Annotated in this window: 50 protein-coding genes (1 of these 50 only partly in view); 12 read left to right on the forward strand and 38 right to left on the reverse strand. The window is 68.1% G+C overall.

Annotated elements, in window-relative coordinates; genetic code table 11:
* Positions 1-297: 297 nt before the first annotated feature.
* Genes nqrF through JF542_RS13210 form a run of 6 tightly spaced genes read right to left on the reverse strand, consistent with a single transcriptional unit; the run spans position 298 to position 6151 of the window.
* Positions 298-1521 (reverse strand): NADH:ubiquinone reductase (Na(+)-transporting) subunit F, encoded by a 1224-nt coding sequence (gene nqrF, locus JF542_RS13185; protein ID WP_007796349.1) that lies wholly within the window; start codon positions 1519-1521, stop codon positions 298-300.
* Positions 1522-1540: 19 nt separating this feature from the next.
* Positions 1541-2149: an NADH:ubiquinone reductase (Na(+)-transporting) subunit E gene (gene nqrE / locus JF542_RS13190; RefSeq protein ID WP_207076177.1), complete on the reverse strand. Its 609-nt coding sequence runs from the start codon at positions 2147-2149 to the stop codon at positions 1541-1543.
* Positions 2149-2802, reverse strand: coding sequence for an NADH:ubiquinone reductase (Na(+)-transporting) subunit D (locus JF542_RS13195; RefSeq protein ID WP_207076178.1), 654 nt, complete (start codon positions 2800-2802; stop codon positions 2149-2151). Before JF542_RS13195 ends, nqrE begins: the two co-directional genes overlap by 1 nt.
* A complete protein-coding gene (locus JF542_RS13200; RefSeq protein ID WP_207076179.1) occupies positions 2802-3611 on the reverse strand; it encodes a Na(+)-translocating NADH-quinone reductase subunit C in 810 nt (269 codons plus the stop codon). The genes JF542_RS13195 and JF542_RS13200 overlap by 1 nt, the downstream gene beginning before the upstream one ends.
* The gene (locus JF542_RS13205; protein WP_007796369.1) at positions 3604-4803 is read right to left on the reverse strand and encodes an NADH:ubiquinone reductase (Na(+)-transporting) subunit B; all 1200 of its coding nucleotides are present in this window, start codon (positions 4801-4803) and stop codon (positions 3604-3606) included. Before JF542_RS13205 ends, JF542_RS13200 begins: the two co-directional genes overlap by 8 nt.
* Positions 4804-4807: 4 nt before the next feature.
* On the reverse strand, positions 4808-6151 hold the full coding sequence (locus JF542_RS13210) for a Na(+)-translocating NADH-quinone reductase subunit A (RefSeq protein ID WP_207076181.1): 1344 nt from the start codon (positions 6149-6151) through the stop codon (positions 4808-4810).
* A 209-nt stretch (positions 6152-6360) separates the two neighbouring features.
* On the opposite strand from JF542_RS13210, the gene JF542_RS13215 reads away from it, so the two are divergent.
* Positions 6361-7350 carry an FAD:protein FMN transferase gene (locus JF542_RS13215; protein WP_207076182.1) on the forward strand — a complete coding sequence of 330 codons (990 nt, stop codon included), beginning with the start codon at positions 6361-6363 and terminating at the stop codon, positions 7348-7350.
* Between the two features lie 75 nt (positions 7351-7425).
* On the forward strand, positions 7426-7665 hold the full coding sequence (gene nqrM / locus JF542_RS13220; RefSeq protein ID WP_007796378.1) for a (Na+)-NQR maturation NqrM: 240 nt from the start codon (positions 7426-7428) through the stop codon (positions 7663-7665).
* A 165-nt stretch (positions 7666-7830) separates the two neighbouring features.
* Here the strand turns inward: nqrM and JF542_RS13225 are convergent, their stop codons facing one another.
* Positions 7831-8013, reverse strand: a complete 183-nt coding sequence (locus JF542_RS13225; protein ID WP_007796380.1) for a hypothetical protein — start codon at positions 8011-8013, stop codon at positions 7831-7833.
* 80 nt (positions 8014-8093) lie between these two features.
* Here JF542_RS13225 and JF542_RS13230 point away from each other — a divergent pair, with 80 nt between their 5' ends.
* The 4 genes from JF542_RS13230 (at position 8094) to JF542_RS13245 (ending at position 11718) form a co-directional block, all read left to right on the forward strand.
* The gene (locus JF542_RS13230) at positions 8094-8615 is read left to right on the forward strand and encodes a CBS domain-containing protein (RefSeq protein WP_007796384.1); all 522 of its coding nucleotides are present in this window, start codon (positions 8094-8096) and stop codon (positions 8613-8615) included.
* Positions 8616-8798: 183 nt separating this feature from the next.
* The gene (locus tag JF542_RS13235; protein WP_154657516.1) at positions 8799-8966 is read left to right on the forward strand and encodes a hypothetical protein; all 168 of its coding nucleotides are present in this window, start codon (positions 8799-8801) and stop codon (positions 8964-8966) included.
* 281 nt (positions 8967-9247) lie between these two features.
* Positions 9248-10765 (forward strand): bifunctional AfsR/SARP family transcriptional regulator/alpha/beta hydrolase, encoded by a 1518-nt coding sequence (locus tag JF542_RS13240; RefSeq protein WP_224887504.1) that lies wholly within the window; start codon positions 9248-9250, stop codon positions 10763-10765.
* A 107-nt stretch (positions 10766-10872) separates the two neighbouring features.
* On the forward strand, positions 10873-11718 hold the full coding sequence (locus JF542_RS13245) for a M15 family metallopeptidase (RefSeq protein ID WP_207076184.1): 846 nt from the start codon (positions 10873-10875) through the stop codon (positions 11716-11718).
* Between the two features lie 87 nt (positions 11719-11805).
* On the opposite strand, the gene JF542_RS13250 is transcribed toward JF542_RS13245, so the two are convergent.
* The 31 genes from JF542_RS13250 to JF542_RS13400 form a co-directional block, all read right to left on the reverse strand.
* Positions 11806-12828 carry a hypothetical protein gene (locus JF542_RS13250; protein WP_207076185.1) on the reverse strand — a complete coding sequence of 341 codons (1023 nt, stop codon included), beginning with the start codon at positions 12826-12828 and terminating at the stop codon, positions 11806-11808.
* A gap of 3 nt (positions 12829-12831) precedes the next feature.
* Positions 12832-13560 (reverse strand): PP2C family protein-serine/threonine phosphatase, encoded by a 729-nt coding sequence (locus JF542_RS13255; RefSeq protein WP_207076187.1) that lies wholly within the window; start codon positions 13558-13560, stop codon positions 12832-12834.
* Positions 13557-14252 (reverse strand): type VI secretion system-associated protein TagF, encoded by a 696-nt coding sequence (gene tagF, locus JF542_RS13260; RefSeq protein ID WP_207076189.1) that lies wholly within the window; start codon positions 14250-14252, stop codon positions 13557-13559. Before tagF ends, JF542_RS13255 begins: the two co-directional genes overlap by 4 nt.
* Positions 14252-17833 carry a type VI secretion system membrane subunit TssM gene (gene tssM / locus JF542_RS13265; RefSeq protein WP_207076190.1) on the reverse strand — a complete coding sequence of 1194 codons (3582 nt, stop codon included), beginning with the start codon at positions 17831-17833 and terminating at the stop codon, positions 14252-14254. Before tssM ends, tagF begins: the two co-directional genes overlap by 1 nt.
* A 3-nt stretch (positions 17834-17836) precedes the next feature.
* Positions 17837-19228 carry a type VI secretion system protein TssL, long form gene (gene tssL, locus JF542_RS13270; RefSeq protein WP_207076191.1) on the reverse strand — a complete coding sequence of 464 codons (1392 nt, stop codon included), beginning with the start codon at positions 19226-19228 and terminating at the stop codon, positions 17837-17839.
* Positions 19229-19253: 25 nt separating this feature from the next.
* On the reverse strand, positions 19254-20588 hold the full coding sequence (gene tssK / locus JF542_RS13275; RefSeq protein WP_207076192.1) for a type VI secretion system baseplate subunit TssK: 1335 nt from the start codon (positions 20586-20588) through the stop codon (positions 19254-19256).
* Between the two features lie 35 nt (positions 20589-20623).
* Positions 20624-21061: a type VI secretion system lipoprotein TssJ gene (gene tssJ / locus JF542_RS13280; protein ID WP_207076193.1), complete on the reverse strand. Its 438-nt coding sequence runs from the start codon at positions 21059-21061 to the stop codon at positions 20624-20626.
* A gap of 11 nt (positions 21062-21072) precedes the next feature.
* Positions 21073-22434 (reverse strand): type VI secretion system-associated FHA domain protein TagH, encoded by a 1362-nt coding sequence (tagH, locus tag JF542_RS13285; RefSeq protein ID WP_207076194.1) that lies wholly within the window; start codon positions 22432-22434, stop codon positions 21073-21075.
* 3 nt (positions 22435-22437) lie between these two features.
* Complete coding sequence (locus JF542_RS13290) at positions 22438-22728, reverse strand: PAAR domain-containing protein (RefSeq protein WP_207076195.1); 291 nt, start codon at positions 22726-22728, stop codon at positions 22438-22440.
* Entirely contained in the window at positions 22725-23339 is a 615-nt protein-coding gene (locus JF542_RS13295) for a DUF6931 family protein (RefSeq protein WP_207076196.1), read from the reverse strand. Before JF542_RS13295 ends, JF542_RS13290 begins: the two co-directional genes overlap by 4 nt.
* Before the next feature lies 1 nt (position 23340).
* Positions 23341-25467, reverse strand: a complete 2127-nt coding sequence (locus tag JF542_RS13300) for a type VI secretion system Vgr family protein (protein WP_207076197.1) — start codon at positions 25465-25467, stop codon at positions 23341-23343.
* A 5-nt stretch (positions 25468-25472) separates the two neighbouring features.
* Positions 25473-25769, reverse strand: coding sequence for a hypothetical protein (locus tag JF542_RS13305; RefSeq protein WP_207076198.1), 297 nt, complete (start codon positions 25767-25769; stop codon positions 25473-25475).
* A complete protein-coding gene (locus JF542_RS13310; RefSeq protein ID WP_207076199.1) occupies positions 25769-27796 on the reverse strand; it encodes a type VI secretion system contractile sheath domain-containing protein in 2028 nt (675 codons plus the stop codon). Before JF542_RS13310 ends, JF542_RS13305 begins: the two co-directional genes overlap by 1 nt.
* A 189-nt stretch (positions 27797-27985) precedes the next feature.
* Positions 27986-30649: a type VI secretion system ATPase TssH gene (gene tssH, locus JF542_RS13315; RefSeq protein ID WP_207076200.1), complete on the reverse strand. Its 2664-nt coding sequence runs from the start codon at positions 30647-30649 to the stop codon at positions 27986-27988.
* 43 nt (positions 30650-30692) lie between these two features.
* Positions 30693-31712: a type VI secretion system baseplate subunit TssG gene (gene tssG, locus JF542_RS13320; RefSeq protein WP_207076201.1), complete on the reverse strand. Its 1020-nt coding sequence runs from the start codon at positions 31710-31712 to the stop codon at positions 30693-30695.
* Positions 31676-33550: a type VI secretion system baseplate subunit TssF gene (gene tssF, locus JF542_RS13325; RefSeq protein ID WP_207076202.1), complete on the reverse strand. Its 1875-nt coding sequence runs from the start codon at positions 33548-33550 to the stop codon at positions 31676-31678. The genes tssG and tssF overlap by 37 nt, the downstream gene beginning before the upstream one ends.
* Positions 33551-33555: 5 nt before the next feature.
* Positions 33556-34053, reverse strand: coding sequence for a type VI secretion system baseplate subunit TssE (gene tssE, locus JF542_RS13330; RefSeq protein ID WP_207076203.1), 498 nt, complete (start codon positions 34051-34053; stop codon positions 33556-33558).
* Complete coding sequence (locus JF542_RS13335; protein ID WP_207076204.1) at positions 34046-34882, reverse strand: type VI secretion system accessory protein TagJ; 837 nt, start codon at positions 34880-34882, stop codon at positions 34046-34048. The genes tssE and JF542_RS13335 overlap by 8 nt, the downstream gene beginning before the upstream one ends.
* Before the next feature lie 80 nt (positions 34883-34962).
* On the reverse strand, positions 34963-35496 hold the full coding sequence (locus JF542_RS13340; RefSeq protein WP_007796447.1) for a type VI secretion system tube protein Hcp: 534 nt from the start codon (positions 35494-35496) through the stop codon (positions 34963-34965).
* A gap of 125 nt (positions 35497-35621) precedes the next feature.
* The gene (gene tssC / locus JF542_RS13345) at positions 35622-37133 is read right to left on the reverse strand and encodes a type VI secretion system contractile sheath large subunit (protein WP_404817545.1); all 1512 of its coding nucleotides are present in this window, start codon (positions 37131-37133) and stop codon (positions 35622-35624) included.
* A gap of 3 nt (positions 37134-37136) precedes the next feature.
* Positions 37137-37646 carry a type VI secretion system contractile sheath small subunit gene (gene tssB / locus JF542_RS13350; RefSeq protein WP_207076205.1) on the reverse strand — a complete coding sequence of 170 codons (510 nt, stop codon included), beginning with the start codon at positions 37644-37646 and terminating at the stop codon, positions 37137-37139.
* 69 nt (positions 37647-37715) lie between these two features.
* A complete protein-coding gene (gene tssA, locus JF542_RS13355; RefSeq protein WP_207076206.1) occupies positions 37716-38771 on the reverse strand; it encodes a type VI secretion system protein TssA in 1056 nt (351 codons plus the stop codon).
* 18 nt (positions 38772-38789) lie between these two features.
* Entirely contained in the window at positions 38790-40127 is a 1338-nt protein-coding gene (locus tag JF542_RS13360) for a serine/threonine-protein kinase (RefSeq protein ID WP_207076207.1), read from the reverse strand.
* Positions 40120-40992: a c-type heme family protein gene (locus JF542_RS13365; protein WP_207076208.1), complete on the reverse strand. Its 873-nt coding sequence runs from the start codon at positions 40990-40992 to the stop codon at positions 40120-40122. Before JF542_RS13365 ends, JF542_RS13360 begins: the two co-directional genes overlap by 8 nt.
* A gap of 69 nt (positions 40993-41061) precedes the next feature.
* The gene (locus JF542_RS13370) at positions 41062-42063 is read right to left on the reverse strand and encodes a peptidoglycan-binding domain-containing protein (protein ID WP_207076209.1); all 1002 of its coding nucleotides are present in this window, start codon (positions 42061-42063) and stop codon (positions 41062-41064) included.
* A 157-nt stretch (positions 42064-42220) separates the two neighbouring features.
* On the reverse strand, positions 42221-43390 hold the full coding sequence (locus JF542_RS13375; protein WP_207076210.1) for a S8 family serine peptidase: 1170 nt from the start codon (positions 43388-43390) through the stop codon (positions 42221-42223).
* 5 nt (positions 43391-43395) lie between these two features.
* Positions 43396-44019 (reverse strand): hypothetical protein, encoded by a 624-nt coding sequence (locus tag JF542_RS13380; RefSeq protein ID WP_207076211.1) that lies wholly within the window; start codon positions 44017-44019, stop codon positions 43396-43398.
* The gene (locus tag JF542_RS13385; protein ID WP_040544508.1) at positions 44012-44611 is read right to left on the reverse strand and encodes an RNA polymerase sigma factor; all 600 of its coding nucleotides are present in this window, start codon (positions 44609-44611) and stop codon (positions 44012-44014) included. The genes JF542_RS13380 and JF542_RS13385 overlap by 8 nt, the downstream gene beginning before the upstream one ends.
* A 596-nt stretch (positions 44612-45207) precedes the next feature.
* Positions 45208-45570, reverse strand: coding sequence for a COG4315 family predicted lipoprotein (locus JF542_RS13390; RefSeq protein WP_207076212.1), 363 nt, complete (start codon positions 45568-45570; stop codon positions 45208-45210).
* A 122-nt stretch (positions 45571-45692) separates the two neighbouring features.
* Complete coding sequence (locus JF542_RS13395; RefSeq protein WP_007796486.1) at positions 45693-46676, reverse strand: serine hydrolase domain-containing protein; 984 nt, start codon at positions 46674-46676, stop codon at positions 45693-45695.
* Between the two features lie 111 nt (positions 46677-46787).
* Positions 46788-48104 (reverse strand): glutamine synthetase family protein, encoded by a 1317-nt coding sequence (locus JF542_RS13400; RefSeq protein WP_242533748.1) that lies wholly within the window; start codon positions 48102-48104, stop codon positions 46788-46790.
* A 226-nt stretch (positions 48105-48330) separates the two neighbouring features.
* On the opposite strand from JF542_RS13400, the gene JF542_RS13405 reads away from it, so the two are divergent.
* The 6 genes from JF542_RS13405 to JF542_RS13430 form a co-directional block, all read left to right on the forward strand.
* On the forward strand, positions 48331-49662 hold the full coding sequence (locus JF542_RS13405) for a sensor histidine kinase (RefSeq protein WP_207076214.1): 1332 nt from the start codon (positions 48331-48333) through the stop codon (positions 49660-49662).
* Positions 49663-50652, forward strand: coding sequence for an NADH-quinone oxidoreductase subunit B family protein (locus JF542_RS13410; RefSeq protein WP_207076215.1), 990 nt, complete (start codon positions 49663-49665; stop codon positions 50650-50652).
* A complete protein-coding gene (locus JF542_RS13415) occupies positions 50649-52079 on the forward strand; it encodes a nickel-dependent hydrogenase large subunit (protein WP_207076216.1) in 1431 nt (476 codons plus the stop codon). Before JF542_RS13410 ends, JF542_RS13415 begins: the two co-directional genes overlap by 4 nt.
* Before the next feature lie 85 nt (positions 52080-52164).
* A complete protein-coding gene (gene hypF, locus JF542_RS13420; RefSeq protein WP_207076217.1) occupies positions 52165-54393 on the forward strand; it encodes a carbamoyltransferase HypF in 2229 nt (742 codons plus the stop codon).
* 206 nt (positions 54394-54599) lie between these two features.
* On the forward strand, positions 54600-55688 hold the full coding sequence (locus tag JF542_RS13425; protein ID WP_040545239.1) for a hydrogenase small subunit: 1089 nt from the start codon (positions 54600-54602) through the stop codon (positions 55686-55688).
* Positions 55689-55691: 3 nt separating this feature from the next.
* Positions 55692-57108, forward strand: the 5' portion of a protein-coding gene (locus JF542_RS13430) for a nickel-dependent hydrogenase large subunit (protein WP_007796504.1). It continues 377 nt past the right edge of the window; only the first 1417 of its 1794 coding nucleotides appear in the window; the start codon lies at positions 55692-55694; its stop codon lies off the right edge, out of view.

Genomic DNA, 57108 nt, shown 5'->3' on the forward strand with positions numbered 1-57108 from the left:
TGAACAGCGAGCCCGTCACCTGATCTGATCCACGCATCCCACACTCCGTCGCCATCGTAGTGGTTACGGTGAATCATGTTCCACGTCAGGCGTCGAGGCGAGAGTTTTTCAGCAGCCTGTTAACCGGTGAAACGGCTCTTTCGCATGTGCCTGCTCCTTCAAAGTTGGCGCAGACTCTACATCACGGTGAGGGATTTCGCGCGGGGCAGGCCACAGTCCCGTCCTGGAACAGTCCGGGGGCCGAAAAGCGAAAGGGGGGCCGAGGCCCCCCTTGTCGTTTCGTTCAGATCTCGCGGATCAGCCGCCGAAATCGTCGAGCATGATGTCTTCGCGATCAACGCCAAGATCGAGCAGCATGTTGATCACCGACTGGTTCATGATCGGCGGGCCGCACATGTAGAACTCGCAATCCTCGGGGTTCGGGTGGTTCTTCAGATACTCCTCGTAGAGCACGTTGTGGATGAAGCCGGTGTAGCCCTTCCACTCGTCCTCGGGGAGCGCATCCGAGAGCGCCACGTGCCACTCGAAGTTCGAGAACTCCGCCGCCAGCGCATCGAAATCCTCGACGAAGAACATCTCGCGCTTGGAGCGGGCGCCGTACCAGAAGGTGATCTTCCGGTCGCGGTTCTCGAGCCGCTTGAGCTGGTCGAAGATGTGGCTGCGCATCGGCGCCATGCCCGCGCCGCCGCCGATGAAGACCATTTCCTTCTGGGTGTCGCGGGCGAAGAACTCGCCGAACGGGCCGGAAATGGTGACCTTGTCGCCGGGCTTGAGGTTGAAGATGTAGGACGACATCTGCCCCGGCGGGATGCCTGTGGATCCCGGAGGCGGCGAGGCGACGCGGACGTTGAGCATGATCAGGCCCTTCTCGTCCGGGTAGTTCGCCATCGAGTAGGCGCGCTCGATCGGCTCGTCGACGGTCGATTCATACTGCCAAAGATTGAACTTGTCCCAATCCGGGCGGTACTCCTCGGCGATGTCGAACTCCTTGTAGGAGAGCTTGTGCGCGGGCGCCTCGATCTGGATGTAGCCGCCGGCGCGGAAGTTGACGTCCTCGCCCTCCGGAAGCTCCAGCACGAGGTTCTTGATGAAGGTCGCGACGTTGTCGTTGGAGCGCACGGTGCACTCCCACTTCTTGACGCCGAAGACCTCTTCGGGAACCTCGATATCCATGTCCTGCTTGACCGCCACCTGGCAGGACAGGCGGTCGCCGCAGGCGGCCTCGCGCTTGGTGATGTGCGACTCCTCGGTCGGCAGGATCGAGCCGCCGCCGGAATGGATGCGCACGCGGCATTGCGCGCAGGTGCCGCCGCCGCCGCAGGCGGAGGGGACGAAGAGCTTCTGGGCCGCCAGCGTCTGCAGCAGCTTGCCGCCCGCCGGGACCGAGATGGTCTTTTCGTTGTTGATGGTGATGTTGACGTTGCCCGACGACACCAGGCGCGACCGCGCGGCCATGATGATGGTCACCAGCGCGACCACGATCAGGGTGAAGAGAACGACGCCGAGGCTGAAAGTAAGCATAGTGGTTCTGTCCTCCGCCTCAGAGATTCACGCCGCTGAAGGACATGAAGGCCAGTGCCATCAGTCCCGCGGAGATGAAGGTGATGCCAAGCCCCTGAAGGCCGTCCGGGATGTCGGAGTATTTCAGCTTCTCGCGCACACCGGCCATGGCGGTGATCGCCAGCGCCCAGCCGAAGCCCGACGAGGCGCCGTAGGTCAGGGCCTCGGGGAAGTCGTAGGCGCGCTCCACCATGAACAGCGAGCCGCCCAGGATGGCGCAGTTCACCGTGATCAGCGGCAGGAACACACCCAGCGCGTTGTAGAGCGGCGGGAAATACTTATCGAGCACCATCTCGAGGATCTGCACCAGCGCGGCGATGACCCCGATATAGGAGATCAGGCCGAGGAAGGTGAGGTCCACGTCCGGGAAACCTGCCCAGGCCAGCGCACCGGGCGCCAGCAGGTAGTTCAGGATCAGGTTGTTGGCGGGCACGGTGATGGTCTGCACGATCATCACCGAGATGCCGAGACCCATCGCGGTCGAGATCTTCTTCGACACGGCGATGAAGGTACACATGCCGAGGAAGAAGGACAGCGCCAGGTTCTCGACGAAGATCGCCTTTACGGCGAGAGAGACGAGACCTTCCATCAGTGCGCCTCCACGGTCTGGATCTTGAATTCACGCTCTTCGACCTGCTTCGGCTTCCACGAGCGGATCGCCCAGATCAGGAGGCCGATGATGAAGAACGCCGAGGGCGGCAGCAGCAGCATGCCGTTGGGCACGTACCAGCCGCCGTTGTTGACGGTTTCGAAGATGGTGATGCCGAACAGCGAGCCGGCCCCGAAAAGTTCGCGGATGAAGCCCACGAGCATCAGGATCAGGCCGTAGCCCAGCCCGTTGCCGACGCCGTCGATGAAGCTTGCCACCGGCGGGTTGCTCATGGCGAAGGCCTCGGCGCGGCCCATCACGATGCAGTTGGTGATGATCAGGCCGACAAAGACCGACAGGGTCTTGGAGATCTCGTAGGCATAGGCCTTGAGCACCTGGTCGACGAGGATCACGAGGCTGGCGATGATCACCATCTGCACGATGATCCGGATCGAGCTCGGGATCTGGTTGCGCAGCATCGAGATGAACAGCGACGAGAAACCCGTCACCAGCGTCACCGCGATGGCCATCACGAAAGCCACGCTCAGCGACGAGGTCACCGCGAGGGCCGAGCAGATGCCCAGGACCTGCAGCGTGATCGGGTTGTTGTCGATCAGCGGATCGACAAGTTGCGATTTGCGTGTCTGAGCCATCAGATGTCTCCTGCCTTAAGCCGCTCGAGGAACGGGCCGTAGCCCTGCTCACCCATCCAGAAGCGGACAAGGTTGTGAACCCCGCGCGAGGTCAGGGTCGCCCCCGCCAGCGCGTCGATGTAGAATTCCTGGCCGGCCGGGGGCGGCGCCTTGGCGACAGTGATCTGCAGATCGCCATCGTCGTCGCGCAGCTTCTTGCCGTTCCACAGTGCCTTCCAGCGCGGGTTGTCGACCTCGGCGCCGAGGCCCGGGGTCTCGCCGTGCTGGTAGAACTGCAGGCCGAAGATGTCATTGCCGTTCTCTTCCAGCGCGATGAAGCCGTAAAGCGTCGACCACAGGCCGTAGCCCTCGATCGGCAGGATCACCTTGTCGATGCCGCCGTCCTCGGTGCGCAGGATATAGACCATGCGATAGGCCTGCATCGAGCCGCCGAGACCCGCCGGGTCCTCGTCGAGCGCGCGGATGATCGCCGGGTCGCCGGTGGCAGCCAGCTCGTCGAACGTGTCGATCTCGAACTGGTCGGTGAACTCGCCGGTCGACAGGTCGACGACGTGCGGTTCCATCGCCTCGAAAGCTTCGGCGACGCTCACGTTCGGGTCGTAGACGCCGGCCACCTGAAGCACGTTCGACTGCTTGTCACGCAGCGCGTTGGCCTGCTGCACCGGGCGCAGCGACACCGCTGCCGCCGACACTACCATCGAGGCCACGAGGCAGAGCGTCACCGCAACGAACACGGTCTTCGGGACCGAGTCATTGGGCATGTCGAGGAAACGACGGATGAGGCCTTTTTTCTCATTCGCGTCAGGCATTGCGCTTGGCCCTCCGTTTGATGTTGGCCTGAACGACGAAGTAGTCGATCAGCGGCGCAAAGACGTTGCCGAAAAGGATCGCGAGCATCATGCCTTCCGGGAAGGCCGGGTTCACGACACGGATCATCACCACCATGAAACCGATCAGCGCGCCGTAGATCCAGCGCCCGGCATTGGTGTGGCTGGCCGAGACCGGCTCGGTCACCATGAAGACGAGGCCGAAGGCGTAGCCGCCGACCACGAGGTGCCAGTACCACGGCATCGCGAACATCGGGTTGCTGTCGGAGCCGATGAGGTTGAGCAGCGTGGAGAACGCGATCATGCCGAGCAGACAGCCGGCGACGAGACGCCAGTTGGCGATCTTTGTCACCAGCAGGAAGGCGAGGCCGATCAGGCAGGCGATGGTCGAGGTCTCGCCGAGGCAGCCCTGGATCGTGCCGATGAAGGCGTCCATCCAGGTGATGCCGCGCTCGGGCAGGGCGGCAAAGCCGTCGCTGGCGCTGACCGAGAGCGCGGTGGCGCCGGAGAAGCCGTCGACCGGCGTCCAGACCGTGTCGCCCGACATCTGCGCCGGGTAGGCGAAGTAGAGGAAGGCACGACCCACAAGTGCGGGGTTGAGAAAGTTCTTGCCGGTGCCGCCGAAGACTTCCTTGCCGATCACCACGCCGAAGATGATGCCAAGCGCGACCTGCCACAGCGGGGTCGAGGCCGGCAGGATCAGGGTGTAGAGCATCGAGCTGACGAGGAAGCCTTCGTTCACCTCGTGGCCGCGCACCACGGCGAAGACCACCTCGAAGATGCCCCCCGCAACCAGCGTGACGATGTAGATCGGCAGGAAATACAACAGCCCGTGCAGCATGTTGGCCAGCGGGTTCGCCGGGTTGAAGCCGATCCCCAGCGTCTCGATGATCCAGGCACGCCAGCCCGAAGCGCCATACTCGGCGATCGCGAGGTTGGTCTGCAGGCCGGTGTTGTAGAGGCCGAACAGGATGCACGGGATCGTCGCCAGCACCACGTAGGTCATGATCCGCTTCATATCGATGTAGGAGCGGGCATGAGGCGCGACGGTGGTCACCGTCTTGGGCGTGTAGACGAGACTCTCCACCATCTCGTAGATGGAGTAGTATTTCTCGAACCTGCCGCCCTTGTGGAAGGCCGGCTCGATCCGGTCGAAGAGATTGCGAAGACCCACGGCCTTACCCCTCCTTCTCGATCTTGGTGAGGCTGTCGCGCAGGGCGAGGCCATATTCATACTTGGCCGGGCAGGCGAAGCCGCAGAGCGCGAGGTCTTCCTCGTCCAGCTCCATCGCCCCGAGCGCCTGTGCCGTGTCGGTGTCCATCACCAGCAGCGCGCGCAGCAACTGCGTCGGCAGGAAGTCCTGCGGCATCAGTTCTTCGAAGGTGCCCAGCGGCACCATGGCACGGCGGCCACCGTTGAGGTTCGAGGTCAGCGCGTAGAGCTTCTTGCTGAAGGCCGAACCCAGAACCGGCTGGTAGGCATACTTGGACGGCATCGGAAGGATCCAGCCGAGCGTGTTCTGCTCGCGGTCTTCCTTGATCAGCGTGATCTGGCGCGCGTAGCGGCCGAGATAGCAGGTCGGGCCGTCGCCCATGCGGCCGCTCAGGATCGAGCCCGAGATCACCCTCACCGGCAGCTTGGTCTGCAGGTCGTCATGGCAGAGATCGGCCATCGAGGCGCCGGCGATGGTGCGCACCAGACGCGGCTTGCGGCAGAGCGGGCCCGAGAGCGCGATGGTGCGCGACATGTCGAGCGTGCCGGTGTCGAGCAGTTTCCCGATCGCGATGACGTCGTGGTAGCCGATGCTCCAGACCGTCTTGCTGGCCGAAGGCGGCTCGAGGAAGTGCATGTGCGTGCCGGCAAGGCCCGCTGGGTGCGGCCCGGAGAAGCCCGCGACGTAGACGCCCGGCATGCCGCCGCCCGGAACGTCGCTGTCCGCGTCCTGGCACAGGTAGACATGTCCCTCGGTCAGCAGGGTCATCGCCTGCAGGCCGTGGGTGAAGGCCTTGGTCTCCTCGGCGATGATCGCTGCCGCGTCGCCGCTCAGCGGCTCGCTGTCCATCGCGGTGACGTAGATCGCCGCGGGACGGGTCTCGGGGTCGGGGACCTTGGAATAGGGACGGGTGCGGAACGAGGTCCAGAGACCGGCGGCGCACAGCCGCTCCACCACGCCATCGGGCGTGTGCGGATCGCCGACACCGGAGAAATCCACCGGTTCGGCGGCGCTCTGGTCGATCTCGATCTCGACGCTGACCAGCTTGCGGCGAGCGCCGCGGTTGATCGCCTTGATTCGTCCGGAAACCGGGGAGGTGACCTGAACCGTGGGCGTGTCCTTATGCGCCAGAATGGGCGCACCGGCGGCCACGAGATCGCCTTCCTGGACCGCCAGTCGCGGCTTCAGACCGATGTAATCGTCTCCGAGGATGGCGACTGTTCGGACCGTGGGGGCGTCTTGGATCCCCCCTTCGGGTGCCCCCAGTACCGGGACATCCAGACCTTTCTTTAACGTATATCGCTGCACGTTGTTTCGTCCTGTCCATTTTTGCCGGTCTTATGCGCTCCCGTGTCGGATTTTGGAAGTTCTTCAGAGGCGATTCTCCAATTTATTGTTGAACTGCCCCGGAAACTCGCTCAGAAGCCCATCATCTCATCGTCGTACATGAAGCAGCCTTCAGCGGAGATATCCCCGTGACCAAGCCCCTCCTCCTTTCTCGCCGTAGCCTCCTTGCAATGCCTCTCGCCCTGGCAGCCTGCAAGAAGGGATGGTCGATCCTCGAACTGACCGGGCTGACCATGGGAACCAGCTATTCCATCGTGGCGGTCGATCATTCGCGCCAGATCGACAAGGCCGAGCTCAAGGCTGCCGTCGAGGCGAAACTTGCCACGGTGAACACCCAGATGTCCAACTGGGATAGCGGCTCCGAGATCTCGCGCTTCAACGCCACCGGCTCGACCGACAGCTTCGGCGTCTCGCACGAGCTGGCCCACGTGATGCAGGCCGCACAGGACGTGAACGCTGCCAGCGATGGCCGCTTCGACGTCACCGTCGGACCGCTGATCGATCTCTGGGGCTTCGGCGCCAACGGCACCCGCAACGACGAGCCCGGCGCGCACGAGATCGCTGATGCGCTGGCCTGCTGCGGTCAGAGCGAGTCGATCCGCGTGGGCAACGGCGCGCTGCAGAAGCTGCGCCCCGAGGCCGAGGTCTATCTTTCGGCCATCGGCAAGGGCTTCGGCGTTGACCAGGTCGCCAGCGCGCTCAAGGATTTCGGTCTCACTGACTACATGGTCGAAATCGGTGGCGATCTCTACACCGCCGGCAAGAACCCCGATGGCCAGCCCTGGCAGATCGGCATCGAGTCGCCGGAAGCCTTCGATCGCGGCGTGATGAAGGTCGTGGGCCTGTCGGATCACGGCATGGCGACCTCGGGCGACTACCGCAACTTCTTCGAGAAGGATGGCAAGCGCTACTCGCACATCATCGATGCCACCACCGGCCGTCCGGTCACCCACGCCACCGCCTCGGTGACCGTGCTGACCGATAACGCCATGCTGGCCGATGCCTGGGCCACGGCGCTGCTGGTGCTGGGCACCGAGCGCGGCCTCGAGATCGCAAATGATCGTGAGATGGCGGTTCTCTTCGTTGATCGCGCCGGCAAGGCGGGCGACAAAGGGTTCACCACCACGGCCAGCACGCGCTTCGAGGCGCTGCAGGCCTGAGCCTGAAGGCGGCCTGCGGGCCGCCGCCTTGGCGCTGATATTGGCGCCTTTGATACAAGAAAGGGTCGGTCCGACGTGTCGACGTTCCTTCTCGCCTTTGGTCTCCTGATGATCGTCATGCTGGGCATGGCGCTCGGTGTCATCCTCAACGGACGCACCATCAAGGGGAGCTGCGGCGGCCTGAACGCGATTGCCGACGCGGATCACTGCGTGGTCTGCAAACAGGAGATCGACCCCGACAGCCCGCTGCGCGACCGGCTGCACTGCCCCAAGGCGCGTAAGATGCTCGAAGAGATGGAGCGCGAGCGGGCCTGAGTCTTCAGGACGACTGCACAGGGCCTCCGGAACCATCGGAGCCCACGGGACCATCGGATGCCCTCGCACGCTGCTGCGAGGGTTTTTTATGTCCGGAGCTCGCGTGCCCCGCAGACCGGCGACACCGGGTCTTGCGCGAAGCCCCGTCAGGGGGCCTGCGAGACCTCAGCCCTCCGACATCGGCAGCAGACCGAGCGCCAGAAGCAGCACCGCAGCCACGGTTCCGAACAGCCAGAGCTGCCAGCGCGGGCCTTCGGTTTTCCAGACCGTCCGGTAGCGATAGCCCGCGAGACAGGCGATCACGAACAGTGCTGTGGCGCTGGCGGGCGTGAGCGTGAGCTCGGGCAATCTGCAACCTCTCTGAAACAAGCGCGTTTACAGATCAGCTGATTGCACTAACCTGAAACAGGATCAAGGGAGGTCACGCCATGCCTGCATCATACCAACCCCACACCGTCGGCGACGACGATCAAGAACGGACCATGAGCCAAACCGTCGACACGAACCTGTCCGCCGCAGAGGCGACGGTACGCCACGTGCTCGACGACAAGGGCGACGAGGTGGTCTGGATCCAGCCGCAGGAGACCATCGGCAAGGCTGTCGAAGTCCTGCGTGACAAGCGCATCGGCGCGATTCTCGTGAAGGACCCGCAGGGCGCGCTGGTCGGGATTCTGTCGGAGCGCGATATCGTGCGCCGCCTCGCCGATACGCCGGGCCGCACCCTGCCGCAGCGGGTTGAAGAGCTGATGACCCCCGAGGTCGAGACCTGCAGCCCCGACGAATCGCTCGTGGTGGTGCTGCGGCGCATGAATGACGGCCGGTTCCGCCACATGCCGGTGATGGAAGAGGGCACGCTGGTCGGCCTGATCTCGATCGGCGACGTGGTGAATTACCGTCTGACCGCGCTGGAATACGAAGCCCTCAAGCTCAAGCAACTGATCGTCGGCTGACAGCGGGCTCCGCAGCCTGTTTCATGAGCATTTGCATCCCGGTTCCGCAGCTTTCGGGGTCGGGATTTTTGCTGCGACGCAGCAAGAATGCGAAATCGAAATTTGCAAGCCGAACCGGAAAGATGCGGCATTGTGTCACGATAAATCCGTGTTACCGTTCCTCTCAGGGAGGAACTCAACATGATGCTTTTTATCGTCGGCCTCGGAATCGGCCTTCTGATTGCGACACCGTTCATCGCGCTTGTGCTCGGAGCGGGGGTCCTGACGCGCGACACGGTGACTGATCTGGCCGAGATCGAAAGCGATCCGTATCCGCTGAACGTCGTCTCGTTTCCGCCGAGCCGCGCCTGACCGCAGCCTTTGCCGGACCGGAACAAGGCCCGCGCGACCTGACGGTCGGGCGGGCCTTTTGCCTGTCTCGCTGCCATCGACTCGCAAAAAAGGCAGCGCCCCGCCCAAGACAAGCGCAGGCGAGTCAGAAATCGTCATCCGCTACGCCTAAAAAACAATCATCGCGGTAGCGCCTTTTGGCGGCATCCTCTCTGGCAGGTCTTGACATTTCGCCGTATAGATCGCCCAGAATACCTGATAAATTCGCTCTATTATTGGCATGTCTCGGCGGGGTCTTGAGGGTGCAGCACTACGCGGAAGAGTCCGGAGAGGCGCTCAGCATCTCGCTGCTGGGGGAGCTTCGCGTGTTTCGTGCCGGAGAAGAGTTGCCTCTGCCGGCGTCGCGCAAAGCGCGGGCGCTTCTGGCCTTTCTGATCGCGACGGGCCGGCCGCACCGGCGCGAGCGTCTGTGCGAGCTGTTCTGGGATCTGCCCGACGACCCTCGTGCCGCGCTGCGCTGGTCGCTGACCAAGCTGCGCAAGGTGATCGACGATCCCGACCGGCCGCGCATCGTGGCCGACCGGGAACGTGTCGCGGTCGATACCGAAGGGCTGCGGCTCGACCTCCGCGCCATGCGAGAGGACGTTGCGTCCGGTCTCGACGCGCTGCCGCTCGACGCGCTCGAGGCCATGGCCCGTCGTCTCGACGAGGTCCTGCTCGACGGGCTCGACGGGGCCGGGGGAGAGGCCTTTGCCGACTGGCTCAGCGCCGAGCGCGCCGATGCCGAGGGGTTGCGCATCGAGGTTCTGCGCCACCTTGCCAGCCATCCCGCCAACCCGCCCGCCATTGCCGAGAAATGGCGCCGTCTCTGGCACGCCGCCAATCCTTCGGCCGCGCGCGAAACGCCTGACCCGGCCCCCCAGCGCGAAACCGTTCCGCAGTCCGGACAGCCGCCGCGCATCGCGAGCGGTCTTCGGGCGCAGAAGATCGGCTTTTGCGACGTGGCCGATGGCACCACCATCGCCTATGCCACGGTGGGCAGCGGCCTGCCGTTCCTGAAGGCGGCGAACTGGCTGACGCATCTGGAGTTCGACTGGACCAGCCCGATCTGGGGCGAGTGCTTTGCCGACATCGCGCACGAGCGCAGCTTCATCCGCTATGACGAGCGCGGCTGCGGCCTGTCGGACTGGGATACCGACGACCTCAGCTTCGACGCCTTCGTGGAGGATCTCGAGGCGGTTGCCGACCGGCTGGAACTCGAGCGCTTCCCCTTGCTGGGCATCTCGCAGGGCGCGGCGGTGTCGATCGAATACGCCGCACGCCACCCCGAGCGGGTCTCGGGGCTGATCCTCTTCGGCGGCTATGCTGCCGGCTGGCGCCACACCACCACCGACGACGAGAAGGCCCGGCGCGAGGCGGTGCGCGATCTGACACGGGTTGGCTGGGGCACCGACAACCCGGCCTACCGGCACATCTTTTCGCAGACCTTCATGCCCGGCGTCTCGCCCGACGAACTGGCATGGTTCGACGAATTCCAGCGCCTCACCACCTCGCCCGAGAACGCCGCCCGCTTCCAGGATGCGTTCGGCGATATCGACGTGCGTCACCGGCTGGGCGACGTGAAGGCCCCCACGCTGGTGCTGCACTCGACCGGAGACCAGCGCATCCCGGTGAGCGACGGGCGCTACATCGCGCGGGCGATCCCCGGAGCGCAATTCGTGCCGCTCGACAGCCGCAACCACGTGCTGGTGGGCTATGAGCCCGCTTGGCAGACCTGCATGGAGGCGATCCGCGAGTTCCTGAAGGAACACGACATCTAGGCCGCGACCACGCCTTTCGGCCGTCCGACCGGCCTGCGCTGAACCTTTCGCGCCACACGGGGCACCTACGGGCATCACCCGTCCCCTGTCTCAGAGAGGTTCGCCCCATGCGCTTCTTCGGTGCCCTGCTGATCGCCCTCGCCATAGCCGCCGCGCCGTTCTCATGGCGCTATGCCCAGACCCTGATCCCCGCGCCCGAGCCCGATGCGCCCCGTGGGCCGGCCCCAGCCACTGCCGAGGCCGCGCCTGCGGCGCTCGAGGAAGAGGTGGCGTTCCTGTCGGATCAGCTCGCTCGGCTGAGCCAGAGGGTCGATGCGCTCGACAGCCGCACCTCGCTGAACCTCGCCAGCGTGGCGCGTCCGCTCGAACCACGGGCAGAGAGTCCCGAAGCCACGGATTCGCTCAAGGATGCCTTCGCGCAGGTGGTGCTGATCGCCGACCGGCGCTCGGCCAATGACGGGCTCAGCCATGCCACGCCCTCTTTCCTGCGCGAGCTGATCGGCCTGCCGCGCCCGGATCTGACGGACAATTGCCAGCCCGCCACCAATCCCAGGCTGCGCGACCTGCTCTCGACCGAGGATGTCGGCCCGATCCGGGCGACGCTGGTGCGCCCGGCGCTGGTCTCGATCCGGCAGGTGTTTGCCAATGTGCAGGTCTTCGAGCCCGAGCTCTACGACCGCATCAAGACCGCCGGCTCGCTCTGCGTGCGCCGTATCCGGGGGGCGCAGAGCGCGGCCTCGGCCCATGCCTACGGGCTGGCGGTCGACATCAACATCGACGGCGTGCTCGACAGCCTCGCCGACGGCAAGACCCAGCTCGGGCTCATCCTGCTGGCGGATTTCTTCAAGAAGGAGGGCTGGATCTGGGGAGCAGGTTTCGGGCGCGAGGATTCGATGCATTTCGAGGTCAGCCGCGACAAGCTCGAGCAGTGGCGGCGGCTGGGCGAGATCTGAGCGCAACTCGCCGAGTTTCTGCAAGACCGGGCCCACCTTTCGTCAAGGCGGGCCCGGTCTCGTCGCGTGGAGTGACGCCGACCTCGATCAGCAGGGGCAGAGCGAGCACATGTCGAACGGCTCCATGTCGAGCGCCATCTGCAGCGAGCCTTGCAGCGCCAGCGCCACGTTGAGGAAGGGCGCGATGGCAAGCCGCGGCGGCGAGAACGAGGCCAGCCCAGCCAGGGCGGTGCTGCTCGCCGCCGACTCGCCGAGCTTCAGGTCCTCGAAACTGGGCAGCATCGCCAGCTTGTTGGCCAGCGTCAGCGCGCCGAGCGGCAACCCCATCTTGAAGCTCGCCCAGAGCCGCAGCATCGCCTGGATGCGCGACAGCGTGTTGGGCGAGAACCCGTCGGGGCCGAAGGCCTCCTCGATGGTGGCCAGCGCCTCGAGCACCATGGCGAGCTTTTGCAGCAGCGGCATCGGGATGATCAGGCTCGGCGGCGTCAGGCTGGCGAGCCCGTGCAGCCGGTTCTGCAGCCCAGAGATCGAGCCCGGTTCGCCCAGCGGCGGCAGGTCGAAGGCCGCGTTCATCGCCAGGATCTGCGGCAGTCCGCCCATCAGCTGCGCCATGCGGAATTGGGGGCGCGTCAGGGCGAGGCTGAAGCTGTCGAAATAGGGGGTGGGGGGCGGCTCCATCGCATGGAAGGGGTCAAGCCCCATCTCGCGCAGGTCGATCACCAACCGGGCCACGATGGAATAGGCAATCAGTGGCTGGATCTTGAGCTGGGTGAGCCAGCCGAGCCGGGGCCAGACATTGCGGGTGATGCTCTCGCCCGCTTGCTGCATCTGCAGCTCGAGTTGCGGCAGGTCGTCGATGGCGAAGGTGCCGGTCATCAGCGACAGCATCATCGCGATATTGGCCAGCCCGCCGCCGCCCATGTCGAGATTGGGCATCACCATCGGATCGAGCGTGGCGGCGATCTGCAGGTCGAGCCGGTTCTCCGGGTCGAGTGCCGGCAGCGCCGCGGCCAGCTTCAGCGACAGCGGGATCGGTGGCAGGATCGGGATCGCGCCGACCTGAAAGCGGTTGCGGGCGGCGCTGGCGGGGATCTCGCAGAAACACGGCATGGCTCAGGCCTCCACCACGATCAGCGACACGTTGTCGGCGGCGCCGCCATCGAGCGCGGTCTGCATCAGGGTCTCGCCGGCACACTCGAGCGGCACGCCGTCGACCTGCTGGCGCAGGGTCTCGGCGCGGGCGTATTTGGTCAGCCCGTCCGAGCACAGCAGGAAGCGGTCGCCGGGCCGAACCTCGCCGCGGCGCTTGTCGATCTCGAGCGTCTCGCCCACGCCCACGGCGCGGGTGATCTGGTTGGCATGGGGGTGATGCTCGGCCTCGTCCCAGTCAAGATAGCCCTGCTCGACCAGCTCGCCCACGACCGAGTGATCGGCGCTGATCATCTCGATCTGGCCGTCGCGCACGCGGTAGAGCCGGCTGTCCCCGGCCCAGAGGCACATGAAATGGCCCTCGGCGATCACCAGAAGCACCACGGTCGCGCCGATGGTGCCCTGACCGAGCCGGTCCCCCTCGGCGCGGATCCCGGCATGGGCGCGCTGCAAAGCATCTCGGGCGGCGCGGGGGATCTGCGCCGGGGGAAGATCGGCGGGCAGCGCTTCGAGCATGGCGATCACGGTGCGGCTGGCAAAGTCGCCGGCGGCGTGGCCGCCCATGCCGTCCGAGACGACCCAGAGACCAAGCTCGGGGCGGGCGAGAATGGCATCCTCGTTGATCTTGCGCACATGGCCGGTGTGGGTCATCGCGCAATGGGGCAGGGCCGGGGCCTCGGTGGTTCTGGTCATCTCTCGGCCCTTTCTGGCGTGGTACTTTGCAAGGCGCGACGTCCCCAGACCGGGGCGTCGATGTCGAAGATGGCGGCGGCCTGTTCCTGGCAGCGGGGCAGGTCCGGGAGGACCAGAAGCCGCGAGGCTCCGGCGTGCTCGGTCTGCCAGAGGACCACCGGATCGCCGGCGGCGAGGGCGGCGAGCGCCGCGTCCGGGCCGCCGTGGCTGACCAGCGCGGTGGCGTCGCCGACCCGCGCCTGGCAGGCCGGGCGCTTCGGCGCGGGCGGCGGCAAGGCGGCCAGCGCGGTATCGAGCGCGTCGGGCGTGGCGTCGTCCTCCAGCATCGCCAGCGCCGCCGCTTCCAGCCGCTCGAACAGGGGGGACAAGGCGCAGAACGCCTCCCAGCCGCTGCTGTCCAGCTCGCAGGCGAGGCAGAGCGGGAACTGGCGTCCGACCTTGTCGACGCTGGGCATCATGATCCCGGTACAGGCGCGCGGGCCGAGCACCCCGGGCGAGATCGCGAAACGCCAGATTGGCGCACCGAGATAGCAGCTCTGCCAGCGGTCCCCGAGCGCCTCGCGCCCGGCCACCATGAGCGCCTGCATCGCTGCATCCCACGCGCTGACAAGACCCGGCGACAGGCCGCAGCGCAGGAAATCGCCCCGGCAGGGCGCCTTGCCGTAATAGCCATATGCCCTCGCCTCTCCCATCACAGCGAGGCCGGGCAGGAGAAGCTCGACAGTGCCGAGACGGTGAACGGGTTGAGCGCCGAGCCCGCGCGCAGCTGGAAGATCGCGATGCGGCCGCCGAGGTTGAAGATTACCCGGTTGCGGTCGGAGACGTTGGTGCGGCGCAGCTCGGCGGTGTCGAGCAGCCGGAACCACGCCCACGGGCCGTCGCGCTGGATGGCGTTCTCGCGGTCGGGGCTGTTGGGGGCAAAGCTCACCCGGGTGCGGCCGCCCTGGCCGGGCCATGTCATCGGGGTGACCTGCGGGGGGCCATGGGCATAGATCAGGCTCTCGCCCTCGACCTCGAGCGTCACCCGCTCGACATTGGGATCGAGCGCCACCGGCGTCACGTCGAAGGTGATCGAGGGGCGGCCCGGGGCAAGGAAGAAGCTGTCCTGTATCTCGGAGGCGCGCTGGAATTGCGCCACCACCGCATCCGAGATGCCGATATCGACGCCGTTCACCCGCTTCAGCCGCCACGGGTTGCTGGTCTGGTCGACGAAGGGGGCGAGGTTCTCCCTGAAGAACGTGTCGATCAGCCCCTGCGGCGCGAAGAGCCGGGAGAAATCCTGCAGCGTCACATCGGCCTGCGCCTGCCGGGCGAAGGGATAGCGCCCGTCGATGGTCTGGCGGCAGACCGGCAGCACCTGCGCCTGCCACTTGGCGTTGAGCTCGGCCCGCGCGCCGCCCACCGCAGCGCCCGAGGAGCCCTCGACCACCTGCGAGGCCCAGCGTTGCAGCGGGTTCGGCAGCCGCGCCAGCCCGGCCTGCAGCTCGGCCGCCGCGCCGGCGCCCTGTCCCGCGATGGCGGTGCCGGTGCTCTGGCCCAGCGACAGGCGGTTGAGATCGCCGAACACCGCGTTCATCGTGCCGATGACATCATCAAGTTGCGACGGCGCACCGTCGAACCGGGCGGTCAGATCGTGCAGCGGGCGGAAGCGGTCCTCGACGAACTGGCCGGGGCGGCGTTCCTCGCCCTCTGTATCCTGCGGCGCCACCGAGGCCAGCGCTTCGGCGATGGCCGAGCCCTGCGAATTGAGCGCCGAGAGCACTTCGCCCTGCACCAGACCGACCGCCGCGCCGGCGGCGTCTTCGGCAAGCTGGGCGCTTTCGGGCAGCTCGGTGAGCCGGGTCTCGTCGGACACCGCCTCGAGGATGTTGCGGATCGGCGAGGTCGGGCCGGAAAGGATGTTGATGACCTCTGTTGCCTGCCCGAGGCTCTCCATCGGGATCACGTCGAGATCGCCCAGAAGCTGGTCGTAGCGGGTGACGTAATCGTTCTCGTAGAGCGCCAGCACGTCGCGGCCCAGCCGGTCGAGCACGGCCGGCGTGACCTCCTCGGCGCGGTCACCGAGCACGAGGTTCTCGAACCGGGCGCGCTCGGACACCTGCGTCAGCTCGGGCAGGATGTAGCCGTAGAAGCCGTCGCGTGTGAACACCCCCTCGACCCCGGCGCTGAGCGGCTTGCCCGAGGGGCGCAGGATCACCCGCGACACCGCTGGCCCGCCGATATCGGTGATGCGGAACTGGTCGAGCTCGCGCGCTGCCGGGGCGGTGATGATGCTCTGGTAGATGCGCTCGGCCAGCGGCGTTTCGGCCAGCAGGCCCTGGATCTGCTCGACAAGCGGGCCGTTGAGGGCAATCTCCTGCATCGGCTGGGTCAGCATCGCGCCGAGGTGGTCCATCAGATCGTCCTGCAGCGCGGGATCGTTCGGGAAGGCCAGGCCCCAGTCGATCTGCATCCACTGTTTCACGCTCTGCTCGTCCATCTGCCCCTGCAGCCCCAGCATCAGGTAGACCTTGAGCGCCTCGAAGAGCAGGTCGGGGTCGTTGAGGCTGGCCTGCATCTGCTCTTCGAGCCGGAACAGCAGGCGCGGCAGCAGCAGGGTGTTGAGCGCGCCGCGATAGCTCTGGGCGCTTTCGGTCCCTATGGCGTCGCCCTGGTAGAGCCCGAAGGTCAGTTCGACCGGCGGCTCGGGATCGCTGGCCGAGGGGTTGCCCGGCAACTCGCGCAGGATGTTGAGCGCCGGCACCACGGACGGCAGGTCGGCGTCGGCCACGGTGTCGCGCGGGATGTCGGCGGTGATGGTGCGGAAACTGCCAAGCTGGGCGCTGGTATCCGAGATGAGCTGGCGGTTGCCGAGGAAGCTGTTCGACAGCACCGCCGCGGTGCCGCCGAAGAGCAGCACGCTGGCCGCCACCGCGCCACCGCGCACCCAGCGATAGCGCCGCTCGACCTTGTCATCGGCCGAAACCAGCCCCGACTCGGGGAAGATCACGCCGTTCAGCAGACGTGTGAGGAAGTAGCTCCGCCCCTGTCCCTTGCCGGTGCCGATGGCCTGCCGGCCGATGCCGAAGGTGCGCGCCATGCCCATCATCAGGCGGTCGATCGGCGTGCCTTCCTGCGTGCCGGAGGTGAAATAGACCCCGCGCAGGAGCTGGCCGTCCTCGAAACGGCTCTCCTGGAAAATGTCGCCGAGAAAGCTCTCGGCCACGCCGCGCAGCGAGGCGACCTGCGAGGGGAAGCCCGCGATCAGGCTGCGGCGCTGGTAATCGGTCTCGGCCTGCATCCGCTCGAGGCTGCGGTTCGAGAGCTGCGCCAGAAGCGCGTCGAACTCGGGGCCGAAGCCCGCCATCGGGTCGCCCGCGGCGCCCTTTTGATGCGGCAGGGTGAAGCCCCAGACCTGCTCGCGCTCCTCGCTGCCGAGCGTGTCGAAATACTCCTGAAAGCCGGCGATCAGGTCGGCCTTGGTGAACAGCACGTAGACCGGAAAGCGCACGCCCAGCCGCTCGCGCAGCTCGCGCAGGCGGGTGCGGACCGCCTTGGCATGGGCGCGGCGCTCGGCCTCGTCCTGCAGCGACAGGTCCGAGAGGCTGATCGCCACCACCGCGCCGTTGATCGGCTGCCGCCGGCGGTGCTTCTTGAGCATCTCGAGAAAACCGCCCCAGGCGCGGGCGTCGGCCTCGGCATCGCTGTCCTGCGTGGTGTAGCGCCCGGCCGTGTCGAGCAGCACCGCCTCGTTGGTGAACCACCAGTCGCAGTTGCGCGTGCCGCCGATGCCGCCGATGGCACCCTTGCCGAGATGATCGGCGAGCGGGAATTTGAGCCCGGAATTGACGATGGCCGTGGTCTTGCCGGCGCCCGGGGGGCCGATGACGATATACCACGGCAGCTGATAGAGATGGCGCGAGCCGAAGCGCCCGCCGAGCTTCGACTTGCGCAGCATCCCCAGCGCGTCGCTCATGCGCTGCCGCAGCTCGGAGAGCTCGGCCTCGACGGCGGCGTCGCGGGCGTCGGTCCCCGCGGTGCCGACGTCGGTGATCGCCTCGGTCATCGCCTGCTCTCGCGCGCGGCGGCGCAGCAGCATGATCAGGATCGCGATGATGGTGGCGGCGGTGATGCCGGCCAGCGCGATCAGCCGGTTCGACTGCCGGTCAAAGGGTCTCACATTGCCGATCGAGACCATCGGGCCGAGATACCAGGTGGCCGCGGCGAGGGCGAGGCTGAACAGGATCAGCACGCCGATCGGGCTGAAGAGCTTGGAGAGAATTCTGCGGGTCATGGGTCAGCCTGCCTTCACGAGAATGACTTCGATGCGACGGTTCTTGGCGCGCCCCTCGGGCGTGTCGTTCGAGGCGATGGGTTCGCGGTCGGCGCGGCCCTCGGCGCTGATCCGCGAGCTGTCGACCAGCGTCTGCGAAATCCGCTCCATCACGAACTTGGCCCGCGCCAGCGACAGCGCGAGGTTCGAGGGGAAACGCGCGGTGTTGATCGGGATGTTGTCGGAATGGCCGGCGACAATGATCTGCCCGCCTTCCTCGTTCAGGGCACCTGCGACGCGGTCCACCACCTCGGCAAAGCGCGGCTCGAGCGTGTCGGAGGCGGGGGCGAACATGTTGGCCCCCGAGATCTGCACGGTGAGCGTGTTGCCAGAGCTTTCCACTGTCACCAGCCCCTCGTCGATCTCGGGCTGAAGGAAGGTGGTGACGCTCTCGGCGGTCTCGACTTCGCGCGGCGCGGGGGGCGCGGGCGGCGGCGGCGGGGCCGGGCGGTCGAGCGTCACCGGCCCCGCGACGTCGAGCGCGGCGATCTGGCCGCGCAGCGCCTCGGTCGAGCCATTGAGCGCGAAGGAGAAGCCGGCGAAGGCGGCGCAGACCCCCAGCAGCGTGAGCCCGCCCGCCAGCCAGACCGGGGTCCAGGCCGAAAGCAGCCGGTGCGCCACGGAAACGCCCCTCCAGCGCGGCGAGAGATCGCGCTCGACCTGGCCGCGATGGGTGCGGATGAGCCGCGCCAGCCCGTCGCGGATGGCGAGGTGCTTCTCGGCGCCGCGCGGCTCGACCCGCAGCCGGCCCTCGAAGCCAAGGCTGAGGCACATGTAGAGGAACTCCAGCAGGTCGAGATTGGCGGCGGGTGCCGCCTCGAGCCGCGACAGCAGGTCATAGACGCGATCGCCGCCATGGGTCTCCTTGTGGAAGGTCCCGACCATGCTGCGCTGGGCCCAGATGCTGCGCCCGCCCCAGGGCGTGTTGAGCACCACGTCGTCGAGCGTGGCGCAGATCGCGTAGCGCGCCACACGCACGGTCTGGGCCGGGACACCGGCCTTGAGGGCCGCGTCCTCGAAGCTGCGGATCTCGGCGATGACGCTCTCGCGCAGCGCCGCCGGGTCGGAATGCTGCGCCCGGTTGCGGATACGGGCGACCAGCGAGAACAGTGTCGAGGCGGCGGCGTTGAGCGGGTTCATCCCGGTCGTCGCGGCACCCACCGGCGTGGCTGGGGCCTCCCGGGACGGCCTAGGTGCCGGGGCCGGCATCGGCTGCGGGGCGGGCTGCGGCTGTGGCTGCGCGCCCTGCGGCGGTGGCATGTGCGGCGGCACCGCAGGCCGGCGTCCGCCGGGATTGGGGCGCACGATGGTCTTCTCGGTGTCCGAGGGTTCTGCGAAAGGGTCGTCGCGGGTCATGGCATCGCTCCTCAAGGGGGCCGCGTCAGCGGATCGCCCACAGCTCCATTTCAAGGTCGGGGAAGTCGCCGGAGACATGCACGGCGAGGCCGCCGGAGCGCGCCATCTGCTTCCAGTGGGCGCTGTCGCGGTCGAGTTCGAAATAGACCACGCCGGCGTGGTAGGGCACTTGGCGCGGGGCCACCGGCAGGGGCCGCAGCCCGATCCCCGGCAGGGCCGAGTTGACCAGCTGCCGGATCTCTTCGACCGGGCCCATCTTGGCCTGGGTCGGGAAATGACGGCGCACGCTCTCGGGGGGCACCGCGGCCTTGGCGGCGAGCACGAAATTGGCCGAGCCGAGCAGCCGCTTGTCCGAGATCATCGCCACCGAGACGCCGTACTTGCGCGGCTCGATGGGGATCGCCACGGCGTTCTGCTCGAGCACCGCGCTGAGATACTGGCGCAGGGCGCGGAACACCGGCTGGAACACGTTGGTCAGGTCGTCATGGGCGTAGGCCGGAAACTCCGGCGCGCGCTTTTCCGGCGTCATCAGTGTCGCCAGCTCTCCGGCAAGCGCGGTGAGGCTCTGGAAGATCGCCTGCGGGTGGGCGTTGCGCAGGGTCATCAGGTGGCGGATCTGCGGCAGGGTGCGGTTCACGCACATCAGCAGCAGGAAATCCGAGATCTCGGCCACGCCCTTGGCCGCGCCGGTCTGGTTCAGACGCCCCGCCAGCGCCTCGGCGCGGTGGCTCAGAAGGCCCTCGAGCTCGCGCAGGAAATCGTGCAGCGGGCCGGCGGAGCGGGCATCCAGCGCCGAGGGGATGAAGGCCCGGTCGAGCACCACCTCGCGGTCGGGGCGCACCTCGATGATGCGCGCCACCGGGATCACCAGCTGGTCCGACAGGTCGTCGAGATCGAGCGCCAGAGTCATGCGCAGCTTGCCCACCGCCATCTGCACCGCACGGGCATCGCGGCCCATGCTGTCGGTGACCTCGATCTCCTCGGGGCGATAGCGCGCCGCCGATTGCGCCGCGCCGCTCAGGTCGACCTCCGTGGCACCATGCCGGCGCGCCGGGATCGCCAGGTAGACCACCGTGTTCTTGGCGCTCTCGGGCGCGTCGAGCGCCGGCGGCTGGGCATCGGCCTCGGGCACCCGGAAGGCGGCGCCGTCGGGGGTGAGGCCAGAGCAGGATTTCACCGCCAGCTTGCCGAGCTTGAGCAGCTCCTGGTCGAGCGACAGCTCGGTCACGCCCCAGCCATAGGGGGTGAGCGCTCCTGCCACCCCGGAGACCAGCGCTTCGACATAGCGGTCGTGCTGCTGGAAGTGATGGGGCTGGAGGAACATCCCCTCCTGCCAGACGACCTTGTTATCCCAGGACACGGTGGCGATCCTTCCTTGTGCTTCGTGGGTCGCGATCAGCGGATCGAGACGGTGTTGGCGCCGACGGTGATGGTGACGGCATTGGGGCTGTCGGGGATCAGCGCGCGGCTCGCGAGGAAGCGGCTGCCGTCGATGTCGCGGAACGCCGCGACCACGCCGATGGCGCCCGGCGCCTGCGCGAAGCTGCGGCTGTCGCCGACGCTGCGGCCCGGCACGAGCTGGAAGTCGTCGACCGCGACGAGATCGGAGCCCAGCGTTACCTCGGGCTCGTTGAACAGCGCGAAGAAATCGCCCGAGCGGAAGCTGGCGTCGGAGGCGAGGTAATAGACCTTCACCTGCGTCGGCAGGCCGCCATTCATGTCTGCGGCCCCGGTGATGTTGAGCTGCACGCCGGTGCTGGCGGGCTCGGGGGTGGTGACGCAAGCCGAGAGCGCGAGGCAGAGCGCGGCGAAGAGGGAGACGAGCTTGAACATGGTCTGTCCTTTCAGAGTTTGCGGAGTTGATCCTGGTAGGCGCGGGCGAATTCGCGGCCGAAGGTCGACTGGAAGTCGTCCTCGGTCTCGCGGGCGATCTGGGCGTACATCTTCTCGTAGGCCTCCCAGTAGCGGGCCTTCTTGCCGCCCAGCAGGCCGCCGAGCGAGCTGCTCTGCTCGATCCGCGAGGCAAGCTGGTCGGGGCCGAGCCGGGCCAGCAGCGCCTTCAGCGCCGCTTCCATGCCCGCCATCATCGCGACCTCATGGGCGCGGATGTCGCCCAACGCCTCCTGCGTGGCCGCCTCGGCGTCGAGATAGCCGCGCACGGTGGGGCGGATCATCGCCTCGACCGCCTGCTCGGGCGAGATCGAGAACTTCAGGGGGTTGTTGCCGCCGTTGTTGATCATCGTGCGGTCCATCCGCATCTCGCTCTTGATAGCGGCACGGGTCATCAGGATCTCGCGCATGCCGCTGGTCATGGCGGCGAAGACGCGGCCCAGACGGGCCATGGTCTCGGTCATCTCGGCCTCGGGGATGGCGAGATGCGCGGCGCCGGCACCGTTGAGGAAGGCGCGCAGCGCGGCGTCCGGAGTGCCGGTTGCCGGGCTTGGCTGGACGGGCGTCGAAGCGGCCTGATCGGGAGACGGCATTGGGGCCGGCTGCGGTGCGGGTGCAGGCTCGGGCTCCTGCAGGGGGGCTGCGGGCGGTTCGGGGGCGAAGAGGTCGTCCCAGTCGTCGGGGATCTGGCCTGAGAGAACCTCGGGCGCGGTGTAGTGATCCTGCGCCGCGGGGCTGTGATCGGGCGCGCTGGCGCCCGGAGCGGGCCATGCCTCGGGCGGGGTGTCGCCCGTGGGCATCGGCTCGGCGGCGAAGGGATCCTCGGGGATCGCCGGGCGCTGGGCGTCCGGCTCGGCCGGCGCGCCGAGCAGCGCGTCGAGGAAATCGTCATCCGAGCCGCCGAGCGGATCGTGCGAGACGTCCTCGGCCTGACCGGGCTGGGGCGGCATCAGCAGGCTGTCCTCTGCGGGCGGCAGCGGGGCCTCGGGCGCGCTGGCAGCGCCTGCGAGCTCCACCACCAGCTCGAAGCTGCCGATCTGGATCACGTCGCCATGGCTCAGCGGCGCCGGGATCTCGCCGATGCGCTCCGTGCCGTAGTTGAGGAAGGTGCCGTTGGTGCTCAGGTCGCGCAGCACGTAGTCGCCGCCGCGCTCTTCGAGCACGCAATGGCGCTTCGACAGCGTCCGGTCTGGATCGGGCAGCGAGAGGTCGTTCTCCTCGCCGCGCCCGATGGTCAGCGCGCCGTCGCGCATCTCGACGCGGTCACGCCCGTCGGGCAGCGGGCCGGAGCTTGTCAGTCGCAGCATCAGGCTCATCGCTTATCCTCCCACCAGAACCGTCGGGCAGCCCATCACCACCGCGCCGCCATGGGCGCAGGTGTCCGACAGCCGCGCCTGAGGCTTCTTGCCGGTGAGCACCTTGCTCGAGCCCTTGGCGATCATGTCCGGCGGGCCGATGCAGACCGCCATCGCGGTCGCCGTGGCAGCGGGCAGCTTGCCGATCAGCACCGTCGGGCAGGGCACCACGATGGGCCCGCCCACATGCGGGATGATGCCGGTGACCATCGGGCAAACATGGGTGTCGGTGACGCGGGCGGCGGGCAGGGTCATGGCGTGATCTCCTCGGTCGCGGCGGGTGTACCGTTGCCGCCGCGGGCGATGTCGAGCGCCCGGGCGAGCAGCTCGGGCCCGCGGGTCTCGACCTTGTCCTCTTCGTGAAACAGCGCCGTCAGCAGCATCCCGAAGGCGGCCCCGCCCACCGCGCCCGGCGGGGCGGCGTAATCCTCGAGCTCGCCGGGGCCGAGCGTGCCGTCGGCCATCGAGGCGGCCATGGCGCAGAGCGCGGTGTCGTCCTCGTTTCCGGCCGCATCGAGCGCGGCGCGGGCTGCCGCGCGGGTCTCGGGGCCGGGCTTGAACACCCAGGCCTCGGCGGCGCGCAGCGGGGCGGGCATCAGAGCCCCCTCGGCCACCGTCTCGCGCGCGGCGAGGCAGGCGAGCCAGGTGGCTTCGCGCGCGGGCAGGGCGTGGGCCAGCACCTGCAACATGTCGATCAGCGTGCCTTCGGTCTCGAGCGCGGCGAGCGTTTCGGGCACCGAGGCGGAGGCCGGAATGTCGAGCGGCGTCTGCAGCACCGCGTTGCCGGCGGCGAGGATGCGGGCGGCAGGCGCGTCGGGCAGCTTGCGCAGACCGGTGAAGCGGTCGGTATGGGCGGGGGCTGTCATGTCAGTTGATCATCGTGAGGGCGCCCTTGGCGAGGAGCAGCCCGGAGGATTTCAGTTGCGTCATGCCGCCGCCCTCGAGCTTCAGCATCCCGGCGCCCTTCAGCGCCGCCTGTCCCTTGGCCTCCATCTTGAGCTGGCCGCCGGCGGTGAACTTGCCGGTCGCACTGGCCTTCACCTCGACCTGAGCCGAGGAGACGGTGACCTTGGAGGGCGTCATTTCGATCTTCGAGCCGCCGCATTTCAGCACGATCTTCGACTTGGCCGAGATCTCGAGCGCGGCGCCCACGTCGATCTCGTAGCCCTGCCCGATGGCGTCTTTCTTGCCGCCGGTCACGTCGAGCGACTGGTCGCCATCGACCTTGAGGCTGTCATCGGCGCCCACCTTGGTGGCGCGTGCCTTGGCGATCTCGACGGTTTCCTTGCCCTTGGCGACGGTGAAGGCGTGGTCGCCCTCGCGGATGGTCTCGGTCTTGTCGCCGTGGATGGTCTGGGTGAAGGTGCCGCCCGTCTTGTGCTCGAGCCCGACGGTGATCTCGGCGTTGTTCTTGACGATCTGCCTGAAGTCGCGCTCGGACTGGAGGCGGACGAACTCGGCGTCCTTCTTGTCCTCGAAGATCAACTCGCTGAAGCCGCCGCCGCCCTTGGAGCTGTTGGTCTTCAGCCCGGTCTGGGTCTGGTTGCCGGGCAGGGCATAGGGCGGATCGGTGTCGCCATTGTAGACCATGCCGGTGATCAGCGGACGGTCGAGATCGCCTTCCTCGAACTGCACCACGACTTCCTGGCCGATGCGCGGCACCGCGACCATGCCCCAGCCCTTGCCGCTCCACGGCACCGAGGTGCGGATCCAGCACGAGGCGCTGTCGTCGCGGCGGCCTTCGCGGTCCCAGTGAAACTGCACCTTCACGCGACCATGGCGGTCGGTCCAGATCTCCTCGCCCTTCTTGCCCACGACCACGGCGGTCTGCACGCCGGGATGCTCGGGGCGCGGCGTCAACTGCGGCGCGCGGTAGGGCACCGAGACCGGCTGCACCTCGAACAGGCAGCGATAGGTGTCGGGGCTGGTCGTTCGGTCGAAATCGAGCAGCGGGCCGAGGATGGCCTCGACCATCTCGCGATCCTCGATATCGGCGTCGATCTGCATCTGATGGCGGGCCGAGATCACCAAGTACTCGGCGTTCTCGGACTTGCGCGGATGCTCCTTGAGCTTGAACTTCGCCCCGGCGCTCATCTGGCGCACGTTGCAGGCGCCGGTCGAGCGCTGGGCCTGCGCGGCAAGCCCCTCGATGCGGACGCGGGCGTGATGCTCGCCGGTGCGGGTGTCGACGTGGCGGCCGGGATAGTCGTAGATCTCGTAGGACTTGAAAGCGTGCTTGCCATGCGGCAGCGCCTTGACGGTCCTGAGGTCCGACTTGGGCTTTTCGAAATCGTAGTCCTGCAGCGTGACGCGGCCGGTCTGGATGCTTTCTCCGCCGCGCCAGTCGAAGACGTGGTCGTCGCGGCGCCGGTAATCGGGGGCGCGGAAGTAGAAATCGATCTCGGCGTGATCCTCGATGGCGCGGTGGGCGCTGGCCTCGTCGGCAAGGATCAGGACCTCCTTCGATTTCTCGTGATCGTGGTAGAAATAGATCCCTTCCTCCTCCATCAGCCGGCACAGGAAGGCGTAGTCGCTTTCGCGGTACTGCACGCAGTAGCCGCGCTTGGGATAGGCGTGCTTGGTGCGGTCGCGGAAATCCGAGAAGCCGTGCTGCGAGAACACCTCCTTGATCACGTCGATCACGGATTTGTCTTGGAAGATCCGGCAATTGGCGCTGCGGGTCAGGAACCACAGCCATGGCCGCACGGTGGCGCGGAAATAGCCGCGCCCGGCATGGGAGCCAAGGTATTCGGCGGCGGTGCAGCGGCCCTGGAAATAGCGGGTCTTGTCCTTCGGGGAGTCGATCTCGAGCGGCAGGCGCTCGCCCACCAGCTTCTGCAGGTCGAGGTCGATGTCGGGCGACATGAACTCGATGGTGGTCTCTGTCAGGCGGCTCAGCCCCTCGTCGACCTGGGCGCGCATCAGGAAGCCCTTGAGCTTGCCCGGGAGCGTCAGGCGGACCTGCCGGCCCTCGAGAACGGTGTCCTGTGCCATGCCGCTCAGCCCTCGTCCGGCAGCGGCGTCACGACGATCTGGCCGTCGCGCTCGAGCCGCGCCACGATGGCGGGGTGGATGGCCCAGAGCGCGCCGGTCTCGATGCCCTCGGGCAGCAGCGCGCCGAGCGCCTCCATCGAGGCCAGCGGGATGCAGCGCACCGGGGTCGGGTAGCCGTCGGTGGTGGTGAGCATGGCGTCGAGATACGCCTCGCCCTCGAGCAGCCAGCAGGCATCGCCGATCCGGGCGAGCACGATGCCGTCGCCGCCGCCCTGTCCGTCGTCGGGTTGGTAATCGCGCATCACATGTCCTCCAGCATCGCGGCGAGAGCGGGGTCCATCTCGGTGTCGTCGCCGTCGTCATCCGCGCCATCGGTGTCGTCTCCGAAGGCCGCGAGCATGTCGTCGAGATCGCTGTCGTCGAAGGCGGGGAGCTCGTCCGCGCCGATCTCTGCGCTGGCCTCCATGTCGGGCATCTCGGCGTCGAAGTCGCCCGTGTCGGAGCTGTCGTCGCTGCCGAAGTCCGGCATGTCGGGGCTGCCGAAATCGGGAAGCCCGCTGTCGCTGTCGAAATCGACCGGCCCCGCGTCCGCGCCGAAGTCGGGGAAATCCGCATCCCCGCCCATGTCGGGCAGACCCTCGTCGCTGCCGAAGGCGGCCGTGTCGTCATCCCCGCTCTCGTCCGAGGCGTCTGCGCTGGCCTTGGCGGGGGGCGTCCCGGCCGGCGCGGCCCCGAAGCCGACGCTGGTCTCGTGGCCGCCGCTGCCCTTGCCCGGCGTCAGCGCCCAGGGCCCGGCGAGCATGTCGCCGCCAAGCGCCTGGAACGAGCCCTGTCGGACCTCGTTTCGGCCCTTGATCGACAAGAGCGGCATGAAACCACGGGTCACGACCTCGGCCATGGTCCGGGTGGTGAGCAGGCGCTCGGTACAGGGCAGCGCGACCTGATCGCCATGGGCGTCGGTCATCACGTGCACCGGCATGTCGCCCAGCGACATGATCTCGCCAAGGCGCATGTCCTTGCCGGATTTTGTCACGCTGGCCGCCATCAGTACCGCAGAGAGCACCGCCGGGTTGGCCCAGAGCATGCCGTGCAGCCCCTCGCGCAGGCTGAACTCCTCGAAGTCGAACGGATCGACCGGGTCGGTGCGGCGGCCATAGGGGTGGCGCAGCAGGAAGCGCGGCGCGGCGATGCCGAGATGGCGCGCCTCGGGCAGGGCGCGCAGGGCGTCCCAGCTCTCGGCCACCAGCGGATGGCGGTCCTGCTTCGGCGTGTCGAGGAAGCGCGGCGAGATCGCGGTCACGAAGGGTGCGTTCATCCACGCGGAGATCTTGGCCATCCGGGCGAGCAGCGCGGCGTGGGGCGGGGTTTCCTCGAGCGTGTAGAGCCCGAACACCGCCGAGATCGGCCCGTGCTGGGCGTCGAGCCGGGGCGCCTCGGCGAGCATCCGGAACAGGCCGCTCTCGGCCAGATCCTCCTGCGCCGAAAGGTCGGCGGCCCATTCCTCGGCCGAGACGTCGTAAAGTACGACCTCGAGCGTCGGACCCGTCTCGATGCGGCGGGCGAGGAAGTCGAGTGCGCGCCAGGTCGCCTCGACCGACTGGAAATCGGGATGATGCAGGATGGTGCGCATCGCGTCCGAGAGCGCTGCGTCGATGGCGGCGATCATGCTGTCCTGTGCCGGATCGGGGGCGGCCTGCACGTGCGGGCCGACGATGCGGGCGATGAGCTCGTCCGCGGCGTCGGTGTCATGGCGGATCGCCTGCATGTCGCCGATCAGCGTCTGGAAGTCGCTCAGGCGGCGGTCGGCGGGCACGGCGCTGCCCTTGGCGCGGGCGCGGTTGGCGGGCATCGGGCGGCCATGCGCCTCGGCCCAGTCCCGAAGCTCGGCCATGGCGCGGCTGTCGCCGCGGGCGACGCGTTGGCGCAGCGAGTCCAGCTCCTCGAACAGCTCGACACTGTCGTAGAGCTCGTCGGGATGCAGGTCGTCGATTTCGCGGAGGGGCACCTCGACGGCGCCGCCATCGCGCCCGATGGGCAGGGTTAGGGTGGTGGCGAAGCCGGCGATCACGTCGTCGAGTCGATCTACATCGAAGCGGATTGCCCGGCGGGATGCGAGGTCATCGCCGATCGCCAGCTCGCCGCGGCTGGCGCGGGCGGAGAAGTCGCCGAGGATGGCGATGCGGAAGCGCTCGCGGGGCTGATCGAGATCCTCGGGCCGCTCGGCGCTCAGGGTGCCGAAGGGCAGCGCCGCATCCTGCGCGCTCTCCGTCTCGACCTGTGCCTGAGACGCAAGGTCCGGCTCGAAGACTGTCTGATCGCTGTTGGGCATATGGGCGCTCCCTCGGTCTCTTTGCGGCTGGTCGGGCGGGCTGCCGCGACCGTTGTCACCCCGTTAGTGCCGGGGGAGCGCCGTAGGGTTCGCGCGTTGGAAGAAAAAACACCCCCAAGGCCCGTCGCCGGACATGACGGGACCGCCCCGCGCGTTACGCAGGGCGGTCTGACGGGCGTTTTGGGGGTGTCAGCCGAAAGCGTAGGTAAACTGGCTCCCTTCCACGTCGACCGAGACGTGGCCGACCTTGCCGCCCTCCATCATCCGGGTGAGGAACTCGGTCGAGATCTCGGGCAGCATGGTGTTGGTGACGATGGCGTCGATCATCCGCCCGCCACTCTCGAGCTCCTGACAGCGCGAGACGATGGTCTCGACAACTGCATCGGAATAGCTGAACGGCACGGAATAGGTGGCGGCGACTCGTTTCTCGATGCGGCCAAGCTGCAACCGGGTGATCGCGCCGATCATGTCCGGGCTGAGCGGGTAGTAGGGGATCGTCACCATCCGACCCAGAAGCGCCGCCGGGAACACCTTGAGCAGCGGCTCGCGCAGCGCCTTGGCGATGCCCTCGGGTGTCGGCATGAGCTCGGGATCGGCGCAGAGGTCCATGATCACCTCGGAGCCGACATTCGAGGTTAGCAGGATCAGCGTGTTGCGGAAATCGATCATCCGCCCCTCGCCATCCTCCATCATCCCCTTGTCGAAGACCTGAAAGAACATCTCGTGCACGTCCGGATGCGCCTTCTCGACCTCGTCGAGCAGCACCACCGAGTAGGGCCGGCGCCGTACCGCCTCGGTCAGCACGCCGCCCTCACCGTAGCCGACATAGCCCGGAGGCGCGCCCTTGAGGCTCGAGACGGTGTGGGCCTCCTGATACTCGCTCATGTTGATGGTGATGACGTTCTGCTCGCCGCCATAGAGGGTCTCGGCCAGCGCCAGCGCAGTCTCGGTCTTGCCGACACCCGACGTGCCGGCGAGCAGGAACACCCCCACCGGCTTCGACGGATTGTCGAGCCCGGCACGCGAGGCCTTCACGCGCTTGGCGATCATCTCCATGGCGTGATCCTGCCCGATCACCCGTCTGGAGAGGTGCGTGGCGAGGTTGAGCACGGTGCGGATCTCGTCCTTGACCATGCGGCCCACCGGGATGCCGGTCCAGTCGGCCACCACCGAGCCCACCGCCTGTGCATCGACGATCGGCAGCATCAGCGGCGCCTCGCCCTGCAGCGCGACCAGTTCGGCCTGCCTGGCGTGCAGCTCGGAGAGCACCGCGTCGCGCTCTGCACCGGCGAGCGGCGCATCGGCCTCGGCGGGGGCGTCGACCGGTTGGGCACCCTCGCGCAGCCGGGCGCGCAGCTCGAGGATCGCGGCCACCAGCGCCTTTTCTTCCTCCCAGCGTTCCGTGAGCTCATCCAAACGAGCGGTCTCATCGGCGAGGGCGGCACGGGCACGCACGTCGCGCTCGGCGACTTGGGCCCCGGCGCTCGCGTCGCGGGCGATGATCGCCAGCTCGGTCTCGAGCGCGTCGATGCGGCGCCGGGCATCGTCCACCGGCGCCGGCACGGCATACAGGCTGATCGCCACGCGGGCGCAGGCGGTGTCGAGCACGCTGACCGACTTGTCGGGCAGCTGCCGCGCGGGGATGTAGCGCGCCGAGAGGCTCACCGCCGCCTCGAGCGCTTCGTCGAGGATCTGCACGCCGTGGTGCCGTTCCAGCGTCGAGGCAACACCGCGCATCATCAACACGGCCCTGGCCGCGTCGGGCTCGGCCACCTGCACCACCTGGAAGCGGCGGGTGAGGGCCGGGTCGGTCTCGATATGCTTCTTGTATTCCGCCCACGTCGTCGCGCCGATGGTGCGCAGCGTGCCGCGCGCCAGCGCCGGCTTGAGCAGGTTGGCGGCGTCGCCGGTGCCCGCGGCCCCTCCGGCCCCGACCAGCGTGTGGGTCTCGTCGACGAACATCACGATGGGCACGGGGCTGGCCTGCACCTCGTCGATCACCCCGCGCAGGCGATTTTCGAACTCGCCCTTCATCGAGGCTCCGGCCTGCAGCAGGCCGACGTCGAGCGACAGCAGCCGCGCCTCGCGCAGCGCCGGGGGCACGTCGCCACGGGCGATGCGCAGGGCGAAGCCCTCGACCACGGCGGTCTTGCCGACGCCCGCCTCGCCGGTGAGGATCGGGTTGTTCTGACGGCGGCGCATGAGCACGTCGACGATCTGGCGGATCTCCTCGTCGCGGCCGACGATCGGGTCGATCTCGCCGCTGCGGGCCTTCTCGGTCAGGTCCGTACAGAACTGTACCAGAGCCTCGCCGCCGCCCAGCTGTGCGGGCGCGCCCTTTTCGGAGCGCTCCGGCGCGGGCGCTGTCGTCGCCTCCTCGGGAGAGCCTGCAAGCAGCTCGTTGAACCGTTCGGAAAGCGCATCTGCGCCGATCTTGCGGAACTCGGGCGAGATCGACTGCAGCACGTTGCGCAGGCGCGGCGTCTTGACGATGCCGAGCACGAGGTGCCCGCTGCGCACCTGCGTCGCGTTGAACAGCAGCGAGGCATAGACCCAAGCACGCTCCACCGTCTCCTCGAGATGCGGCGACAGGTCCGACACGGCGGTCGCGCCGCGCGGCAGCGCGTCGAGCGCGCGCACCAGATCGGCGGCGACGCGGCCGGGGTCAAGGTCGAACCCGTCGATCAGGCGGTGCAGGTCGCTGTCCTGCCCCTGCAGGATCTGGTGCAGCCAATGCGCCAGCTCGACATAAGGATTGCCCCGCATCTTGCAGAACACGGTGGCGCTTTCGATGCTCTGATAGGCCAGCTTGTTGAGCTTGCCGAACAGGGCCACGCGGCTGATCTCGGTCATGGGGCGGTCCTTCTTGATATCTTGCGACGTGTCGCGGCGCGGCTCAGGGCTGCGTCTGTTGCGGTGCGGTGAGAGAGAGGTCGTCGGCATCGTTGGCGGGGCGCTGGCCGATCCAGCTGGTCAGGCCGAGCCGGGCGCTGCCGCCAAGCTGCGAGGGCGGCACCTCGGGCGCGCGCAGCACCAGCTTGGCCTCCCAGTCGAGCGTGTCGCCGGCATAGGTGCGGATCAGGGCCGCGAGTCGCTTGAGGCTCTGACCGCCGGGCAGCAGGCGGCGGTACTCCTCGAGCGAGAGGGGTCCGATGCGGATGCGGAACCGGGCCTCGCGCGACCAGACCTTCTCGCCGAGGCTGGCGCTCTGGCCCAGAACAGCGCCACCGAGCGTGCCGCGATCCTGCGGCTCGAGATGCAGCCACGCGCCCACGAAGCTCTCGATCTCGACCTCGGCGCCAAGGAACCGGCGCAGGATCGCGGTCAGCCCGGCCTCGCTGCGCGGCCCGGCCCCGAGCAGTCCGGCAAAATGGCGGCGGGCGCTGTCGGGCATGGCATCGCGGCAGTCGAAGGCGTCCCCCGCGACCCCGGCCAGCGCGTCGAGCTTCTCGCCGAAGGGATCGTCATCAGGGCGGTCGAAGCAGGGCGCGGGCTCGGCGCTGGCCCAGGCGCGGTAGAACAGCGACAGCATGCGGTGGTGCAGCATGTCGGCAAAGCCCACCAGCGCGCCGTCGCCATTGTTGCGCTGCCGGTCGCGGGCGTATTCCGTCAGGTGCAGCGGCAGCGCCCCGTGCGGGCCGAACAGGCCAAAGGCCTGCTGGGTGAGCCGGTCGCGCCCGGTGCGCGGATCGGCGCCGAAGCCGCTGACCGTCGAACGCGGGAAGGCCAGCTCCGGCGCCTGTCCGAGGCGCACCGGATCCTGCGCCGGCCGGCGCGAGCGGCCGAGTCTCGGACGGTCGGGATGCGCCGCCTCGATGACGCGCAGCGCCTGGAACAGGTGATGGGCCTGCGGGGAGTGTCTGAGCGCGTCGAGACGGCTCAGATCAGCATCCGGCGGCCGCTTCTCGGCATCCATCGCGCGATCTCTCCCCGTTGCTGTGAGTGAATGACGGTCTCGGTGAAGCTGTTGAGCGAGACGTACTTGGCGAAGAACGCCTCGAGCACCGCGCCCAGAAGGTAGCAGCCGGTGCCCTCGAAGAAGCTCTCGTCAAAGCCCACCCGCAACTCGAGCCCGCGCACCGCGGTCGACAGCACGCCATCGGCCATGCGCCGCACGATGGATCGCGAGGCGACCGAGACCAGCCCCTCCATCTGACCCGCCATCGACGGATCGCCGAGCGGCGCGTAAAGCCCCACGAGCTCGCGCAGGGCGGCGGCGCCCGTGCCTCGGTCGGCATCGGCGATGGACAGGTAGTTGAGGCTCAGGTGGCTGATCAGCTGCCACGCGCGCTGCCCCTCTGCGAGGCTCTGGCGCGGACGGGTCGGCGGCACGATGGCGCGGATCTCGGTAACCGGGCCGCCATCGGGCAGGAAGAAATCGGTGCTGCCCGCGCCGATCGGCGTCAGAAGCGGCAGGTCGCGGTTGGTACACAGAGCGGTGACCGCCAGCTGCTCGATGCGTCCCGGGTAGGGGGCCTGCGACCGGTCGGCGAGCGAGAGGTAGAGATCGCTGCCGAGATACGAGGTGCGCTGGCCCTTCAGCCGCTGCTTCTCGGAGCGCTGCCGCATGCGGCGGCGGATGCTGTAATAGGCGTTCTGCCGGTCGCCGAAGGGGGTGAAATCCTCGGCGCTGTAGAACGGCCGAAAGGGCACGTCGTCGGCATCGTCGCCGGCGATCCCGGTGACGCTGTCGAGGCGATAGATCTCGTAGTCGAGCGGCGCGGTGCGGTCGGGAATGACATGGTGGTCGATCTCGCGCCCCGAGACCGGCACCCGGTCGCAGCGCTTGGGAAAGAGGTTGATCGCCGGCACCGCATGGAGATCGAAACTCGCCGGCGTGATCGATTTCAGCGCCGGGTTGCCCTCGGCGAGCAGGATGTAGAGATCGAGATCGTTGCCCTCGGCGCGGTGCACCGCCGGGCGCAGGCCGCAGAGGTCGATAAAGAAGAAGCGCTGCGGCATGGCGAAATATTCCTGCAGCAGCCGGTAGCCCTCGAAGGATTGCCCCGGCACCGGCAGCAGCGCCTCTTCGGGATCGAAACCGCGGGGAATGATGTCGCGCCCGAGCGGCACCGACCAGTCGGCACGACGGTCGGTGGAACGCCCGGCCAGCGCCACGCCCTGACCGAGGATCGCCTCGTAGAGCCGCCACGGTTCGGCCCCGGTGCCCGAGAGGAACAGCGTGAGCCGGTCGAGCGGCAACGCCGAGAGCGGCGCGCCGCTACTGCGTGCCAGCCGCAGGCGCAACGCCGCCTTGGCCTGATTGCCGGTGCCCAGACCCGCCGCAACCAGCTCGGAACGGCCGTCAACATACTCGGCCTGGGTGATCTCCAGCGGCCAGAGGGTCGTGTCCTGAGCGGTGGTGAAGCGGCAGGCAGTCTGCTCGCCCTCGAGCACCTGTCCGCGCATCAGCGTGCCACGCGGCAGGGTGAAGCCCTCGGCAAGCCCGCCCTGCGCGGTGTCGGGTTGCAGCCGTGCCACCATCATCGACGGCGTCGGCGCGAGGAAATGCGGGTAGACGATCTCGAGCAGGTTCTGGGTGAAGGCCGGGTACTGCTGCTCGAGCTCGAGCTGCACCCGCGCGGCCATGAAGGCGCTGCCCTCGAGCAGCCGCTCGACATAAGGATCCATGACCTCGAGCTGGTCCATGCCAAGCCGCGAGGCGATCTTGGGATAGGCCTCGGCGAACTCGGCACCCATCTCGCGGAGATAGCCGAGTTCGGCCTCGTAATGGCGCAGAAGGCGGGAATCCATGTGCGTTACCCCTGCCGGCTGACGAAGACTTCACCGGTCGACATGTCGAGCGCGGTGCGAAGGTAGAGATCGACCGGCAGCGGCTCGGCCCAGAGCTCTCCGCGGATGTCGAACGAGACGATGGCGCCGGAGTTCGCGCGTTCCTGCCGGACGACGATCTCGAGGCTCTGGGGCAGGATGCGCGGCTCGAAGCGCTCGATGGCGCCGCGGATCGCCTGGCGCAGCGCCTCGGCACGGCGGCGGGTCTCGCTGCGGCCCGAGACGGCGGGCAGCCCGTAGTTCAGCACCGATCCGGCGACATGCGGGAACGCCTCGAGATCGTGCTCGGCCTCGAGATTGGCGCAGTTCAGCAGCCAGGCAAGATCGCGCTGGATGATCTGGCGCAGGCGGCTGACGTCGATCATCCGCGTCGAGGCGGTGTCGGTGGCGCGGTCCGGCGCCTCGTCGGTGAGCCGGTCGAGCAGCGAGGGCTGCAGGCGTTCGGCCAGCATGCGGTCAGCCATGACGGGCCTCGTCGCTCTGCGAGACCTCAAGGGTGACCGGGGCCGGACCGATGGTCAGCTCGCGCAAGTCCATGAGGGCACACTCGCCGGTGTCGGTGGCCAGAAGGCGCTGGCCGAGGCCACCGAGCACGCGGTCGCCCTCCATCTGCCAGCCGGTGGCTGCGGAGAGCCTGTGGCGCGGGTCGGGGCTGGTGGCCGAGCCGGGGTAGCGGGTGGGGAGCAGGGCGAGATCGCTGCCGCCGTTGCCCCACTGCACGGTGGCGGGCATCCAGACCCGGTCGCGCAGGTCGGCGGGCGGCTCGAGGGTGATGCGGTGGATGGCCGAGAACGGGGCCCAGTAGTAGCGCCCGTTGACGATCAGCTCGCAGACCGGGCCAAGCCGCGGATCCGCATCGGCGATCCAGCCGAAGGGCGCACTGTCGAGCGTGCCGGGCAGGGCGGGGGCGGCCTCGAAGGCGCGGCCGCGCAGCTCCTCGGCGGCGGCGTATTCCTTGTGGGCGTGCAGCTTCAGCGCCTCGATCAGCGCGGCGATCCAGTCGTCGGGCTCGCCCAGCACCATCGGCGCGCGCTGGCCGGCGAAGACCTCTTCGCGCTGGCGCTCGCAGATGATCGCGGCGCGGTACATCTGCGCCATTGTGCCGGCCTTGGGATCGAGCGTGGCGGCGGTGCGCAGTTGCTGGATGGCGCGGGGCCAGTCACCCTGCACGCAGAGCAGCTGGAAGAGGAACACGCGCAGGCGTGCCTCCTGCGGGGCGTCGCGGACCGCCTCGCTGAGCGCCGCCAGCGCGGCATCGGGGTCGCCGTCTCTGAGAAGCGTTTCGGCACGCATGAAAGAACCTTTCGGGCAGGAGGGGGCGGTGGGGGGATGGGATCGTCCGGGCGCAGCACCGCGCCCGGACGGTGGAGGGCTCAGACGATATAGTCGGCCTTGTTCTTGACCTGGCTGAACTTGGTCTCGCCCTGGTCGCCGGAGGCCTTGGAGAGCTTGCCGGTCTTGTCCTGCTTGTAATACTCGACCTTGATTGCGCCGTAGTTGAAGATGACGGTCTCGTTGCAGTTGTCGTCGCCGTCCGAGCCTTCCCAGGTCATGTCCTTGACCATGACGAGCTTGAAGTGGAACTTCATGAAGGTGGAGCCCGAGGCGCTGGCGCTGCCGCCGGAGCGGCGCAGCTCGATGATGGCCTCGTCGAAATGGGTGCCGTTGCACAGCGTGCTGAACAGGCCGCAGGAGGCGGTGTCGGTCGATTTCGCGACCTCGAAGTCCTTGAACCAGGCCTTGCCCGCGCCGCCGCCGCCGGTGGCCGAGCCGATGTTGATGTTGTTCTCGGCACCGAAGTTGAACGAGACGATCTCGAAGGCCTTCTTTGCGGCCATCGCCTCGTCGTGGGTTTCGCCCTGCACCCGGGACTGGCCGGGGAAGTACATGTAAGCGTCGAACGCCATTGGAGTGTCCTTTCGTCAGAATGGTTGGGTCTTGGTGGGGGGAGAGCGGCCCGGGAACATGCCCCGGGCCCGGGGGGATCAGTGAAGCTCGATCGGTGATGCCGGATCCGTGAGCGGCGAGCGGATCATTCGCCCTTCTGAGAGGGCAGCTTCGACACCAGCCGGAGCGAGACCGAGAGCCCTTCGAGCTGGTAATGCGGCCGCAGGAAGAAGCGCGACGCGTAGTAGCCGGGATTGCCCTCGACCTCGTCGACCAGCACCTCGGCGGCGGCCAGCGGATGGCGCGCCTTGACGTCCTCGGGTGAGGTCTCGGCGTTGTAGTCGACGTAGTTGTTGATCCAGTTCTGCAGCCATTCCTGCATCTCGTCGCGCTCGCGGAACGAGCCGACCTTGTCGCGCACGATGCATTTCAGGTAATGCGCGAAGCGGCAGGTCGCGAAGAGATAGGGCAGCCGCGCCGCGAGGTTGGCGTTGGCCGAGGCGTCGGGATCGTCGTATTCCGCCGGCTTCTGCAGTGACTGGGCGCCGATGAAGGCGGCCATGTCGGTGTTCTTGCGGTGCACCAGCGGCATCATGCCGTTCTTCGCCAGCTCCGCCTCGCGGCGGTCCGAGATGGCGATCTCGGTCGGGCATTTCATGTCCACGCCGCCATCGTCGGTGGGGAAGCTGTGGGTCGGCAGGTTGTCCACCGTGCCGCCGGATTCCACCCCGCGGATGCGCGTGCACCAGCCGTATTCCTTGAACGAGCGGGTGATGTTGCGCGCCATGCCGTAGGCGGCATTGACCCAGCAGTAATTCTCCGAGCCGGCGCCCTCGGTGTCTTCCTCGAAGGCGAAGGCCTCGACCGGCTCGGTCTTGTCGCCATAGGGCTGACGGCCGAGGAAGCGCGGCATGGCAAGGCCGAGATAGCGGCTGTCCTCGCTTTCACGCAGCGAGCGCCAGGCGGCGTATTCCGGGGTCTGGAAGATCTTCGACAGGTCGCGCGGGTTGGCAAGCTCGGACCAGCTGTCCATCTGGAACAGCGACGGATCGGCGCCGGCGATGAACGGCGCGTGCGCTGATGCGGCGACCTTCGACATCTCGCCCAGAAGCTCGACATCCTTGGGGCTGTGGTCGAAGTGGTAATCGCCCACGAGACAGCCATAGGGCTCGCCGCCGAACTGGCCGTATTCCTCTTCGTAGAGCTTCTTGAAGATCGGCGACTGGTCCCAGGCGGTGCCCTTGAACTTGCGCAGGGTCTTCGAGAGGTCCTTCTTCGAGACGTTGAGCACCCGGATCTTCAGCTGCTCGTCGGTCTCGGTGTTGTTGACGAGGTAGTGCAGCCCGCGCCACGCGCTTTCGAGCTGCTGGAAATCCTTGTGGTGCAGCACGAGGTTGACCTGTTCGGTGAGCTTGCGGTCGATCTCGGCGATGATGCCCTCGATCGAGCGCAGGGCGTCGTCCGAGACCAGCGTCTCGTTCACCAGCACCTGCTCGGCCAACGTGCGGACCGCCTCTTCCACGGCACTGCGGGCCTGGTCGGATTTCGGGCGGAATTCCTTTTCCAGCAGGGCGGCGAACTCGCCATCGCCGAACAGGGTCTCGGAGGCGGTCTCTGCGGCGGCGTCGCGGGCCGCGTTGGTCTGCATCTCGGTCATGGCCTAGTCCTCGGTCTCGGAGGACGGTGCCGGGGTCGAGGCCAGGGCCTTGAGCAGGCCCGGATCCTGCAGGAGCTTGGTGACGAGCTCTTCTGCGCCGGTCTTGCCGTCCATGTAGGTGGTCAGGTTGGAAAGCTGGGTGCGCGCCTCGAGCAGCTTGCGCAGCGGCTCGACCTTGCGGGCGATGGCGTCGGGCGCGAAATCGTCGAGGCTCTCGAAGGTGATGTCGACGGCGAGATTGCCCTCGCCGGTCAGCGTGTTGGGCACGTTGAAGGCGGCGCGCGGCTTCATCGACGACATCCGGTCGTCGAAGTTGTCGACATCAATCTCGAGGAACTTGCGGTCGGCCACCGCCGGAAGCGGCTCTGCCGACTTGCCCGAGAGGTCCGACATCACGCCCATGACGAAGGGCAGCTGGACGGATTTCTCGGCGCCGTAGAGTTCGACGTCGTATTCGATCTGGACGCGTGGCGCGCGATTTCGGGCCACGAATTTCTGACTGCTGTCGGCCATGCTCTGGGCTCCCGTGTTGGTCTGCAAATGAGTGCCCGCGCAAACCGGAAAGGTTCACGCGGGCGGGGATTAATCTTCGTCTTCGTCCTCGAGCCCGCCGATCAGCGCGACGTTCTCCACCCCGAGCGGGGCCATGTCCTTCATGATCGCGAGGAAATCCGCCGAGACGAGCCGGCGCGCGCGGGTCAGCAGCAGCGGCACGGGGCTCGAGGGTTCGGTGCGGGCGTAGTAGTCGATGATCCGGTCGATGGCGCGTTTCACGTCCTCGGGCGAGGCGATGGCGCCGGGTGCGCTTGCCATTGGCGCGACCCGAGGCGCGGGGGTGGTCGGGGCGGTATCGCGCGCCTCGCCGATCTCCATCTCCGGGATCTCCTCGCCCGCGTCGTCCGCGGGAGGGGCCACATGCTCCGAGAAACGCCGGACGATTTCGCGCAAGAGACGCTCGAGGGGCTCCAGGTCCGGCCCGTCGCTGCCGATATGGCTGTCGAAGGCGGCAGAGATGGCGCGCACATGCCCGAGACTGGTCTCGGCGGCCTCGGCGCGGGCGGCGAGCTCTCCGGCGTCGCTGTCCATGAAGGCCGCGGCGATGGTCTGCGGGGTCGGCACCTCGCCCTCGCCGGGTGCCGGCAGCTCGCCCTCGGCGATCTTCACGTCGCGCAGAGAGACCTGCCCGAAGGCGCGGCTCTCGGCCAGGGGCGCGGCGCGCAGGGCGGCCAGAACCGTGGCGCGGTCGGTGAGCCCAAGCACCGCGTTGACCCGCATCGTGGGGTCGTCGTCATCCTCGGCGTCGAGCTGCGGGTGCACGCTGTCCCAGTGGTCCTCGAGCCCGTTGCGGATGTAGCCCAGCACGGTCTCGAAGCCTGTGAGCCCTTCGGTGCGCAGCGTGGCATTGGCAAGGATCACCGCCACCCGCAGGTCGCGGCTGCCGCCCAGAAGCGCGGTGGCGGCGCGGGCGACCTCGGCAAAGTCCGGGTCTTCGGCGGGGATCACCGCATCGCCGATGACGCGTTCCTCGCCCGGCGCGTTGGCCAGTTCCAGCGCGGTGAACTCGGGGTCGTATTCGAGATCCGGGCCGCTCGGCGCGTCGGCGTCGAAGGCGGCGAGGCAGGGATCGAGATCAAGCATGGCGGGGCCTTTCGCAGGTCAGGTCAGGGCGGCGCGCAGGAAGAGCGCGCGCTCGTCGGGGTCGGAGATCGCCTCGGAGAGCGTCTGCGCCAGCGCCTCGAGGCTTGCGGCCTTGCGGGCGCTCTTGCGCACCAGCACCGGGGCGATGGGGCCGAGATGCGGCTTCAGCAGATCGGTGAGGCGGGTGAGCGCGGCGTCGGGAAGGCCCGGTGCGGTGCCGAGTCCCGTGGCGTCCTGCGAAAGCGCGCTTTCGATGGCACGCCGCAGGGTCATGCGTTCGGCCTCGTCCTCGAACTCGGCCAGAACGGCGGCAATGAGCTGTTCCGTGGTCGCGGCCTTGGCAGCGGCGCGGCGGGCGATTACCCGGCCCATCGGGCCGAGGCTGCCGGTGAGGTGCTGCTCGAGCCGCGCCAGCGTGCCGCCGCTCATCCGGGTGAGCATGGTCTCGGTCAGCGTGGCGTCGGGGGCGCGTGCGCTGGGCGCGGCCTCGATCAGGCCGGTGCGGTCGGCGGCGGGCAGGATCGCCGCCAGCGCCGCGCGCATGCCCTCGGCGCTGGCATAGCGCTTTTCCGGATCGACATGCATCGCGGTCATCACCACGTGGTCGACCTCAGCGGGCAGGCTCTCGACGAGCTCGCCGGGGCGCGGTGCCTGGCCGCTGCGCACTGCCGCGAACAGCGCCTCGACGCCGCCGCCCTTGTAGGGCTTGCGCCCGGTCAGCAGCTCGTAGAGCACCACGCCGCACGCATAGATATCTGCGCGGGCATCGACCTCGGCGCCGGTGAGCTGCTCGGGCGCCATGTAGGAGGGCGTGCCGACCATGCCGGCGCTGGTCGCCTCCATCGCGGTCAGCCGGGCGATGCCGAAATCGGTGAGCTTCACCGTGCCGTCATCGGTCAGCATGACGTTGGCGGGCTTGAGATCGCGGTGCACGATGCCGGCGGCGTGGATGCCCGAGAGACCGGCGAGGATCTGGGCAAAGATCGCGTGGATCTCCTCGAGCGGCAGGCGCGTACCCTCGGTCAGCCGGTCCTCGAGCGTGACCGAACGAACCCGCTCCATCACGAGGTAGGGCAGGCCGTCCTGCTGCAGGAAGTCGAAAACGGTGACGAGGTTGGCGTGCTGCACCCGGCCCGCGGCGCGGGCCTCGCGGCCGAAGCGATCGAGCCAGTCCTGGCTGCCCTCGCTGCCGATCAGGTGCTGGTGAATGGTCTTGATGGCGACGGGGCGGTCGATATCCGGATCTTGCCCGGCATAGACCACGCCCATGGCGCCCTCGCCCAGCACCCCGTCGATGCGGTACTTGCCGACCATGCGGCGCCCGCCGCCGGGTACGATGACGGTGGCATCAGACATCGATCATGCTCATCGCGCGTTCGAGGCTGCGGCGCATCCGGTTGAACGAGACCGAGAGCGAGCTGATCTCGTCGCGGCCCGGCTTCTTGTACTCGTCGACCGAGAAATCGCCCATGCTGACCTTCTCGGCGACCTCGGACATGCGGCGCACCGGGCGCAGCACGATCCGTCCGAGCATCAGGTTGGTGAGCACGAAGACCAGCAGAAACACCCCGGCGAGGCCCACGATCAGGATGATCCCGGTCTCGAGCGCGCGCTTGTCGGCGATCGACATCGGCGCCGAGATGATCTGCGCGCCCACGGTCTCGCCCAGCTCCCAGCCGAAGCCGTGATCGGGGCCGTAGAGATCGACCATGGCGGGCGGCGCGGCCTCGGGGGTCGAATGGCAGCGCAGGCAGCCCTCCTGGTAGATGGTCAGCGGGAAGGCCACGGTGAGGAAGCGCCCGTCCTCGCGGTCGACCACGGTCGAGAGCTGCTCGAGCGAGGGATCGGCGCGGAACTGGTCGATCAGGTCCTTCTCGAGCGGCGTCGGCAGGTCGGCGGGGTTGGTCGGATCTAGCGCGGCTTCCTTGTAGCTGAACTCGGGGAAGTGCTCCTGCACGTTGGCAAAGACCGAGCGCGCCGCGAAGGAGGTGACGGTCTCGGGCAGGAACAGGATGTCGTTGTCGTCCGAGAGCAGCGGGTCGATATTGGTGAGCGTGTAGGAGCGCACCGCCAGCGCGTTGGCACGCAGCAGCCGGATGGAGTCCTCGATCTCGTCCACCGCCGAGTCCTGCACGAAGCGGTAGGAAAGGCCGGCGGCGGCACCGATGCCGATGATACAGGCCAGAAGCAGGACGATGTTGTATTTGAAACGCAGGCCCATTGGGTGACTCCTTGGGGTTTGCGCGTCCTCGCGCGGGGTGGGAACAGGCGGGCCGAAGCCCGCGCGGGATCAGGAACTGAGGTCGAGAAGCTGGCGGCGGTTGAGCACGCCGGTGGTGTTTTCGGAGCGGCTCTGCTGGAACGCGGTGATCGCCTCGCGGGTCTGCGGGCCGAAGATCCCGTCCACGAGGCCACGGTAGAAGCCCTCGGCGCGCAGCTCGCGCTGGATGGTGCGCTTGGCCGAGCGCGAGAGCGACTGCTCGAGGATGCGCAGCTCCTCGACGGTCTCGGCGGGGGCCTGGGGTTCGGGCGTCGCCGCGATCACCGGTGCGGGCTGCGACGCGGGGGGCGGGGCGGGTACAGCGGCGGCTTCGGGTGTTTCGGGCTCCGGTGCCGGCTCTGGCTCAGGGGCGGCGCGCAGCAGGATGCGGTTCGAGGGCAGGTCGGACAGCGTCACGCCGTCCTTGGTGAACATGCCGCGCAGGATGGTGCCTAGATCGACCTCCTCCTGCCTGGCGGCGTCTTCGAGCACCGTCAGCACCGGACCGAATGCGCCGATCTCGGCCACCACCACGGCCCCTGCGCCGGGGACCGCATCGGGCGCGCGCACGACCTTGCTGATGCCGCCCGGAAGGCCCGTGGGCGGGGCGGTCACGGTCAGCACCACGGCGCCGCCCTGCTCTGAGAGCGCGGCGGAGCGGGCGAAGGCCAGCGTCGGGATCGCCTGGGTGAAAAGATCGGTCGAGCGGCCCAGCGTGGCCTCGGCGGGCAGCACGTAGTCGCGCCCCTCGAAGGTCACCGCGGGCGCGTCGAGATAGACGAGGGTGGCGCGGGAATCCTCGGCCTCGCGGGCGAAGCGCTGCAGGATCGAGCGCAGCTCGGCATTGTTGGGATCGGCGGCGCGCAGGGTCTCGGCGCCCATCAGCTGGAGCTGGGTCTGCACCGCGTCGGCCCGGGCCCCGCCATCGCCCACGGAGACCACGAGCGCGACGGTGCGGTCGCTGCCCTGCGCGTGTAGCGGCAGGGCGGTGATCATCAGGCTCAGGATCGTCAGAACTGCGCGGGCAAACATGGCAGGGCCTCTCTCGGTTGGCGTCGTTGCGCCGGAGCGGAGAGGCGGGGGCGGGGGAGAGCGCCCGGCCTGTCTCTGCTCCGGTCATCCCGTAGGTGCCCGGAGCAGAGAGCGAGGTTCATTTCATGGGGAAATTATTTCGCCGAGGCGGCGCGGCTCAGTCGTGACAGGCCGGGGCAGAGGCCTCGACCGCGCGCAGCGCCTCGCAGGCGTCGACCATCGGCACATCGCCATGCATCACCACCGCGCCATGCAGGGCGTGGGCGATGTCGGGGGCGGCGAGGTCGTTGTGCCGGGCGCGCAGAAGCGCCACGACGCCGCTCACATGGGCGGCGGCGACGGAAGAGCCGGAGACGTAGCGGTAATCGTTATGCGGGGCGGCGCTGATCACGTCGACCGCCGGGGCGGGGATCTGCCGCTCGGTGCCGTGCCCTGCGGCGATCACCCCCGGCAGCGAGGCGGGGAAGGTGGGCTCGGGGCTCTCGCCCCAGGCGGCCACGACGATCATCCCGGCAGCCTCCGCCGCCTCGACCAGCTCCTGCAAGAGCGGGTCCGGCGGGCCGCCGAGGCTCATGTTCAGCACGTGCACGTCGTTGAGGATGGCGAAGTTCAGCGCCCGCGCCAGCGAGAAACTGTTGCAGCGACCGCCCATCCCCTGCGGCTGCCAGCAGGCGCGCAGCCCGATCAACTGTGCCTGCGGGGCGACGCCGATCATGCCGATCTCGTTGTCGGCATCGGCGGCGATGATGCCGGCAATGGCGGTGCCATGCGGCTCGGCGGCGCTTCCCTGCGCATTGCCGACGAAATCGCGCAGGTCGGCGAGCCGGTTCGCGAGGTCCGGGTGATCGCTGTCGATGGCGCTGTCGATGACGCCGACGCGCACCCCTGCGCCGGTGCTGAGCCGGTGGGCGGCAGCGGCGTTGATCTGTTTGAGTGCGTTCTGCATCGGCAGCAGCGGGTCGCGGTAGAGCACCTCGAACACCTGGAAGTCGTTCATCCGCTGCACCGTGCGAATCTGCGCATCGGCCTGCATCCGGGCGATCAGCGCATCGAGATCCGGCGTGCCGGCGGTGTCGACCACGAGGCAATGCACGGACAGAGATTGCAACGGCCATTCGGCGGTGAGGGTGACGTCGAAACGCGCCTCGATCTCGGCGGCGACGGCGCTCAGCGCGTCGGGCTCCGCCAGCGGCACGGTGAGGATGAGGTGGGTCTGCGTGGCGATGCCATCGGCCGGTACCAGCCGCCAGGGCGGCGCCTGCTGCGCCCGCAAGGGGGTGGCAAGCAGGAGGGTGGCGAGGAGAAGCGAGACGATGGCACGCAGCATGGGGATCACTCGTTGGGGGCGGCGAACAGGACCTCGGAGGTGGCCATCAGCGCCTGCGCGGTGGTTGCGAGATCGGCTTCCGGGGCGGCGGCGGCGGTGTAGACGCCGGTCTCGGAGGGGCCATCGAGCAGCGTCAGACCATGCGCGGCGAGGAGCTGCGTCAGGTCGTCCTCGGCCAGATCGCCGGCAAGCTGGAACTTGACCGCATGGTCGGCATCGGCGCCGCTGGTCAGGGTCTGGTAGTCGTCGCCTATCGGCTGGAACAGGATCACCGCGAGCAGCACGCAGGCGGCGACGCCAAGCCCTCCGAGCGCGTAGCCCCCGCGCAGACCGGCGAACCAGCCCTTTGACTGCGGCACCGGCGCGCGGGCCGCCGCCTCGGCGTCGATCTGGGCGCGCAGCTTTTCCCAACTGCGGTCGACGGGGGCTTCAGAAGGGTCGACGGTGGCGACCTGCTGGGCGAGGTCGTGCTGTCGGGCGACTTCGGCGGCGAATTGCGGAGAGACACGGGCCTGGTGTCTGACCAGCTCTGCCTCGTCCTCGGGCAGGCTGCCGTTGACGTACCACGGGATCAGCTCCCAAGCGGTCTCGTAGGCGTCTGACCTCGGGATGTGGTTGGAATCATGCAACTGCGTTCTCCGAACTCTGGTGCGCCTCGTCCGACAGCATCTCGCGCAGGCGTTTGCGTGCCGTCATCATGCGCGTCTTCACGGTGCCCACCGGGCACTCGAGGATTTCCGCGATCTCCGTATAGAGATAGCCGTTATAATAGGTGAGCTCCACAACCGCGCGCAATTCCGGTGTCAGTTGCTGGAGCGCGGCAGCGAGATCCTTCTTGTGCATCACCGCAGTTTCGGTGTCGCTGCCGTCGGCCACAAGTCCTTCGTCCAATTCCACGTCTCCTTTGCGCTTGCCGAGCTTCTGGCGCTGCTTGAGCGACATCCGGTAGGCGATCCCGAAGATCCACGACGAGGGCTTCGACAGCCCCTGAAAGCGGTCGGCGGTGCGCCACACGGTCATCAACGCATCGTTGGCGACCTCCTCGGCGGACTCGGCGTTGTCGGTGATGCGCCTCGCGAAATGCATCAGCTTGGGAAAGTACTTCCGATGCAGTTCCTCGAACGCTGTGACGTCGCCTTCGGCGACGGCAGCCAGCAAGGCCTCGTCGGTTCTGGGCTTTGGGCCGGTACGGGCGGCCCGGAGGGAATTGAATATGCGCATGCCAAATCATCGCTTTGCTGTCTGCGGTGATAGGTGCCCCGACGATTGAAAATGGTTCATCGGATCAACAGAAATTTTGGGCACCCGGAAACCGGAGTGGAAATGTGCATCCGGACGAGACCTGCCCGGGCCGCGATGGCATCGCTTCGCGCGCCGCTCGGGCGGTCCACCGCGAAGGTGAAAGATGAGCGCCGTCACAGCCCCGGCGTGGCGGGATCGCGTCTGGCCTGGCGATCCACCCGCGCTTTCGCGGAGCTGGTCAGAGTCTTCATCTTCCGGTTGATGCCGCGCCGCCGAGGTGAGACGCCGGTTCGGTCTTGAGCGCAAGTTCTAAGTGGCTCGTTTATATACATACATCATTCGCCTCTCACGAAGCGTTGTCGCCACCGTTGTAATCGCCGTTGTAATCGACGCGATATTCGATTTTTTCGAAAATCAATCCGTGGTTGCGGCTCGATTGCCTGAAAAGCAGGCGGTTTGAGAACAAAGGCCGTGTCCCGAAGCGAAATGCGCCTCCGGGCGCAGAGCGCAAAACGGCCCGGCAGCCTCTTGGGCGACCGGGCCGTGCGCGGGGAGCATGGGGACAGGTGAACGGCTTACTTGAGCACGTGCCAGACGCCGCCGACGCCGTCGCCATTGACGTCGCCCGGTGCGCTGTCGCCGGCCCAGTAGTACAGCGGCATACCCTTGAACGCCCACTGCTCGGCACCGTCCTTGCGGGTCACGAGGCTGAAGTTGCCCTCGGCGCTGGCGCCCGACTTGGCGACGAACGGCGGCCAGCTTGCGGCGCAGCCGTCGTAGCAGTTGCTGGTGCCCGGCGCGTCCTTGTCGAAGATGTAGAGGGTCATGCCCTCGCCATCGACGAGAACGCCGCCGCCGGACATGCCGGCCGGGGCCGCGATGGCGGTGGTTGCGGCGACGGACACGGCGGCGCCGGCAATCAGGGTGAGAAGTTTCATGCAAAGGTCTCCTGTGGTGGTGTCTGGCCCAGACCATCTCGTTCTGGATACCGGGTTAGTGCCGGTGCCCCACCACAGGGTTCATTCGTGCGCGATATATTCCAAGGCTTCGAGCGCCGGGCTCAGCCAAGCGCGATGATCGGCCCGTCGAGCAGCCCCATCAGGTCGCCGAAATAGCCGCCCGAGCGGGCCGGACGCGTCGGGTCCGACGTAATGGCGACGGCGAGATCGCGCTCCGGGTGGGCGGCGATCACCTGCCCGCCATAGCCGCGCCCGAGGATCCAGCCGCTGTCGCTCAGGAACCAGCCGTAGCCATAGCCGAGACCGGACCAGCGCGAGCGGGTGCGGGCCTCTTGCGAGGCGTCGACCCAGTCGGCGGGCAGCACCTGCGCGCCGTCGTAGCGTCCGCCGTCGCGCATGGCGACGGCCACGCGCAGCATCGCCTGGGGCGTCAGCGCCATCTCGTTGCCGCCAAAGTAGAAGCCCTGCGGATCGCGGGTCCAGGGCGGGATTTCGATGCCGAGCGGGGTGCCGAGGTGTCGCCGCGCAAGTGTCAGCAGGCTGTCGCCGGTGGCAGTGGCGATCGCGGCCCCCAGAAGATGCGTGGTGCCGGTGGAATAGATCATCTGGCCGCCATTCTCTGCCACGCGCGGCTGGCGCAGCACGTAGGCGACCCAGTTCGAGGAACTGACCCAGGCACCGTAATTCGCCCCCGAGGTGCGCTCGAGCCCGGCGCGCAGGGTGACGAGATCACGCATGGTGAGATCTTCGACGCCCTCGGTGGCCCCCGACGGGATCAGGCTCGGGGCGACATCGCCGAGCCGCGCCTCGACGCTCTCGATGCCGCCCTCGTCGATCACCGCGCCGAGGATCAGCGCAAGCACGCTCTTGGAGCAGGACTTGATATTGGCGACCCGGGTCAGACCGGGGCCGCGCGGGGCCTCGGCCAGCAGCGTCTCGTCGCCGCGGCGGATCTGGATCGAGTGCAACTGGTCGAGATCGACCGCGAGGTCGCGGATCTCGTCTGTGCTTTGCTGGGCGCGCAGCAGCGACGGCGCGGCGAGGCTGCCGGCGAGGGCGAGAGAGAAGTGTCGGCGCGACAGCATGGCGGACTCCTGCGATTTGCGTGTCACAAGATTTGGCAGGCGTTCCGGGAAAGGAAACCCGCGCGGCGGGGCGCGCGGGTCACGCCGCATCAACAGCCGGTGATGCGGCGCTCAGAACAGCTCGATATAGCGCTCGATCTCCCACTGGGTCACGTGGCGCAGGTAATCCTGCACCTCGAAGCGGCGCGAGCGCACAAAGTGATCGACGAAGCTGTCGCCAAAGAGCGAGCGCGCTGCCTCGCTGGCCTCGAGCCGGTCGGTGGCCTCGACGAGATCGCGCGGGAACCGTGCGCTGGCGGCGGGCTGCACTTCGTAGGCGCTGCCCTTGACCGGGGCGGGCGGCTCGGCGCCGGTCTCGATGCCGCGCAGACCGGCGGCGAGGCAGAGCGCCATAACCGCGTGCGGGTTGGAGTCTGCCGCGGGCACGCGGAACTCGATGCGCGTCGCCTCGGGGCTGTCGTTGATGATGCGCACCGCGGCGGTGCGGTTCTGCACGCCCCAGCTTGCCCATGTCGGCGCCCAGGCCCCGGGCACCAGCCGCTTGTAGGCGTTGACCGTCTGCGCCGTCAGCACCAGCATCTCGGGCATCAGCTCGAGCACCCCGCCGAGGAAATGCCGTGCCGTCTGCGACAGCCCGTCCGGCGTGTTGGGATCGGCGAACGCCGGTGCGCCGTCCTTCTGCAGTGAGATGTGGAAATGCCCGGACTGGCCCGAAAGCTCGGGCGAGAGCTTGGACATGAACACGGTGGTCAGCGCGTTGCGGGCGAAATAGGCTCGCGCGAAATTGCGGAACAGCGCCGCGTCATCCGCTGCCTTGACGCCCGAAGCCACCGTGAGGGGGGCCTCGAAGCAGCCCGGCCCAAGCTCGGTATGCAGGCTGTCGAGGCCGATATCCATCAGGCTCATGCATTGCCGCAGCCCGTCGAACAGGTCGCCATAGGCGGCCGCCGATTGCAGCGAGTAGGTGCGGTTGGCCTTGGCGAAATGCTGCAGGTCGCGATAGCGCTTCTCGCGCAGGCTGTCGGCAGTCTCGTCGAGCAGGAAGAACTCGTATTCGAAGGCAGCGGTGACGTCGAAGCCCATCGCCTCGGCCTTGGCAAGATGCTTGAGCAGCTGGTTGCGGGGGGATTTCTTGCCGAACTCGCCGGTGAAGTCCGCGACCATCACCTCGGCATCGGCGCCGAAGGGCCAGTGCCGGCGGGTCTCGGGGAAGATCTGTGCCGGGCGGTCGATATAGGTCTCGCTGTCGTCCCATGTCTTCTCGGCGCTGTCCCAGGCGTGCAGCACGTCGCAGAAGCTGTAGCCCTTCTCGATCAGCTTGTCGGCCTTGCTGCTGTCCATCAGCTTGTGGCGGAACAGCCCGTCGAGGTCGAAGATGCCCACATGGACGTCGCGAGAGACGTGTTCGGGGATGCCGTTGCTGTCCATGAGGGGCTGCTCCTTGCTTGTCTTTTTGTCCGCCATGGGCGGGTTCGGGCGGAGTTTGACCGGCACAAGGGGGCTGTCAAGGAACCGCGCGCCATTGCTGCCGTCGAGAGGAAGCATCTGGCGAAAATGGATAAATTCTGCGCAGGTCCTGTGGCCGGTCACGTTGTGATCAGGGGTGGCGCGCGCCGATTGCCACGCCGCTCGTGCCGCGCATAGTATCGCCGTCATGGACGAGCCCGACGCGCTGACCCAGGACGACCCCAATGCCATGACCGACGAGGCATGGCAGTCGGTGCTGCGCGCCGTCGACCAGACCTATTCCGAGCTGGTGGCGCATCAGGAACAGCTCGAGCACCAGAATGCCGAGCTGACCGCCGCCAAGCATCTCATTGAAGGCGTGCTGCATTCGGTGAGCGACGTGCTCATCGTGATCGACCGCGACGGCAGCGTTGCCGAGGCCAGCGAGTCGCTCTTCGCGCTGGTCAGTGGCGGGGCGCCTGAGGTGCTCGGCCGCCCGGTGGCCGAGATCTTCGATGCCGAGGGCGCGGCGCAGATTGCCACCGCGCTGAACCAGCTGCGCATGAACCACGCGGTGGCGGATTTCGAGGCCAGCATCCCCACCGAGACCGGCGCGCAGCCGTTCCACATCGTGCTGTCGCCCCGGCTCGACGCGCGCGACCGCTTCGGCGGCGCGGTGCTCAGCGGGCGCCCGCTGGGCGAGCTGCGCCGCGCCTATGCCGAGCTCGAGCTCAGCCATGAGCAGCTCAAGCAGGCGCAGAGCCAGATCGTGCGCAACGAGAAGCTGGCCTCGCTGGGGCGGCTGCTGGCGGGGGTGGCGCACGAGCTCAACAACCCGATCAGCTTCGTCTATGCCAGCACCCATGCGCTGGAGAAATATGTCGGCCAGTTCGAGACCTATTTCCAACAGGTCCAGTCCGGTGCCAGCCGCGACGAGCTGGTGCGGCTGCGCAGCGAGCTCAAGCTCGAGCGCGCGCTGGGCAATCTCTCGACCGCGATCCACGGCGCACGCGAGGGTGCCGAGCGGGTGCGCGACATCGTCGCCGACCTGCGCCGCCTGTCCTCGGAAGGCAGCGGCGAGAAGGTGGTCTTCGACCTCGCTGAGACCGCGCGCGTCGGGGCCCGCTGGGTCGAGCGCGGTGCCAAGTCCGGCGTCACGGTGGCGTTTACTGGCGAAGACAGCCTGCGCGTGCTTGGCGTGCCGGGCCATATCCAGCAGATCGTGATGAACCTCGTGCAGAACGCGCTCGACGCGGTGGACGGGGGCGCGGCCCCAGAGGTCCGCATTGATCTCGCCGTGCAGGGCGGACGGGCGCGGATGACCGTGTCGGACAACGGTCCCGGCATTCCTGATGAACAGCGCGCGGCGGTGTTCGACCCGTTCTTCACCACCAAGCCGGTGGGCAAGGGCACCGGGCTTGGGCTTTCCATCAGCGCCAAGATCGCCGATGAACATGGCGGGCAGCTTTCGCTGCTGCCCGGGCCGGGGGCGGTCTTCGTGCTCGACCTGCCGCTGGCGGACACACCGGGAGAGGCCTGAATGAATATCCTCTGGCTGCAATCGGCCGGCTGCGGCGGCTGCACCATGTCGCTGCTCTGCGCCGAGAACCCCAACGTGCTCGACACGCTGGGCGATGCCGGCATCGAGTTCCTCTGGCACCCGTCGCTCTCGGTCGAGACCGGCTGCGAGGTGCAGGCGCTGCTGAGCGCGGTTGAACGCGGCGAGATCGCGCTCGACGTGCTGTGCTTCGAGGGCTCGGTCGTCACCGGCCCGCGCGGGACGGGCAAGTTCCACATGCTGGCCGGCACCGGGCGCTCGATGCTCGACTGGGTGCGGGCGCTGGCGCCGATGGCCGAGCACGTGGTGGCGGTGGGCACCTGCGCGGCGTTTGGCGGCATCACCGCGGCGGGCGGCAACCCGGCCGGCGCGGTGGGGCTGCAATATGACGGCCGCCAGAAGGGCGCGGCGCTCGACGAGGGCTTCACCAGCCGCTCCGGCCTGCCGGTGATCAACGTGGCGGGCTGCCCGACGCATCCCGCCTGGGTCATCGAGACGCTGCTGATGCTGGCGGGCGGGGCGCTGGGCGCGGGCGATCTCGACGTGCTCGCCCGGCCGCGCTTCTACGCCGATCACCTGGTGCATCACGGCTGCACCAAGAACGAGTTCTACGAGTACAAGGCCAGCGCCCGGACGCTTTGCGAGATGGGCTGCATGATGGAGCATCTGGGCTGCGTCGGCACCCAGGCGGTGGGCGATTGCAACATCCGCCCGTGGAATGGCGAGGGATCGTGCACGCGCGGGAATTACCCCTGCATCGCCTGCACCGCACCGGAATTCGAAGAGCCCGGTCACCCGTTCACCGAGACGCCGACCATCGCGGGCATCCCGGTAGGGCTGCCCTCGGACATGCCTAAAGCGTGGTTCATGGCGCTGGCCTCGCTCTCAAAAGCCGCGACACCGCAGCGCATCGAGCGCAACGCCCATTCCGACCGCCTCGTACAGGCGCCAAGCGTGAAGGCCCGCAAATGAGCGACAGGCAGCTGCTGGTCGGCCCGTTCAACCGTGTCGAGGGCGATCTCGAGATCCGCCTCGATGTGACCGATGGCCGGGTCTCGGAGGCGCGGGCCAACTCGCCTCTGTTCCGCGGTTTCGAGATGATGTTGCAGGGCAAGGCGCCAAGCGACGCGCTGACCCTGACGCCGCGGATCTGCGGCATCTGCTCGATCAGCCAGTCGGCGGCGGCCGCGCTGGCGCTGGCCGATGCCGGCGGGGTGACGATGCCACCACAGGGGCGGCTGGCGGCGGCGATCCTGCACGGGGTGGAGAACCTCTGCGATCACATCAGCCATTTCGCGCTGTTCTTCATGCCGGACTTTGCCCGGCCCATCTATGCCGGACGCACGTGGCACGACCGCGCGGTGGCGCGCTACACCGCGCAGCAGGGCTCGGCGGTGCGGCCGCTGATCGAGGCGCGGGCGCAGCTCTTCCACATCGTGGGGCTTCTGGGCGGCAAGTGGCCGCACACGCTGGCGATCCAGCCCGGCGGGGTCACCCGCGCGCCCGATGCGCGCGACCGCATCCGCATCCAGACCACCCTGCGCGCCGCCAGGCGCGTGCTGGAGCGCGAGCTCTTCGGCGGGTCGTTGGAGGCCTTCGCGGCGCTGGGTTCGGTGTCGGGGTACGAGGGCTGGGCCGGCGGCGACGTGGCGCTGTTCTCGGAGATCTCGGCGGATCTGGGGCTGGACGGGATCGGCGTGGGGCCGAAGCGGTATCTCTCCTGCGGGGCCTATCCGCTGGCCGAGGGCCGCGTGACCGGGGCCGGCGTCTGGGAGGACGGGGCGGTCTCCGCCTTCGATCCGGGCGAGATCGTCGAGGATGTGAGCCACGCCTGGATGCTGGGCGAGCCGGCGCATCCGGCGCAGGGCGCGACGCTGCCCGACGAGGACATGGCCGAGCCGGGCTACAGCTGGTGCAAGGCGCCGCGTCTGGGCGGGCGCACGGTCGAGGTTGGCGCGCTGGCGCGGCAGGTGCTCGACGGGCACCCGCTGTCGCTGGCGCTGGCCGGGGAGGGCTCGGTGCGGGCGCGCATCGCGGGACGGCTGCTCGAGATCGCCCGCACGGTGCTCTGGCTCGAGGACTGGGCGGCGGCGCTGGATCCTGGGGCGGTGTTCATGGACCCGGCGCCGGCGCTGCGCGAGGGCTCGGGCGTGGGGCTCGTCGAGGCGGCGCGCGGCACGCTGGGGCACTGGATCACGGTCGAGAAGGGGCGGATAACGCGCTACCAGATCGTGGCGCCGACGACGTGGAATTTCTCGCCGCGCGATGCCGGCGGCGTGCCGGGGCCGGTCGAGGCGGCGCTGGTAGGGGCGCCGGTGGGCGAGGGCGAGACCACGCCGGTGATGGTGCAGCACGTGGTGCGGAGTTTCGATCCATGCATGGTCTGCACGGTGCATTGACCTCGAGGGCAGAGGGGGGCGCTGCCCCCGTCCGCGCCGGGCGCGGACTCCCCCGGGATATTTTTGGCCAGAAGAAGATGCGGGCGTGGTGAGCGGGCGGCGCATCAGGGTGCGCGGGCAGGTGCAGGGGGTGGGGTTTCGCCCCTTCGTCTGGTCGCTGGCGCAGCGCTTGGGGGTGTCCGGAGAGGTGTCGAACGACGCCGAGGGGGTGCTGATCCTCTGTGCCGGGGGCGATCTCGACGGGTTCGAGGCCGCGTTGCGGGGCGAGGCGCCGCCGCTGGCGCGGGTCGACGCGGTGGAGAGCTGTGCGGCGGAGGTGCCGGTGGGAGAGGGCTTTGCCATCGTGGCCTCCGGCGGGCCGGGGGCGGAGACGCGGGTGACGCCGGATGCGGCGAGCTGCGGTGACTGCGTGGCCGAGATCTTCGACGTGGGGCGGCGGCGCGGCTACCCCTTCACCAACTGCACCAATTGCGGGCCGCGCTTCACCATCCTCACCGGGCTGCCCTATGACCGGGCGCAGACCACCATGGCGGGCTTTGTGCTGTGTGATGCGTGTCGGGCGGAATATGAGGACCCGGGCGACCGGCGTTTCCATGCCCAGCCGGTGGCCTGCCCGGATTGCGGGCCGCGACTATGGTTCGAACGTGAGGGGCGCGAGGTCGAGGGGGATGCGGTGGCGCGCGCCGCGGAGGCGCTTGGGCGCGGCGCGATCCTCGCGGTGAAGGGCCTGGGCGGGTTTCACCTGTGTTGTGATGCCACCGACGCTATGGCCGTGGGGGCGCTGCGCGAGCGCAAGCGGCGCCCGGCGAAGCCGCTGGCGCTGATGGCGTCTCTCGAAGTGCTGAAGGGCTATGCGGTGCCGGGGGAGGCCGAGCTGGCCCTGCTGCGGGAGTCGGCGGCGCCGATCGTTCTGTTGTCGAAGCAGGAGGGCGGCCTGCCCGAGGCACTGGCGCCGGGGCAGGGGGCGCTGGGCTGGATGCTGCCCTACACGCCGCTGCATCATCTGCTCTGTGCCGCTGTGGGGCGGCCCTTGGTGATGACCAGCGGCAATCTCTCGGGCGAGCCGCAGGCCATCGGCAATGCCGAGGCGCGCGAGACGCTCGGTGGACTCGTTGACGCCTCCCTCATGCATGACCGCGACATCGCCCGGCGGCTCGATGACAGCGTCGAGCGGATCACGCCGCAGGGGCCGATGGTGCTGCGCCGGGCGCGCGGGCGGGTGCCGGGTACGCTGGCGCTGCCCGATGGCTTCCCGACGCGACAGGTGGTGGCCTATGGCGGGCAGATGAAGGCGGCGATTTGCCTGGTGAAGAACGGACAGGCGCTGCTTGGACATCACCTTGGCGAGCTCGACGACGCGCTGACATGGGAGGCCTTCCTGCAGGCGGATCGCGACTACGCGGCGCTGTTCGATCATCGTCCCGAGGCGGTGGCCTGCGACCTGCACCCGGGCTACCGCGCGAGCCAGCATGCGCAGGGGCTGGGGCTTCCTGTGGTCGAGGTGCAGCATCATCACGCCCATCTCGCGGCCTGCCTTGGCGAGAACCGCTGGCCGCTCGACGCAGGACAGGTGGCGGGGATCGTGCTCGATGGCACCGGGCTGGGCGCGGACGGAACGCTCTGGGGCGGCGAGCTGCTGCTCGGTGATTACCGGGGGGGCGAGCGGCTGGGATGGCTGCGCCCGGCGCCGCTGGTCGGTGGCGACCGGGCGGCGAGGGAGCCGTGGCGCAACGCGCTGGTGCGGCTCGATCAGGCCGGGCTGGGGGACGAGGCCGAGGCGTTGTTCGCGGCGTACCCGCTGGCGCCGCTGCGCATGGCTGCCGCGAAAGGGTTGAACGCGCCGCTCTCTTCCAGCGCCGGGCGGCTTTTTGATGCGGTGGCGGCCTGTCTCGGGATCTGCCCGGCGGTGCAGAGCTATGAGGGCGAGGCGGCGATGCGGCTCGAGGCGCTGGCCGGGGGCGCGGGCGAGGGCTATGACCTGCCCTTCGCAAAGGGCGTCTTCGACACCGCGCCGCTGTTCCGGCAGCTCGTTCAGGACGGGCGCGCCGGCGTGCCAGTGGCGCAGCGGTCGTGGCGCTTCCATGCCGGGCTGGCGGAGGCCTTCGCGGCGCAGGCGCGGGCGCTGGTCGAGAGCGGGCAGGCAGAGGCGGTGGCGCTCTCGGGGGGCTGCTTCCAGAACGCGCTGCTGCTCGATCTCACGGTGAAGGCGCTGGGCGACGTGCCGGTGCTGATTCACCGCAAGACCCCTGCCAACGATGGCAGTTTGGCGCTGGGGCAGGCGCTGGTGGCGCTCGCAAGGCTGGAAAGCCGCTGACCGGAGCCCGGCGCGGCCCGGAAAGCCCCTGACCGTGCCGTGCCCCCTCCTCTCCATCTAACATACTGTCGAGGTTCATCTTTTCGAAGCGCCCGCGAAACGGGCATCGGGCTTCCGCACACGGCGGCATACCGCGATGCTCGGTGAATGCTGCGCGACAGGGAGCGTCGGCGCAGGGATTTCGCGAATTGGAGGAGGGCGCCAGCTTGAGCCAGATCGAAACCTTCTACGAGGTCATGCGCAGCCAGGGCATCACCCGGCGCAGTTTCATGAAATACTGCTCGCTGACCGCCGCCGCGCTGGGCCTCGGCCCGGCCTTCGTCCCCAAGATCGCGCATGCGATGGAGACCAAGCCGCGCACCCCGGTGATCTGGGTGCACGGGCTGGAATGCACCTGCTGCTCCGAGAGCTTCATCCGCAGCGCGCACCCGCTCGCCAAGGATGTCGTGCTGTCGATGATCAGCCTCGATTACGACGACACTCTGATGGCGGCGGCCGGCCACCAGGCCGAGGCGGCGCTGCAGGACACCATCGACAAGTACAAGGGCAACTACATCCTCGCGGTCGAGGGCAACCCGCCGCTAAACGAGGACGGCATGTATTGCATCGTCGGTGGCAAGCCCTTCGTTGATCAGCTCAAGCACGCTGCCGAGCACGCCAAGGCGATCATCTCCTGGGGCGCCTGCGCCTCCTATGGCTGCGTGCAGGCCGCCAAGCCCAACCCGACCCGTGCCACCCCCGTTCACAAGGTCATTACCGACAAGCCGATCATCAAGGTGCCGGGCTGCCCGCCCATCGCCGAGGTGATGACCGGGGTGATCACCTACATGCTCACCTTTGACCGTCTGCCGGAACTTGATCGGCAGGGGCGGCCGGCGATGTTTTACTCTCAGCGTATCCATGACAAGTGCTATCGCCGGCCGCATTTCGATGCCGGTCAGTTCGTCGAGGCCTGGGACGACGAGAACGCGCGCAAGGGCTATTGCCTCTACAAGATGGGCTGCAAGGGGCCGACCACCTACAACGCCTGCTCGACCGTGCGCTGGAACGAGGGCGTCTCGTTCCCGATCCAGTCGGGCCATGGCTGCATCGGCTGTTCGGAAGACGGCTTCTGGGACCAGGGCAGCTTCTACAACCGCGTCACCGACCTGACCCAGTTCGGGGTCGAGGCCAATGCCGACAAGATCGGCATGGCGGCGGCCGGCGTGGTCGGCGGCGGCATTGCGCTGCACGCCGCCGTCTCGGCTCTGAAATCGGCACAGAAGAAGACCCAGTCTTCGAAAGAGGAGGTGTAACCGATGGTTATCCAGACCCCCAATGGCTACACGCTCGACAATGGCGGCCAGCGCGTGGTGATCGACCCGGTGACTCGGATCGAGGGCCACATGCGCTGCGAGGTCAACGTCAACGATGACAACATCATCACCAACGCGGTCTCGACCGGCACCATGTGGCGTGGGCTCGAGGTCATTCTCAAGGGCCGCGACCCGCGTGACGCCTGGGCCTTCACCGAGCGCATCTGCGGCGTCTGCACCGGCACCCACGCGCTGACCTCCGTGCGCGCGGTCGAGGATGCGCTCAGCATCTCGATCCCCGACAACGCCAACTCGATCCGCAACATGATGCAGCTGGCGCTCGAGATCCACGACCACGTGGTGCATTTCTACCACCTGCACGCGCTCGACTGGGTGAACCCGATCAACGCGCTCAAGGCCGACCCAAAGGCGACCTCGGAGCTGCAGCAGACCGTGGGCCCGAACCATCCGCTGTCGTCGCCGGGCTATTTCCGCGATGTGCAGAACCGGCTGAAGAAATTCGTGGAATCCGGTCAGCTGGGTCTCTTCAAGAACGGCTACTGGGACAACCCCGCCTACAAGCTGCCGCCCGAAGCGGACCTGATGGCGACAACCCACTACCTCGAGGCGCTGGATCTCCAGAAGGAGATCGTCAAGGTCCACACCATCTTCGGCGGCAAGAACCCGCATCCGAACTGGCTGGTGGGCGGCGTACCGTGCCCGATCAACATGGATGGCGTGGGCTCGGTCGGCGCGATCAACATGGAGCGGCTCAACATGGTCTCGTCGATCATCGACCAGACCCAGGAGTTCAACCGCAACGTCTATATCCCCGACGTGAAGGCGATCGGTGGCTTCTACCGCAACTGGCTCTACGGTGGTGGCCTGTCGTCGCAGGCCTGCCTCGCCTATGGCGACATCCCCGAGCATCCCAACGATTTCTCGCCCGAGCAGCTGCACCTGCCGCGCGGCGCGATCGTCAACGGCAACCTCAACGAGGTGCTCGACGTGGACGTGCGTGATCCCGAGCAGGTGCAGGAGTTCGTGGACCACTCGTGGTACACCTATGGCGAGGCCGGCAAGGGCCTGCACCCGTGGGACGGTGTCACCGAGCCGAAATACGAGCTCGGCCCCAACGCCAAGGGCACCCGGACCGACATCAAGGAGCTCGACGAGGCGGCGAAATACTCGTGGATCAAGGCGCCGCGCTGGCGCGGTCATGCGATGGAGGTGGGCCCGCTGGCGCGCTACATCGTCGGCTACGCCAAGGGTCACGAGGACATCCGCGACCAGGTCGACCGGCTGCTGTCGGACATGGACCTGCCGATGGAGGCGCTGTTCTCGACGCTGGGCCGCACCGCGGCGCGGGCGCTCGAGTCGGAGTATTGCGGCCGTCTGCAACGGCACTTCTTCGACAAGA

Source organism: Salipiger bermudensis (genome assembly GCF_017309175.1).
Taxonomy (GTDB): domain Bacteria; phylum Pseudomonadota; class Alphaproteobacteria; order Rhodobacterales; family Rhodobacteraceae; genus Salipiger; species Salipiger bermudensis.

What these genes read in the sequence shown, in the direction of transcription:
- nqrF (WP_007796349.1), bottom strand. Translation starts at nt 1,521, where the DNA reads ATGCTTACTTTCAGCCTCGGCGTCGTTCTCTTCACCCTGATCGTGGTC.
- nqrE (WP_207076177.1), bottom strand. Translation starts at nt 2,149, where the DNA reads ATGGAAGGTCTCGTCTCTCTCGCCGTAAAGGCGATCTTCGTCGAGAAC.
- JF542_RS13195 (WP_207076178.1), bottom strand. Translation starts at nt 2,802, where the DNA reads ATGGCTCAGACACGCAAATCGCAACTTGTCGATCCGCTGATCGACAAC.
- JF542_RS13200 (WP_207076179.1), bottom strand. Translation starts at nt 3,611, where the DNA reads ATGCCTGACGCGAATGAGAAAAAAGGCCTCATCCGTCGTTTCCTCGAC.
- JF542_RS13215 (WP_207076182.1), top strand. Translation starts at nt 6,361, where the DNA reads ATGCCTCTCGCCCTGGCAGCCTGCAAGAAGGGATGGTCGATCCTCGAA.
- JF542_RS13230 (WP_007796384.1), top strand. Translation starts at nt 8,094, where the DNA reads ATGCCTGCATCATACCAACCCCACACCGTCGGCGACGACGATCAAGAA.
- JF542_RS13235 (WP_154657516.1), top strand. Translation starts at nt 8,799, where the DNA reads ATGCTTTTTATCGTCGGCCTCGGAATCGGCCTTCTGATTGCGACACCG.
- JF542_RS13245 (WP_207076184.1), top strand. Translation starts at nt 10,873, where the DNA reads ATGCGCTTCTTCGGTGCCCTGCTGATCGCCCTCGCCATAGCCGCCGCG.
- JF542_RS13250 (WP_207076185.1), bottom strand. Translation starts at nt 12,828, where the DNA reads ATGCCGTGTTTCTGCGAGATCCCCGCCAGCGCCGCCCGCAACCGCTTT.
- JF542_RS13255 (WP_207076187.1), bottom strand. Translation starts at nt 13,560, where the DNA reads ATGACCAGAACCACCGAGGCCCCGGCCCTGCCCCATTGCGCGATGACC.
- tagF (WP_207076189.1), bottom strand. Translation starts at nt 14,252, where the DNA reads ATGGGAGAGGCGAGGGCATATGGCTATTACGGCAAGGCGCCCTGCCGG.
- tssM (WP_207076190.1), bottom strand. Translation starts at nt 17,833, where the DNA reads ATGACCCGCAGAATTCTCTCCAAGCTCTTCAGCCCGATCGGCGTGCTG.
- tssL (WP_207076191.1), bottom strand. Translation starts at nt 19,228, where the DNA reads ATGACCCGCGACGACCCTTTCGCAGAACCCTCGGACACCGAGAAGACC.
- tssJ (WP_207076193.1), bottom strand. Translation starts at nt 21,061, where the DNA reads ATGTTCAAGCTCGTCTCCCTCTTCGCCGCGCTCTGCCTCGCGCTCTCG.
- tagH (WP_207076194.1), bottom strand. Translation starts at nt 22,434, where the DNA reads ATGAGCCTGATGCTGCGACTGACAAGCTCCGGCCCGCTGCCCGACGGG.
- JF542_RS13290 (WP_207076195.1), bottom strand. Translation starts at nt 22,728, where the DNA reads ATGACCCTGCCCGCCGCCCGCGTCACCGACACCCATGTTTGCCCGATG.
- JF542_RS13295 (WP_207076196.1), bottom strand. Translation starts at nt 23,339, where the DNA reads ATGACAGCCCCCGCCCATACCGACCGCTTCACCGGTCTGCGCAAGCTG.
- JF542_RS13300 (WP_207076197.1), bottom strand. Translation starts at nt 25,467, where the DNA reads ATGGCACAGGACACCGTTCTCGAGGGCCGGCAGGTCCGCCTGACGCTC.
- JF542_RS13305 (WP_207076198.1), bottom strand. Translation starts at nt 25,769, where the DNA reads ATGCGCGATTACCAACCCGACGACGGACAGGGCGGCGGCGACGGCATC.
- JF542_RS13310 (WP_207076199.1), bottom strand. Translation starts at nt 27,796, where the DNA reads ATGCCCAACAGCGATCAGACAGTCTTCGAGCCGGACCTTGCGTCTCAG.
- tssH (WP_207076200.1), bottom strand. Translation starts at nt 30,649, where the DNA reads ATGACCGAGATCAGCCGCGTGGCCCTGTTCGGCAAGCTCAACAAGCTG.
- tssG (WP_207076201.1), bottom strand. Translation starts at nt 31,712, where the DNA reads ATGGATGCCGAGAAGCGGCCGCCGGATGCTGATCTGAGCCGTCTCGAC.
- tssF (WP_207076202.1), bottom strand. Translation starts at nt 33,550, where the DNA reads ATGGATTCCCGCCTTCTGCGCCATTACGAGGCCGAACTCGGCTATCTC.
- tssE (WP_207076203.1), bottom strand. Translation starts at nt 34,053, where the DNA reads ATGGCTGACCGCATGCTGGCCGAACGCCTGCAGCCCTCGCTGCTCGAC.
- JF542_RS13335 (WP_207076204.1), bottom strand. Translation starts at nt 34,882, where the DNA reads ATGCGTGCCGAAACGCTTCTCAGAGACGGCGACCCCGATGCCGCGCTG.
- JF542_RS13340 (WP_007796447.1), bottom strand. Translation starts at nt 35,496, where the DNA reads ATGGCGTTCGACGCTTACATGTACTTCCCCGGCCAGTCCCGGGTGCAG.
- tssC (WP_404817545.1), bottom strand. Translation starts at nt 37,133, where the DNA reads ATGACCGAGATGCAGACCAACGCGGCCCGCGACGCCGCCGCAGAGACC.
- tssB (WP_207076205.1), bottom strand. Translation starts at nt 37,646, where the DNA reads ATGGCCGACAGCAGTCAGAAATTCGTGGCCCGAAATCGCGCGCCACGC.
- tssA (WP_207076206.1), bottom strand. Translation starts at nt 38,771, where the DNA reads ATGCTTGATCTCGATCCCTGCCTCGCCGCCTTCGACGCCGACGCGCCG.
- JF542_RS13360 (WP_207076207.1), bottom strand. Translation starts at nt 40,127, where the DNA reads ATGTCTGATGCCACCGTCATCGTACCCGGCGGCGGGCGCCGCATGGTC.
- JF542_RS13365 (WP_207076208.1), bottom strand. Translation starts at nt 40,992, where the DNA reads ATGGGCCTGCGTTTCAAATACAACATCGTCCTGCTTCTGGCCTGTATC.
- JF542_RS13370 (WP_207076209.1), bottom strand. Translation starts at nt 42,063, where the DNA reads ATGTTTGCCCGCGCAGTTCTGACGATCCTGAGCCTGATGATCACCGCC.
- JF542_RS13375 (WP_207076210.1), bottom strand. Translation starts at nt 43,390, where the DNA reads ATGCTGCGTGCCATCGTCTCGCTTCTCCTCGCCACCCTCCTGCTTGCC.
- JF542_RS13385 (WP_040544508.1), bottom strand. Translation starts at nt 44,611, where the DNA reads ATGCGCATATTCAATTCCCTCCGGGCCGCCCGTACCGGCCCAAAGCCC.
- JF542_RS13390 (WP_207076212.1), bottom strand. Translation starts at nt 45,570, where the DNA reads ATGAAACTTCTCACCCTGATTGCCGGCGCCGCCGTGTCCGTCGCCGCA.
- JF542_RS13395 (WP_007796486.1), bottom strand. Translation starts at nt 46,676, where the DNA reads ATGCTGTCGCGCCGACACTTCTCTCTCGCCCTCGCCGGCAGCCTCGCC.
- JF542_RS13400 (WP_242533748.1), bottom strand. Translation starts at nt 48,104, where the DNA reads ATGGACAGCAACGGCATCCCCGAACACGTCTCTCGCGACGTCCATGTG.
- JF542_RS13405 (WP_207076214.1), top strand. Translation starts at nt 48,331, where the DNA reads ATGGACGAGCCCGACGCGCTGACCCAGGACGACCCCAATGCCATGACC.
- JF542_RS13410 (WP_207076215.1), top strand. Translation starts at nt 49,663, where the DNA reads ATGAATATCCTCTGGCTGCAATCGGCCGGCTGCGGCGGCTGCACCATG.
- JF542_RS13415 (WP_207076216.1), top strand. Translation starts at nt 50,649, where the DNA reads ATGAGCGACAGGCAGCTGCTGGTCGGCCCGTTCAACCGTGTCGAGGGC.